At 64.6% G+C, this 57671-nt stretch carries 45 protein-coding genes; 22 read left to right on the top strand and 23 right to left on the bottom strand.

Going from position 1 to position 57671, the window contains the following annotated elements:
- Positions 1-92 precede the first annotated feature (92 nt).
- Positions 93-1286 (top strand): acyl-CoA dehydrogenase family protein, encoded by a 1194-nt coding sequence (locus NSE01_RS00225; protein WP_147157611.1) that lies wholly within the window; start codon positions 93-95, stop codon positions 1284-1286.
- Between the two features lie 12 nt (positions 1287-1298).
- Here the strand turns inward: NSE01_RS00225 and NSE01_RS00220 are convergent, their stop codons facing one another.
- Positions 1299-2228 (bottom strand): LysR family transcriptional regulator, encoded by a 930-nt coding sequence (locus tag NSE01_RS00220; protein ID WP_147157610.1) that lies wholly within the window; start codon positions 2226-2228, stop codon positions 1299-1301.
- Positions 2229-2356: 128 nt separating this feature from the next.
- Here NSE01_RS00220 and NSE01_RS00215 point away from each other — a divergent pair, with 128 nt between their 5' ends.
- The 3 genes from NSE01_RS00215 to NSE01_RS00205 all read left to right on the top strand — a co-directional run bounded on the left by NSE01_RS00215 (position 2357) and on the right by NSE01_RS00205 (position 5113).
- The gene (locus NSE01_RS00215; RefSeq protein ID WP_147157609.1) at positions 2357-3055 is read left to right on the top strand and encodes a pirin family protein; all 699 of its coding nucleotides are present in this window, start codon (positions 2357-2359) and stop codon (positions 3053-3055) included.
- Between the two features lie 191 nt (positions 3056-3246).
- Positions 3247-3645 carry a PilZ domain-containing protein gene (locus NSE01_RS00210; protein ID WP_170233703.1) on the top strand — a complete coding sequence of 133 codons (399 nt, stop codon included), beginning with the start codon at positions 3247-3249 and terminating at the stop codon, positions 3643-3645.
- A gap of 103 nt (positions 3646-3748) precedes the next feature.
- Positions 3749-5113 carry an FAD-dependent oxidoreductase gene (locus NSE01_RS00205; RefSeq protein WP_147157607.1) on the top strand — a complete coding sequence of 455 codons (1365 nt, stop codon included), beginning with the start codon at positions 3749-3751 and terminating at the stop codon, positions 5111-5113.
- Between the two features lie 26 nt (positions 5114-5139).
- Here NSE01_RS00205 and NSE01_RS00200 read toward each other — a convergent pair whose 3' ends face one another.
- Genes NSE01_RS00200 through NSE01_RS00165 form a run of 8 tightly spaced genes read right to left on the bottom strand, consistent with a single transcriptional unit; the run spans position 5140 to position 15065 of the window.
- On the bottom strand, positions 5140-5634 hold the full coding sequence (locus NSE01_RS00200) for a hypothetical protein (protein WP_170233702.1): 495 nt from the start codon (positions 5632-5634) through the stop codon (positions 5140-5142).
- A complete protein-coding gene (locus NSE01_RS00195) occupies positions 5627-8392 on the bottom strand; it encodes a 2Fe-2S iron-sulfur cluster-binding protein (RefSeq protein WP_147157605.1) in 2766 nt (921 codons plus the stop codon). Before NSE01_RS00195 ends, NSE01_RS00200 begins: the two co-directional genes overlap by 8 nt.
- Positions 8389-8652, bottom strand: coding sequence for a sarcosine oxidase subunit delta (locus tag NSE01_RS00190; RefSeq protein ID WP_147157604.1), 264 nt, complete (start codon positions 8650-8652; stop codon positions 8389-8391). Before NSE01_RS00190 ends, NSE01_RS00195 begins: the two co-directional genes overlap by 4 nt.
- A gap of 13 nt (positions 8653-8665) precedes the next feature.
- Positions 8666-9925 (bottom strand): sarcosine oxidase subunit beta family protein, encoded by a 1260-nt coding sequence (locus NSE01_RS00185; RefSeq protein WP_147157603.1) that lies wholly within the window; start codon positions 9923-9925, stop codon positions 8666-8668.
- Entirely contained in the window at positions 9922-11133 is a 1212-nt protein-coding gene (locus NSE01_RS00180) for an NAD(P)/FAD-dependent oxidoreductase (RefSeq protein WP_246134950.1), read from the bottom strand. Before NSE01_RS00180 ends, NSE01_RS00185 begins: the two co-directional genes overlap by 4 nt.
- Position 11134: 1 nt before the next feature.
- Positions 11135-12595, bottom strand: coding sequence for an FAD/NAD(P)-dependent oxidoreductase (locus NSE01_RS00175; RefSeq protein WP_147157602.1), 1461 nt, complete (start codon positions 12593-12595; stop codon positions 11135-11137).
- 3 nt (positions 12596-12598) lie between these two features.
- The gene (locus tag NSE01_RS00170; protein ID WP_147157601.1) at positions 12599-13864 is read right to left on the bottom strand and encodes a cystathionine gamma-synthase family protein; all 1266 of its coding nucleotides are present in this window, start codon (positions 13862-13864) and stop codon (positions 12599-12601) included.
- Complete coding sequence (locus tag NSE01_RS00165; protein WP_147157600.1) at positions 13854-15065, bottom strand: aromatic ring-hydroxylating oxygenase subunit alpha; 1212 nt, start codon at positions 15063-15065, stop codon at positions 13854-13856. Before NSE01_RS00165 ends, NSE01_RS00170 begins: the two co-directional genes overlap by 11 nt.
- A 553-nt stretch (positions 15066-15618) precedes the next feature.
- Between NSE01_RS00165 and NSE01_RS00160 the strand changes: the two genes are divergently transcribed.
- The 6 genes from NSE01_RS00160 (at position 15619) to NSE01_RS00135 (ending at position 26063) form a co-directional block, all read left to right on the top strand.
- Positions 15619-18303, top strand: coding sequence for a TonB-dependent receptor (locus NSE01_RS00160; protein WP_147157599.1), 2685 nt, complete (start codon positions 15619-15621; stop codon positions 18301-18303).
- Positions 18304-18405: 102 nt separating this feature from the next.
- Complete coding sequence (locus NSE01_RS00155; protein WP_246134949.1) at positions 18406-20493, top strand: tetratricopeptide repeat-containing sulfotransferase family protein; 2088 nt, start codon at positions 18406-18408, stop codon at positions 20491-20493.
- A 27-nt stretch (positions 20494-20520) separates the two neighbouring features.
- On the top strand, positions 20521-21831 hold the full coding sequence (locus NSE01_RS00150) for a spinster family MFS transporter (protein ID WP_147157598.1): 1311 nt from the start codon (positions 20521-20523) through the stop codon (positions 21829-21831).
- Positions 21824-23266 (top strand): aldehyde dehydrogenase family protein, encoded by a 1443-nt coding sequence (locus NSE01_RS00145; protein ID WP_147157597.1) that lies wholly within the window; start codon positions 21824-21826, stop codon positions 23264-23266. The genes NSE01_RS00150 and NSE01_RS00145 overlap by 8 nt, the downstream gene beginning before the upstream one ends.
- Positions 23263-24450 carry a mandelate racemase/muconate lactonizing enzyme family protein gene (locus NSE01_RS00140; protein WP_147157596.1) on the top strand — a complete coding sequence of 396 codons (1188 nt, stop codon included), beginning with the start codon at positions 23263-23265 and terminating at the stop codon, positions 24448-24450. The genes NSE01_RS00145 and NSE01_RS00140 overlap by 4 nt, the downstream gene beginning before the upstream one ends.
- Positions 24450-26063 (top strand): GMC family oxidoreductase, encoded by a 1614-nt coding sequence (locus NSE01_RS00135; RefSeq protein WP_147157595.1) that lies wholly within the window; start codon positions 24450-24452, stop codon positions 26061-26063. Before NSE01_RS00140 ends, NSE01_RS00135 begins: the two co-directional genes overlap by 1 nt.
- A 116-nt stretch (positions 26064-26179) precedes the next feature.
- On the opposite strand, the gene NSE01_RS00130 is transcribed toward NSE01_RS00135, so the two are convergent.
- The 5 genes from NSE01_RS00130 to NSE01_RS00110 all read right to left on the bottom strand — a co-directional run bounded on the left by NSE01_RS00130 (position 26180) and on the right by NSE01_RS00110 (position 31166).
- On the bottom strand, positions 26180-27133 hold the full coding sequence (locus NSE01_RS00130; protein ID WP_147157594.1) for an NAD(P)-dependent oxidoreductase: 954 nt from the start codon (positions 27131-27133) through the stop codon (positions 26180-26182).
- A 5-nt stretch (positions 27134-27138) separates the two neighbouring features.
- Positions 27139-28191: an alcohol dehydrogenase family protein gene (locus NSE01_RS00125; RefSeq protein ID WP_147157593.1), complete on the bottom strand. Its 1053-nt coding sequence runs from the start codon at positions 28189-28191 to the stop codon at positions 27139-27141.
- 25 nt (positions 28192-28216) lie between these two features.
- The gene (locus NSE01_RS00120) at positions 28217-28936 is read right to left on the bottom strand and encodes a class II aldolase/adducin family protein (protein WP_147157592.1); all 720 of its coding nucleotides are present in this window, start codon (positions 28934-28936) and stop codon (positions 28217-28219) included.
- A complete protein-coding gene (locus NSE01_RS00115) occupies positions 28933-30069 on the bottom strand; it encodes a TauD/TfdA family dioxygenase (RefSeq protein WP_147157591.1) in 1137 nt (378 codons plus the stop codon). Before NSE01_RS00115 ends, NSE01_RS00120 begins: the two co-directional genes overlap by 4 nt.
- Positions 30070-30209: 140 nt before the next feature.
- On the bottom strand, positions 30210-31166 hold the full coding sequence (locus NSE01_RS00110; RefSeq protein WP_246134948.1) for a LysR family transcriptional regulator: 957 nt from the start codon (positions 31164-31166) through the stop codon (positions 30210-30212).
- 97 nt (positions 31167-31263) lie between these two features.
- Here NSE01_RS00110 and NSE01_RS00105 point away from each other — a divergent pair, with 97 nt between their 5' ends.
- The gene (locus NSE01_RS00105; RefSeq protein WP_147157589.1) at positions 31264-32274 is read left to right on the top strand and encodes a LysR family transcriptional regulator; all 1011 of its coding nucleotides are present in this window, start codon (positions 31264-31266) and stop codon (positions 32272-32274) included.
- A gap of 20 nt (positions 32275-32294) precedes the next feature.
- Here NSE01_RS00105 and NSE01_RS00100 read toward each other — a convergent pair whose 3' ends face one another.
- Entirely contained in the window at positions 32295-33599 is a 1305-nt protein-coding gene (locus NSE01_RS00100) for an alpha/beta hydrolase family protein (protein ID WP_147157588.1), read from the bottom strand.
- Positions 33600-33852: 253 nt separating this feature from the next.
- On the opposite strand from NSE01_RS00100, the gene NSE01_RS00095 reads away from it, so the two are divergent.
- The gene (locus tag NSE01_RS00095; RefSeq protein ID WP_246134947.1) at positions 33853-35352 is read left to right on the top strand and encodes a glycerol-3-phosphate dehydrogenase; all 1500 of its coding nucleotides are present in this window, start codon (positions 33853-33855) and stop codon (positions 35350-35352) included.
- A gap of 260 nt (positions 35353-35612) precedes the next feature.
- On the opposite strand, the gene NSE01_RS00090 is transcribed toward NSE01_RS00095, so the two are convergent.
- Positions 35613-39605 carry a non-ribosomal peptide synthetase gene (locus NSE01_RS00090; RefSeq protein WP_147157587.1) on the bottom strand — a complete coding sequence of 1331 codons (3993 nt, stop codon included), beginning with the start codon at positions 39603-39605 and terminating at the stop codon, positions 35613-35615.
- A gap of 150 nt (positions 39606-39755) precedes the next feature.
- Between NSE01_RS00090 and NSE01_RS00085 the strand changes: the two genes are divergently transcribed.
- Positions 39756-40751, top strand: a complete 996-nt coding sequence (locus tag NSE01_RS00085; RefSeq protein ID WP_174811971.1) for a cyanophycinase — start codon at positions 39756-39758, stop codon at positions 40749-40751.
- Positions 40752-40756: 5 nt separating this feature from the next.
- Here the strand turns inward: NSE01_RS00085 and NSE01_RS00080 are convergent, their stop codons facing one another.
- From NSE01_RS00080 to NSE01_RS00070, 3 genes are read right to left on the bottom strand one after another with little or no spacing between them, the layout of a single operon-like run.
- Positions 40757-41380 carry a TetR/AcrR family transcriptional regulator gene (locus tag NSE01_RS00080; RefSeq protein WP_147157585.1) on the bottom strand — a complete coding sequence of 208 codons (624 nt, stop codon included), beginning with the start codon at positions 41378-41380 and terminating at the stop codon, positions 40757-40759.
- Complete coding sequence (locus tag NSE01_RS00075) at positions 41380-42783, bottom strand: APC family permease (RefSeq protein WP_147157584.1); 1404 nt, start codon at positions 42781-42783, stop codon at positions 41380-41382. Before NSE01_RS00075 ends, NSE01_RS00080 begins: the two co-directional genes overlap by 1 nt.
- Positions 42783-44420 carry a phytoene desaturase family protein gene (locus NSE01_RS00070; protein WP_170233700.1) on the bottom strand — a complete coding sequence of 546 codons (1638 nt, stop codon included), beginning with the start codon at positions 44418-44420 and terminating at the stop codon, positions 42783-42785. The genes NSE01_RS00075 and NSE01_RS00070 overlap by 1 nt, the downstream gene beginning before the upstream one ends.
- 102 nt (positions 44421-44522) lie before the next feature.
- Here NSE01_RS00070 and NSE01_RS00065 point away from each other — a divergent pair, with 102 nt between their 5' ends.
- Complete coding sequence (locus NSE01_RS00065; RefSeq protein WP_218033225.1) at positions 44523-45656, top strand: aromatic ring-hydroxylating oxygenase subunit alpha; 1134 nt, start codon at positions 44523-44525, stop codon at positions 45654-45656.
- A 36-nt stretch (positions 45657-45692) separates the two neighbouring features.
- Here the strand turns inward: NSE01_RS00065 and NSE01_RS00060 are convergent, their stop codons facing one another.
- Positions 45693-46244, bottom strand: a complete 552-nt coding sequence (locus tag NSE01_RS00060; RefSeq protein WP_147157582.1) for a hypothetical protein — start codon at positions 46242-46244, stop codon at positions 45693-45695.
- Positions 46245-46480: 236 nt separating this feature from the next.
- Here NSE01_RS00060 and NSE01_RS00055 point away from each other — a divergent pair, with 236 nt between their 5' ends.
- Genes NSE01_RS00055 through NSE01_RS00035 form a run of 5 tightly spaced genes read left to right on the top strand, consistent with a single transcriptional unit; the run spans position 46481 to position 49781 of the window.
- Positions 46481-47434: a metallophosphoesterase family protein gene (locus NSE01_RS00055; protein ID WP_147157581.1), complete on the top strand. Its 954-nt coding sequence runs from the start codon at positions 46481-46483 to the stop codon at positions 47432-47434.
- 51 nt (positions 47435-47485) lie between these two features.
- Entirely contained in the window at positions 47486-47899 is a 414-nt protein-coding gene (locus NSE01_RS00050; protein WP_147157580.1) for a c-type cytochrome, read from the top strand.
- A 15-nt stretch (positions 47900-47914) separates the two neighbouring features.
- The gene (locus NSE01_RS00045; RefSeq protein ID WP_147157579.1) at positions 47915-48496 is read left to right on the top strand and encodes a sigma-70 family RNA polymerase sigma factor; all 582 of its coding nucleotides are present in this window, start codon (positions 47915-47917) and stop codon (positions 48494-48496) included.
- Positions 48493-49251 (top strand): anti-sigma factor family protein, encoded by a 759-nt coding sequence (locus tag NSE01_RS00040; RefSeq protein ID WP_147157578.1) that lies wholly within the window; start codon positions 48493-48495, stop codon positions 49249-49251. The genes NSE01_RS00045 and NSE01_RS00040 overlap by 4 nt, the downstream gene beginning before the upstream one ends.
- Entirely contained in the window at positions 49248-49781 is a 534-nt protein-coding gene (locus NSE01_RS00035; RefSeq protein ID WP_147157577.1) for a GNAT family N-acetyltransferase, read from the top strand. Before NSE01_RS00040 ends, NSE01_RS00035 begins: the two co-directional genes overlap by 4 nt.
- A gap of 22 nt (positions 49782-49803) precedes the next feature.
- Here the strand turns inward: NSE01_RS00035 and NSE01_RS00030 are convergent, their stop codons facing one another.
- Positions 49804-50709 carry a LysR family transcriptional regulator gene (locus NSE01_RS00030; RefSeq protein ID WP_147157576.1) on the bottom strand — a complete coding sequence of 302 codons (906 nt, stop codon included), beginning with the start codon at positions 50707-50709 and terminating at the stop codon, positions 49804-49806.
- Between the two features lie 123 nt (positions 50710-50832).
- Here NSE01_RS00030 and NSE01_RS00025 point away from each other — a divergent pair, with 123 nt between their 5' ends.
- The 3 genes from NSE01_RS00025 to NSE01_RS00015 all read left to right on the top strand — a co-directional run bounded on the left by NSE01_RS00025 (position 50833) and on the right by NSE01_RS00015 (position 53084).
- Positions 50833-51690, top strand: coding sequence for an alpha/beta fold hydrolase (locus tag NSE01_RS00025; RefSeq protein ID WP_147157575.1), 858 nt, complete (start codon positions 50833-50835; stop codon positions 51688-51690).
- A 35-nt stretch (positions 51691-51725) separates the two neighbouring features.
- Positions 51726-52190 carry a DUF4437 domain-containing protein gene (locus NSE01_RS00020; protein WP_147157574.1) on the top strand — a complete coding sequence of 155 codons (465 nt, stop codon included), beginning with the start codon at positions 51726-51728 and terminating at the stop codon, positions 52188-52190.
- 123 nt (positions 52191-52313) lie between these two features.
- Entirely contained in the window at positions 52314-53084 is a 771-nt protein-coding gene (locus NSE01_RS00015) for an SDR family oxidoreductase (protein WP_147157573.1), read from the top strand.
- Positions 53085-53118: 34 nt separating this feature from the next.
- Here the strand turns inward: NSE01_RS00015 and NSE01_RS00010 are convergent, their stop codons facing one another.
- The gene (locus NSE01_RS00010) at positions 53119-56331 is read right to left on the bottom strand and encodes a hypothetical protein (protein ID WP_147157572.1); all 3213 of its coding nucleotides are present in this window, start codon (positions 56329-56331) and stop codon (positions 53119-53121) included.
- A gap of 161 nt (positions 56332-56492) precedes the next feature.
- Entirely contained in the window at positions 56493-57458 is a 966-nt protein-coding gene (locus NSE01_RS00005; protein ID WP_170233699.1) for a helix-turn-helix domain-containing protein, read from the bottom strand.
- Positions 57459-57671: the final 213 nt, after the last annotated feature.

Genomic DNA, 57671 nt, shown 5'->3' with positions numbered 1-57671 from the left:
TTCACCCTGATGAGGGTGCGCAAAGGGTCATTCCCCCGAGCCGAATTCTTGGCTAGCGTTGGAAAGAAAAGCAAAACGATGAGGACGACCTGATGAGCACTGCGCCCAGCGCCACCGTCAATCCCGGCATGGACCCAGAGGTTTTCGCCCAATTCCTCGAGCAACTGCAGCGCTATGTGCGGGAACGGCTGATTCCCGCCGAGGCGCAAGTGATTGCCGGCGATGCGATCCCCGAAGACCTGCTCGCCGAAATGCGCGAGATGGGGCTGTTCGGCCTCACCATGCCCGAGGAATACGGCGGCGCAGGCATGAACATCAGCCAGTATATCGAAACCATCCACGCCATCAGCTATGCAATGCCGGCGTTCCGCTCGATCATCTCGATCAACATCGGCATGGTCTGCTCGGCGATCAAGAATGCCGGTACGGCCGAGCAGAAGGCCGAATGGCTGCCCCGCCTGGCCGCAGGTGAGATCGCCGCGTTCGGACTAACGGAGCCGGGTTCCGGTTCGGACTCGGCGGGCCTTGCGACAATGGCCGTTCGTTCGGGCAACGGCTATGTGCTCAATGGCACCAAGCGCTACATCACCAATGCGCCCTACGCGAAGGTGGGCCTCATCATGGCGCGCACTTCCAAGGAAAACCTGCCTCGCAACGCCCATGTCTCGGCCTTCCTCGTGCCGCTTGATACGCCGGGCGTGACGCGCGGCAAGTCCGACAAGAAGATGGGCCAGCAGGGCAGTCATATCGGGGACATCATTCTCGAGGATGTCTATGTCCCGGGTGAGGCACTCCTCGGCAGCGAGGAAGGCAGGGGCTTTGCCACCGCGATGCAGAGCCTCGACAACGGGCGGCTCTCGGTGGGCGCAGCGGCAACGGCACAAGCGCGGCGCTTCCTCGATACCGCGATCCGCTATGCGAACGAGCGCAAGGCGTTCGGCGAACCGATCGCGCAATTCCAGCTGATCCAGGCGATGCTGGCGGACAGCCAGGCCGAGATCTACGCCGCGCAGTGCATGATGCGCGATGCCATTGCCAAGGCGGACTCAGGCCAGAAAATCCTGATGGAAGCCGCCGCCTTTAAGATGTTCGCTTCGGAAATGTGCGGGCGCGTGGCGGATCGCTGCGTGCAGATCCACGGCGGCGCGGGCTACCTCGCCGAGTACGAAGCCGAGCGCTTCTTCCGCGATGCGCGAATCTACCGCATCTACGAAGGCACCACGCAGATCATGCAACTGGTGATCGCCAAGCAGATGCTGAAGGATTTCGCAGCGGGCGTCGGCTGAGACTGACAGCCTTCACACATCAGGTGTGTTGCAGGCCTCGGCATCGGGCACGCCCAGCGCGACGAACTGATCGAGCAGCCACTGCGCGGCGGGGCCCGGCGGTGTATCGCGGCGCCAGATCGCGGTGAAGCGATAGGCGCCGCCGGGGTGATCGGGCATGGCAAGCCGGGTGAGCGTCCCTGCCGCAAGATCGCCTTCAATCATCGGCAGCGGCATGTTGCCCCACCCGATGCCCTCGCGCAGCAAGGCGTGCTTGGCGCCGAGATCGGCGAGCCGCCAGGTTTTGGGACTGACAACGCCGAAATCGCGCCCTGCCGTGGTGCCGGAACGGTCGGACAGGACAAGCTGGATATAATCGCGCCCCGCGCCCGGCAGTATCTCGGTCATCCGGCCAAGCGGGTGATCGGGTGCAGCGACCGGGACGAGCAGCGTGGCCCCGGCCACCTTGCCTTCGATCTCGGGCATTTCAGCGGCAAGCGGGCCGGACACGCCGATCGTTGCCGTGCGCGCCTGCACCATCGCGCTGACCGCGCCGAGCGCCTCGACATGGAGCCGCAGTTGCACGGTCGGGAACGCGGAGGCAAACCCGCGTAGCACGGCGGCGAGCCGTTCGGGCGGGACCATGACATCGACCGCGAGATCGACCTCTGCCTCCAGCCCGTCGAGCAGTCCCTTGACCTTGGCGCGCAGGCCATCGACGCCCTGCGCGATCGCGCGCGCCTCGGCCAGCAGCGCGCGCCCGGCCACCGTCAACTGCGGCTTGCGCGTGCCCTCGCGGTCGAACAGAATGACGCCGAGCTGCGCTTCCAGATTGGCGACGCCGTAGCCGATGACCGAAACGGCGCGGCCCAATGCGCGGGCAGCCCCCGCAAAGCTGCCGGTATCAACGATGGTGAGGAAGATCCGCAACTGATCGAGCGTAGGGGTGCCGGGGTTCGCCACTATTCAACTCCATCGAACAAATCGGAACACTTTATCCCTCTGAACAGGAAAGTGAGCAAGCTCTATATCGGCTCCAACGAAAGCGCCCTGCCCCATCCGGCGGCGGGTGCAGCACAGGAGTACAGGCCATGATCGAACTGCGTCCCTTTGCCAGCCTCGGCGGTGCCAACCACGGCTGGCTCGATGCCAAGCACCACTTCTCGTTTGCCGAGTATCACGATCCGGCGCGGATGCACTGGGGCAACCTGCGCGTGTGGAACGACGATACCATCGCGCCGAAAACAGGTTTCCCGCCGCATCCGCACCGCGACATGGAAATCATCACCTACGTCCGCGAAGGCGCCATCACCCATCAGGACAATCTGGGCAACAAGGGCCGGACCGAAGCGGGCGATGTGCAGGTGATGAGCGCCGGCACCGGCATCCGCCATTCGGAATACAACATGGAAGACGTGACCACCCGCATCTTCCAGATCTGGATCATGCCGACACGCAGCGGCGAGGCTCCGGGCTGGGGCGCGCGTCCTTTCCCCAAGGGCGAGCGCGCCGGGCAGTTCGTGGCCTTGGCTTCGGGCTATGAAGGCGATGGCGATGCCCTGCCCATCCGCACCGATGCCCGCGTGCTTGGCGCCACCTTGCGTGCTGGCGAGACGGCCACGTACCCGCTCGGCAAGGACCGCAAGGCCTACCTCGTGCCCGCTTCCGGGGCGGTGAAGATCGAAGATGTGACAGTGAATGCACGCGATGGCGCAGCGATTCGCGACCTCGACGTGCTGACCGTGACGGCGCTGGAAGACAGCGAAATCGTCATGGTCGACGCGGCGTAAGGCGTTCGCGGGGAGTCTCGGAAGGCATCCGGGCTCCCCGCGACGCAAGCATGTGGAATTATTGCTCGATTTGCGTCCGCGAAAGAGCATCCATAACGGATCATTAACCGCTATTGATCCACAATGGTTCGAAGGCGCAGGACCAGCGCCCGAAGGCTCGTTTCAAGGTAGTGGTGCGCTAGATGTCTTACATGGCTCCCATTCCACCGACGGATCAAATCGTTCGGGCCCAGCGCCAGCCGCGCATCATTCGCGCACGTCTGGTCCACCGGGATGGCGAGGTGCAGGATATCGTCATCCGCAATGTCTCGGAAACCGGCCTCGGCGCAAGCGCGCGCGGCCCCGCCCCCGTTCGCGGAGAGCGCGTCGCTATTGTGTTGCCCGGCGATCAGGAAGTGACCGGCATCGTTCGCTGGTTCGGCGGACACACCTTCGGCATGCAACTCGATATGCCGCTCGATCTTGAGGCGCTTGGCCGTGCGCTGCAGCGTCAGGCACACGTCGCGCAGGTCTCGGGCGAGTGGAAGGTCGAAACTCGCCACCGCGTCATCACCCCGATGACCGACCCCTCGCGCATCCGCCGCGTCTGATCAACATCAGGCGGGGTAAAGTCCTACATCAGACTTGCTTAATGGGCAGCCCGGCGTTCTGGGCTGGTTGACCCGCTCTGCACATGCGCCATGCTGCTGGGCCATGACCAAGCATATCGAAGAGCCCGCCCGCCGGATCGACGTGATCCACGAGACCGATGTCCTTGTCGTGGGCTCGGGGCCAGGGGGCCTCGCCGCAGCTCTCGCCTCTGCACGCGCCGGCGTGAAGACGACGCTGGTCGAGCGCTACGGCTGCTTCGGCGGCAATATCACGCAAGTCGGCGTCGAGGGCTTTGCCTGGTATCGCCATCCCACCACCATCGACAGCGAAGGCATCGGCCGCGAGTTCGAAGACCGCGCCATCGCCATGGACGCCGCCCTGCCCGAGCCGCAGTCGATCAGCCATGCACTCGATGCAGAGGCCTTCAAGCACGTGGCCGACGTGCTGGTGAAGGAAGCGGGCGTGATCCCGATGCTGCACCGGTTGGTCGTCGCGCCGATCATGGAAGGTGACGTGATCAAGGGCGTGATCGTCGAGAGCAAGGCGGGGCGCGAAGCGATCCTTGCCGCCAGCGTGATCGACGCAACCGGCGATGCCGACCTTGCCTTCCGCGGCGGCGCGCCAACGATCAAGCACCCGGTTGACGAGATGATGTCCGTCTCGGTCATGTTCTCGATGAGCGGCGTCAACAAGGCGCGCTTCATCGAAGCCGTGAAGGCCGATCCGCAGACTTATGGCGATTGGTCAGGCGGCGGCGAATGGGACATCACCACGAGCGGCAAGGAGGACGAAATGTTCTCGCCGTTCCTGAGAAAGCCCTTCCGGCAGGCGCTCAAAGCGGGGCTGCTGCCCCCCAACCTCGCGACGATTGCAGGCACGTGGGGCACGGTTTCGGATCAGGGAGACCTCACCTACCTCAACCTCGTTCATCACTATCTCGATGGCACCGATCCCGACAGTCTGACGCGCGGCGAAATGGATGGCCGCGCCGACGCCATGCACGCGATTGCCGCCCTGCGCGCCTATATGCCGGGCTGCGAAGGAGCCAAGCTGCGCAACTTCGGCATGACGCTGGGCATCCGCGATACGCGCAAGATCGACGCGCTCTACAACATGACCGGGGATGACGTGCGCGGCGAAGCGCGGTTCGAAGACTCCATCGGCATTTTCCCAGAGTTCATCGATGGTTATGGTCTGCTAATCCTGCCGACGACAGGCCGATACTTCCATGTCCCGTACCGCTCGATGGTGCCGCAGGGGATCACCAACCTGATCGTTGCGGGCCGTGTGATCGGCGGCGACAAGGTGAGCCATGCGGCGGTGCGCAACATGATGTGCTGCGCGGTTTCAGGCCAGGGCGCAGGTGTTGCAGCGGCGATTGCGGTGAAGACCGGACGAGACTTCGCCAGCGTTGATATTGCGGCGGTGCAGGCGGAGCTCAGGCGGCAGGGCGCGCGGATTCACTAATTAACAAAAGCCGTCATCGCGAGCGGTCAGGCCCCCAGCAGCGGCAGCGCTTCTTCCCAGAAATGGTGCAGGCCTTCCGCATAACTCGCGGGCACATAGGCCACGCAGGCGTCTTCGCTTTCCGCGTGGAGCCGCACACCGACGTGGTCGATCACCGTCGCCGCAGTGGCGCCAGCCGGGAATGCAGCCGCGCTGGTGTCGAACACGCCGCCCTCCAGCAGCAGTTCGCGCCAGCCCGGCCCCGCAATGCGAAAGCGGACGATGCCGCCACCGATGCCCGTCAGCCCGCCATCATCGCCAAGGGTGTCAGCAAGCACCGACACGTCGCCTTCGACCAGCCACACAGTCGGCTCATAGCGCAGCAGCGTGGTCGCCGTATTGCCGGTGCTGCGGTTCAGCGGCGGAGGCGCAAAGCCCAGCCCCTTCTGGATGCGCGCGCCGACGGCGACAGGATTGCTCCAGATCTCCAGCGCGTGGAGCGGAGCGGCCGGAAGAGCGATGATCGAGGTCGTATCAGTCACGGTAGCGTTCCCCGGCGGGATCATAGAAGTGCGGCGAGGTTACCCGAACGCGGGCCTTCTCGCCGCGCGTGGGCGATGTCACGATCATCTCCTCGCCGTGGCGCTTGTGCCCACCCTGGAGCAGCGCGAGCGCAATGGCCCCGCCTTCCAGAATGCGGCGCGCTGCGGCGGTGACATGCCCTTGCGGCGACTGGCCCGCCCGCTGGATCAGCATCCCGCCTTCGGGGATCGGGCCATCAAGGCTGACTAGGCCGACGAGGTTGTTCCGGTTCGGAGCCGAGAGCGCAGGCCGCGTCAGACCCGCCGCACCGATAAAGCCGCCCGCCTTGTTGAGCATTCCGCCAAGACCAAGATCGTGCGGCGTGGAGCGGCCATCGACTTCGCCGCCGACGACCACGTGGCCCTTCTCGATGCGCAGGAGCTCCATAGCTTCAAGGCCATAGGGCGCGCCGCCTTCTACGCGGGTCGCCGCTTCGATGGCGTGCCAGACGACGGCGGCGTGGGTCGCCTCCACATGGATTTCGAACGCACGCTCACCGCTATAGCTTGCAGCGAGGACATGGACGGGTACGCCTGCCAGCACGCCCGGCGCATAGCCCATGTGGCGCGGCGGCTCGGCGCCGATAAGGCTGGCGAGGATCGCACGCGCCTTGGGGCCAGCCAGCGCGATGCCGGCGTAGTGCTCCTGCACGTTGACCACCGAGCACTTGAGATCGAGCCGCAGGCTGTTGCGCACGTAAGAGATATGGTGCGCCATGCGGTCAGCACCGCCTGTCGAGCTCGTCAGCAGATAGCGGTTTTCGGCGAGGCGCCAGACGGTGCCGTCGTCGTTCACGAACCCGTCCTCGCGGCACATGAACGTGTAGCGCCCGCGCCCGACTGCCAGCTTGCCAACCGTGGTGGCGCAGACCAGTTCGAGCAGCGCGGCGGCATCGGGGCCGCTCACTTCAAACTTGCCGAGCGTCGACACATCGCTGAGGCCAGCCAGAGTACGCACGGTACGCGCCTCGCGCAGTGACGCCTCCGCAAGGCTCTCGCCGTTCACCGGATAGGCGCGCGGGCGGAACCAGTAGCCCAAAGGCTGCCAGATCGGATCATGCGCCGCGTGCAGCGCATGAAGGGGGATCCGGCGCACGTGTGCCCCCGCATTGCGTGCGCCGGCGCCCGCCAGCAGGCCCATGGTGACCGGCGTGTACGGCGGGCGAAACGTGGTGAGGCCGGCCTCGGGTACCGTCACCCCTTGGCGTTCGGCCAGACGCGACAAGGCGACCATGTTGCTGGTCTTGCCCTGATCGGTCGCCATGCCGAGCGTGGTGTAGCGCTTGAGGTGCTCGACCGAGCGATAGCCTTCCTGCCAAGCGAGATCGATGTCCGCGAGGCTGACGTCATTCTGGAAATCGACGAAACTCTTCTTGGCCTTGCCGACAGGTGCAATGGCAGGCGCAGGAAGCGGATTGAGCGCAGCGCCGACCGTTTCGCAGGCCTGCGGTGTCTCACCGGGGATGAAAGCCTGCGCCTCTTCGTTCCACGTCAGCTTGCCGCCAGCCTGCATGTGGAGGTGCGAGACAGGGACGAAGCCGCCCGAGACGGCGATGAGGTCGGCATCGAAACTCTGCTCGCTGCCGCAGATGACCGCCGTCACCTTGCGCAGCGCATGCTTGCGACCGGTCACGCTGGAGGGCCGTGCATCGTGATACACGGTGACGCCAGCTGGCGCGGCAGGGCCGGACGCGCGCGCATCGAGTAGGGCAACGACTTCCGCGCCTGCGTCCACCAGCGCTTCGGCCGTCAGGTAGGCATCGTCATTATTGGTGGCGATGACGACGCGTTTGCCGGGAAGCACACCCCAGCGCCGCACGTAGCTGCGCACGGCCTGGCTCAGCATCACGCCGGGATGGTCGTTGTTCGCGAAAGGCACCGGGCGCTCGATCAGGCCGGTGGCGAGGATCACCCGCCCTGCCCGCACGTGCCACAGGCGCTGGGCGAAGCCATGCTCGGGCACCGCGCCGGGTTCGGCAAGACGCTGTGTCAGTGTGAGGAAGTTGTGATCCCAGTAGCCGGAGGCCGTCGTGCGCAGCAGCACTTCGCCGCCAAGCGCCCTGATCCGCTCCACCATCGCGGCGACGTCGATCGACGGATCGGGATCGCGCAGCAGGGAACCGCCGAGGACGGCATCCTGCTCGACGAGCATGACGCGGCTGCCCGCTTCGGCTGCATCGAGCGCGGCCTTGAGACCGGCGGGGCCCGAACCGACAACGAGCACATCGCAGAAACCGGCCTTCTGGGAGAAGTTGTCCGGGTCCGCTTCGGTCGGCGCATTGCCGAGCCCAGCGGCGCGGCGGATGAAGCCCTCGTAGAGCATCCAGTGCTTCGCCGGGCCGAAGAAGGTCTTGTAGTAGAACCCCGCGCCAAGCGCAGGTGCGGCAAGGCCGAAAATCGACGCCACATCGAACGCCAGGCTCGGCCAGCGGTTCTGGCTGTTCGCGACCATGCCGGGATAGACAAACACATCGGTCGCGCGGGTATTGGGCTCGGCTCGGCCACCTGTGCCGATGGTGACGAGCGCATTGGGCTCCTCGATCCCCGCCGTCATGATCCCGCGCGGGCGGTGGTACTTGAAGCTGCGAGCAACAAGGCCGACGCCGTTCGCCAGCAGCGCAGCCGCAAGCGTGTCACCCGGGCGGGCGTGGTAAGTCGTGCCGTCGAAGGTGAAGGCAATCGTTTCCGCGCCAGTGGCGGGACGGTTCGGGCCGCTCATGGCAGCGCCTCCGGGCCAATAGCCTTCACGGCGGTGATCTCGTGCGTCACGCGATGGCGGGTGAGCACCATCCAAGCACGGCAACCATAGGTGTGGCGCCAGATTTCATCATCGAGCCCCATCGGATTGGCGCGGGTGTAGAGCGCCTGCATCGCGGTCTGCGCATCGCCAGCGGGATCGACAACGGAGTCGGTCGTGCGCTCATAGGTGAACTCGGTCTGGGCGCGCGGGCCGCAGTGGGGACAGGTGATCTGGTACATGTCTGTGCCTGTCTCAGCGGTGGTTCGGGAACGGACCGACGGACGTTTCGTCGATCGTGGCACCGGTCATGAAGCGTTCGAGGCTGAAGGGTGCGTTGAGTTCGTGCGGCTTGCCGGTGGCGAGCGTGTGGGCATAAGTCCAGCCCGAGGCAGGCGTCGCCTTGAAGCCGCCATAGCACCAGCCGGCGTTGAGATAGAGCCCGTCAATCGGGCTCGGCCCGATGATCGGCGATCCGTCGAAGCTCATGTCCGTCACGCCCGACCAGGTGCGCAGCATCCTGAGGCGCGAGAGCGCGGGCATGCAGGTCACCGCCTGCGCGATGGCATGCTCCTTGATCGTCGGCTGGCCGCGGCGAGCATAGCTCGGCCAGTTGTCCGGATCACCGCCCATCACGATGCCGCCCTTGTCGGACTGGCTGACGTAGAAATGCAGCGACTGCGACATGATGACCGACTGCACCATCGGCTTGACGCCTTCGGTGACGAGCGCCTGCAGCGTCTGCGATTCAATCGGCAAGCGCAGGCCCGCGAGGCCCGCGACATGGCCGCTGTGGCCCGCGACGCAGATGCCGGTCCGGCCCGCAAGGATGCGGCCGCGAGTGGTCTCGACGCCGGTGATCCGGTTGCCGTCCTTCACGAAGCCGGTCACTTCGCATTTCTGGATGATATCGACGCCCAGCGCATCCGCAGCGCGGGCATAGCCCCACGCAACCGCATCATGCCGCGCGGTGCCGGCGCGCCACTGGATCAGCGCGCCGTCGATGGGGAAGCGGGCATCGCGGCTGAGGTCGAGCAGCGGTTCGATCTTGGCGATCTGCTTCGGCGTGAGCAGCTCAGCGTCGATCCCGTCGCAGCGCATGGCATCGCCGCGTTCGGCGAGCTTGATCATGTCGCCATCGTTATGACCGAGGAACATCGCGCCGCGCGGGCTGAACATGACGTTGTAGTTCAGATCGTCGCTCAGGCCGTGCCACAGCTTGAGGCCGAATTCGAAGAAGTTGTGCAGCTGCGGCAGGCGATAGTTGGAGCGCACCAGCGTGGTGTTGCGCCCGACATTGCCGCCGCCGATCCAGCTCTTTTCCAGCACCGCGACATTGCGGATGCCATGGACCTTGGCGAGGTAATAGGCCGTGGCAAGGCCGTGCCCGCCGCCGCCGATGATGATGACATCATAGCTGGCGCGCGGCTCAGGATCGCGCCACGCCGGTTCCCAATGCTTTTGCCCGTTCAGCGCGCCGCGCAGCAGGCTAAAGGCGGAATAGGGCGTCTTCATGCCGCTTTCGGTGCCTGCCAGCCGCGCTGCTCGCGCCAGTCCGCGCCGATGCCGTCAAAACGCGAGAGGCTGATCTTGGCGATGTCGGTGAAGCTGCACGCCCCGTCGACAACGAGATCGCGCACCGCGTGGCCCGAGGCAGGCGAAAGGCCGAAGCCGACGCCGGACATCGTGATGACAGTCACGTTTTCCGGGTCCTTCATCCGGTCGATGATCGGGCGGCCATCGGGCGTGTTCTCGACGATGCCCGCCCACGAGCGGATCACGTTGAGGTGTGCGGCCTTGGGGAACAGCTCTGCCACGCGCCGCGCAAGATTGCGCGTGAGCGGCGAGGACGGACGCGCGGGCGGGCCAGCCTCGAACGTTTCCAGCCATTCGTGCGGACCGCCACCATAGGCGAGATTGCCGCGCAGGGTCTGACGGCCATAGAGGCCGTTCCCGTCGACGCCGCCGATGGGCATCATCGGCGCAGGCTCGGTCACAATCATTTCGGCGCGCGCGGCAGCGAGCGGGACTTCGACGCCCAGCTTCGCCATGAGCGCCTGGATCTGCGGACCTGCCGCGACGACGACAGCATCACATTCGTGGCGGCCTGAAGTTGCATGGACCGCGGTGACCTTGCCGCCAACGGTCTCAAACCCCGTCACCGGGCTGTGCTGGTAGATGCGCCCGCCAAGATCCTGCAGCGCCCAGGCATAGGCCTGAACGGAACGCTGCGGATTGGCATGGCCGCCGAAGCGGTAGTGCATGCCGCCGAGGCAGTTGTCCCCCGCCAGCGGCACCATGCTGCGCACCTGATCGCCATCAAGCAGATCGACACGGTAGCCCATGTCATTGTTCATCTTGGCGAGATAATGGTATTGATTCAGCTGCTTGGGGCTGACTGCGATGACCAGCCGCTCCTGCTGATGCTCGGTCGGATAGCCGAGCAGCGCGTCCATGTGCGGCCACATGCGCTGCTCTTCCTCGAACAGCGGGCTCTGATAGTGCGAAGCGCCGCCGCCGTTGCGGCCCGAGGCTTCCCAGCCGACGATGCCCTTGTCGAGCACCGTGACCTCAGCACCCGAGCGGGCGAGCCACCAGCCGGCACTGAGGCCGGAAACGCCGCCGCCGACAATGACGACCTTCATTCCTTTCGCAGAACCGGCGATCTTCGCCATGGTTTCCTGCGGGGTTTCCTTCGGAGTGGGCATACCGACGTAGGTCATCTTAGAGGCTCCACCCTTCGGCAATGGCGGTTTGGTGCTCGCGCTCGCGCGGCGTATCGATATCGCGGTAGGGCACCCACTGGGTCGGGATGCCGAACCACACGTCCCATCCGGCGCGCATTTCTTCGCTTTCTTCCCAATCCGCGAGAATACGAAGCGGGAGCGGACGGACCGGCGCGCGGTGGGTGGCGAGCGGGACCGAGCCAAACGGGCCATCCGCAGCCATCGCCAACATCATCGCCACCTGATCGCGGCAGCGGCGGCCCTGGCACACGCCCATGCCGGCGCGGGTGAGGCGCTTGATCTGGTCCGGGTTAGGCGGGCCATCCTTGATCAGCGTATCGAGCGAACGCGCCTGCATCGGCGCAGGGCGCTCGAGGTAGCGCGGGGGCTGGACGCCGAGCAGGTCGGCGCGGGTCACTTCCTCGCACTGGCAGACGATGGTGTCGCCCTTCGACAGCTTGCCGAGTTCGCGCGCCCATTCCATGCGGTAGTCCACGTGGTCGAAGCCGGTATCGGCAAGGCCCGCGCAATCGCCGACGCAGGTCACGCCGTCGTTATCGCCCGGAATATAGCCTCCGCGCGCGCCATCGAGCACGCGCTTGCCGCCCATCGCATCGATCAGTTCGATCGAGGGGACAAGGCCGATGGCGAGGACGACCGTATCGACCGCGATCTCGGCGCCCGAGCGCAGGCGGACACGTTCGACGCCGTCGATGCCGCCGATGGCTTCGGCAGGGGCGTCTTCCAGATAGAACGGGATCTGCGCAGCGCGGACGGCTTCGGCGAGCGCGGCATCGCCCTGCGGCGCGCTGCGGACTTCGACGAGGCCCGCCACATCGACGCCCTTGTCGCGGGCAAGGAGCGCGGTTTCGAGAGCGAGGTTGTGGCTGCCGACAATGAGGATGCGCTTGCCGGCGAAGGCTTCGTAGTGCGCCAGCAGGCGTTCAAGCGCGGCCGCGCCCATAACGCCCGGCTGGTTCCAGCCAGGAAAGCCGATGGCCAGATCGCGTGCGCCGGTCGCGAGGACGAGTTCGTTATAACCGACGATCCACCCGCGATCCTTGTCCGCCAGCGCAACGACGTTTTCGGGCAGGCCCGTGATGCCCGCACCATTGCGGTAGACGCCCCAGGCGCTGGTGCCGAGCAGGACTTCGACGCCCGCGTCCATCGCGGCTTCCAGCATCGGCTCGCTCATGAACACGGTCTCGAGCATGCGCTCGGCGTTCTGCGTCGCCGTGGTCATGCGGCCGCCGAACAGGAGCGGCACATCGTTGCCCATGGCAGCGCCGGGGATCGGGTTCTCGTCGACCAAGAGGACGGACTTGCCCTCCCCTGCCCCGGCGAGCGCAGCAGTCAGGCCAGCAGGCCCTGCCCCCACGACAACCATGTCATAGCGCGCCTCGGGCGCAGGGAGCTTCGTGCCGATCGCATGGGGATCGGTGCCATTGTTGATATGCATTGGTCAGACAGCCTCTAGCGCCTGGGAGAGATCGGCGATGATATCGTCAGCGTGTTCAAGCCCAACGGACAGGCGCATCGTGCCATCGGTAATGCCGCCGGCAAGACGCCCCTCGCGCGGGACGGCATAGTGCGTGGTCGTCGCCGAGTGGCAGATCAGCGTTTCCGATCCGCCAAGGCTGACCGCCAGCTTCAGCAGCTTCAGCGCATCGAGCATGCGGAACGATTCCGCCTCACCGCCATGGAGGTGGAACGAGAACGTGGAGCCAGCACCCTTGCACTGGCGATCATAGACCGCGCGTGCGGGCGTGCCTTCAGCAAGGAAGCCTAGATAGGTCACACCAGCCACCTTGGGATGATCGCGGAGGAATTCCGCCACCTTGCGCGCATTCTCCATCGCCCGTTCGATCCGCACGGCTGCGGATTCAAAGCTGCGCACAACAAGCCACGCGGTGAACGGATCGAGGTGGTTGCCCCAGGTGGTGCGCAAGGTGCGCAACTGGTGGATCAGTTCCAGCCTGCCGCTCACCCCGCCCGCCAGCAGATCGCTGTGCCCGGCGCAGTACTTGGTGAGCGAGGTCATGCACAGATCGACGCCCTGCTCGATCGGCCGCTGCGCGAAGGGCCCGAGCAGGGTGTTGTCGACAACGACCAGCGGACGGCGCCCCGTCTCGCGGCCGATCTCGTCCGCCACCGCAACCATCAGGTCCAGATCGACGATGGCAGCCGTCGGGTTGGCCGGGGTTTCCGCCACGATCAACGCCAGCGGACCCTTGGCGAGCGCAGCACGGGCGGCGGCGCGCACCGCGTCCGGGTCGCAGCCGTCGGTGTAGGTTTCGACATGGGTGCCGAAGCCCGGCATGACTGAACCATAAAGCATATCCACGCCGCCGTAGATCGGGCGGCCGTGGAGCACACTGTCACCGGGCTTCACGAACGTCAGCGCGATCGAGGAATGCGCCGCCATGCCCGAGGAAAACGCCGCAGCAGCCTCGGCACCATCAATCGCGGCAAGGCGCGTTTCGAGGATATCGAGCCCCGGATGGCCAAGGCGCGAATAGATGTGCCCCTCACCCTTCTTTCCCGCCAGCGGCCCGGTGCCATCGAAGAACGCCTCATGGACGTCCTTCGCGTGCTGGGCGCTGGGGTAGATGAAGGTCGAAGTCAGGTAGACCGGCGGTTTGACCGCGCCGAGCGCCTCAGCCGGATCATAGCCGAAAGCGACAGCGAGCGTTTCGGGACGGAGTCCCTTGGGAGAATCAGCTACCATGCTTCTCGACATACTTGCGGGCAGTGTCGCAGTACCAGTCGGTAAAGCGCAGCGCGAGCAGTTCGGCCTCCTTGGAGTAGGGACCGGGAACGTAGCCGGGGCTGTTCACGCCGAGCTGATTGTTTTCCGCCAGTTCCTTGTCCTGCAGGTTGGTGCGGGTCCACAGGTCGGAAAGGCTCTCGATCGTGTAATCGACGCCCTCGACGGCATCCTTGTGGACGAGCCACTTGCCGGTGACGGCAGTTTCCTTCGGCCCCACCGGCATCGCGCTGAACATGAAGGTGTGGTCGGCGGTCGAATGCATGAAGCAGTGCGGATCGATAGCGAGACGCATCGAACCGATGTCACCGCCATTTTTGTCGCACATCAGCTTCTTGACGAGGTGCTTGCCGTCCATCGACAGCGACAGGACTTCCGGATTGAGGAGGAAGCGCGCGAGCTGCCACCAATCACCCTCGATCGCGTCCGTTGCAAGGCCGAGCGCGGCCATCTGTTCATGGAAGGTCTGCACGCGCAGATCGCCATCGACGTCGAAGTGCTTCTTCATGCCGACCGGGAACGTCTTTGCCAGTTCGGGATGTCCGGTCGCGCAGTGATAGCACTCGCGCCCGTTTTCCATCACGAGCTTCCAGTTGGCATATTCGGTGATCGTGCTTTCAAACGCGAGCTTGGCGTTCTTGAGATCGTGCGGCGCGAGGTATTCCTCGAGCTTGATCGCGAATTCGTTGAAAGGCGGCGGATTGTCATCGAAGCAGATGAACAGGCAGCCGGCCACGCGTTCGAGCTGGATCGGGCGCAGGCTGTGCGCCGCCTTGTCGAAATTGTCTTCCATGCGCATCGCCGAAAGCAGCGAGCCGTCAAGCTCGTACGTCCAGCGGTGGTAGGGGCAAACGATCTTGGGCGCCGAGCCGCTGCCAGTAGCGCACAGGATCGAGCCGCGGTGGCGGCAGGTGTTGTGGAAGGCGCGGATTTCCCCATCGCGGCCCTTCACGATCAGCACCGGCCACTTGCCCACCATCTGCGAGATGTAGCTGCCCGCCTTGGGCAGCTCGCACTCGAAGCCGGCCATCAGCCAGCTCGTGCCGTAAACAGCGGTCATGTCGAAGTCGAAAACTTCGGTGTCGTTGTAGAGCGCCTGGGGGAGGCAGTGCCCTTCCGGCCGCTGGGCCAGAAGCGAGCCGATCCGGCTGAGGTCGATCATGTATGGGTGGTCCCGGTTGCGCGAGGAACGAATGCTCCACCGGGTGGACCAACCTGATGAATGCAGCCAATCGGATTTCCTTATGCCGCCATGGAAAATTGACAAAAAGGCATGAGTGGGAGCGTCCGGATGCACTGGCATGCACCTCGCGAAGGGTTACAAAATCAGCTAAATTCAGATAAATATATTTAATATCAGTAACTTGTGAACCTTTACAAACCTATGCACGACAGGGAGGACCAAAAAGCCACAATCCAGCGCGACGTGGCATGGCAGCAATCTGGGGGTGGATTTAGCCCTTGCTTTGACCTAGGCTTGCCCAAACGCGACAATGAGCGTGCTGAAAACGGGGAGTAAAATCAGGGAATTGCCAGTTCGGGAAAGGTCCGACCGGATGGAGCCGGTCCGGTGCGAAGTAGCGGATTAGGGCGCTCTTCATGCACCTTCCTGACAGGCCGTCCTGACTGTTCCTCTCTTTTTTGCACGCCATTGATGCGCTTTGATGGGCCCCGGTCTGACACCGGGTGAAAATTAAGAAGGATGGGGGTTACACATGAAATCACGGTTTATGTTGTCGTGCGCTGCGGCAGCCGTCGCGCTCGGCTCGGGCGAGATGGCGTTCGCGCAATCCGCACCGCAGGCTGACTCCGCCGCGGCTACCTCCGACGTCATTGTCGTCACGGCGCAGCGCCGCGACCAGTCGATCCAGGACGTGCCGCTGACCCTGCAGGCCTTCAGCACCGACACGCTGAGCAAGCTGAACGTCACCAACATCGACGGCCTGCTCCGCTACACCCCGAACGTCACCTTCTCGAACAACGGTCCTGGCCAGGGCGCGATCTTCCTGCGCGGTCTGTCGGCCGGTTTCGCAGGCCAGCAGTCCTCGGCAACGATCGGCGGCTTCCCCAACGTCGCGCTCTACCTCGATGACCAGTCGATGCAGTTCCCGGCGCGTAACGCCGACGTGTACCTCGCAGACATGGAGCGCGTCGAAGTGCTCGAGGGTCCGCAGGGCACCCTCTTCGGCGGCGGCGCGCAGGCGGGTGTGGTTCGCTACATCACCAATAAGCCCAAGCTGAGCAAGTTCGAAGGCCGCTTTGAAGGCAGCTTCGGCGGCACCGCCGGCGGCACCACCAACGGTTCGTTCAACGCGATGATCAACGTGCCGATCATCGAGGACAAGCTGGCGATCCGCGCGGTGGCCTACACCGATCACCGCGGCGGCTACATCGACAACAAGCTGTCGACGTTTACCCGCCTGCCGAGCGACCTCGGTTCGTACTACCTCGCCTATCAGGGCAACGGCAACAAGCTGACGCCGAGCCAGCAGAGCCGCGAGGGCAACTACAGCAACGCTGCGCTGGTCGAAGACAACTTCAACCCCGTCGACTACACCGGTGGCCGCGTCTCGCTCGCCTGGCAGGTTGCGCCGGATTGGGACCTGCTCGTCACGCAGGCCTACCAGAAGCTGGAATCGAAGGGCACCTTCGCCGTCCAGACCTACACCTACGACTATCAGCCGCTGACGGGCCTGTCCTCGACGCTGTTCTCGCCCCAGTACAACAAGGACGACTACTGGAACACGGCGTGGACGATCAACGGCAAGATCGGCGACTTCAAGGTGATCTACACCGGCGCTTACCTGAAGCGCCACATCTCGCAGCAGGGTGACTACACCAACTACGCCCGCGCGACCTACGGCATCTTCTACCAGTGCACCGGCGGTGCGAACTACTACTGGAACGTCGGCGCGGCGCCCTACTGCTACGAACCGAACAGCCGCTGGAACGACAAGGTCCGCAACACCCACGAGAGCCACGAAGTGCGCATCTCGTCGCCGGATACCGGCCGGATCCGTGCGATCGTCGGTGGTTACTACGAGAACTTCAAGATTCAGGACAACATGGACTGGTCGTACACGACCATTCCGAACTGCGACAGCGGGCTGACCGCCGCGCAGATCAAGGCTGCAGGCACCGTCTGCCTCGGCAACGTGGGCCCCAACCCGAACGCCACGCTCAATGTTCCCGGCCCGCGTCCTGATGGCGTGTCGTTCGGTCAGGACATCACGCGCGGCTACAAGCAGTACGCAGCGTTCGGTTCGGTCGATTTCGACATCACCGACACCCTGACCGTCACGGCCGGCACCCGCTACTACTACTACGACAACTTCCAGAAGGGGTCGGTCTACTCGTCGTTCAACGGCGGCTGCTACCAGGTGCCGTCCTGCTTGACGGGTTCGAACCTCGACGCGCTGGGCCTGAAGTCGACGTACAAGGGCTTCCGCAGCAAGGGCACCATCACGTGGAAGCCCAAGCCCGGCACCATGATGTACTTCACCTACAGCGAAGGCTTCCGTCCGGGTGCGTTCAACCGCGGTCCTTCGGCCCGCGTGCGTGATCCGATCGCGCCGCATGCTCCGCAGCTGCTGGTTCCGGCCGCCTACGCGCCCGACAACCTGATCAACTACGAAGCGGGTCTCAAGACCGATCTGTTTGACCGCAAGGTGACGTTCAACCTCTCCGCCTACTACATGGAGTGGAAGAACATCCAGATCGGCTTCTTCAACCCGGCCGCCGGCTTCGGCAACACCGCCTTCGCGACGAACGGCCCGACCTACCACATCAAGGGTCTCGAAGCGCAGATCTTCGCCCGTCCGATGGACGGCCTGACGATCAACGGTTCGGCCACCTACAACGAGAGCAAGCAGGCCAACGCGCCTTGCTTCATCGCAAACAACCCCGGCGTGTCGAGCTTCGGCAAGTGCATCACCGAGGTGTTCGTTGGCGGTCAGGTCAAGCCGGTGCAGAGCCCGTTCGGCAACGTCGGCAGCATCACGCCGTTCAGCCCCAAGTTCCAGGGCAACATCCGTGCGCGCTACGAATGGGCGGGCAAGGCCGGCATGGACTGGTTCATCGGTGCTGGCGTGAACTATATCAGCACGCAGTATAACCAGCCGTCGACCTATCCTGACGGTAACGTCCCGGGCAACGGCAACGGTGTGAGCCCCAACGGCATCATCGTTCCCGCCACCACCGTGCTGCGCTACAAGATGCCGGGTTATGCTCTGGCTGACATGCAGGTCGGTTTCACGCGTGACAACTGGACTGTCACCATCTTCGGCGACAACATCTTCAACAGCCACGCTTCGACGTTCACCAACTCGTCGCAGTACATCAAGACTTCGACGATCGTGCGTCCGTTGACCTACGGCATCAAGATCGCTGCCAAGATGTAATCTGACTTTGAGGAAGGAAAGGGGTGGCGCCACAAACGCCACCCCTTGCTTTCTGGTAGTACTCTGAATGCAATTGGGTGAGTTTGATGGACACGCGCGGCGATGGCCGACTTTGAAAGTGCGTTGATGGCCACGCAAGCAGACCTGACTCGTTCCCAGAATACCCACCCTGCCCCGCTTGCCGCGGACCCGCCGGAGGCAGAACTGAGGGCGCTTCACGCGCTGCAGGCAAAAGGCGACTATGCAGCAGCAGTCAGCGGCGCTAAGCGCCTGCTCGCCACTGCCCCCACCAATCGCGATCTCCTGCTGATAGAAGCGCATTCGCTGCGCATGATGCAGCAGCCCGATGCCGCGCTTGCCGCACTCGACCGGCTGGCCGCGCATCATCCCAATTTCAGTCAGCTGTTCCTTGAACGCGGGCTCTGCCATGTCGTGCAGCGCGATGCGCCTGCTGCGATCTTCGCGCTGCGGACGGCTGTCACCACCAATCCGGCGCTCGCCATGGGCTGGCGCATGCTCGACGGGCTCTACCGGATGACCGGGGACATGCGCAGCGCCGAATTGGCAGCGCGGCACTTCGCTCACCTCGCCAGCCTCCCTCCCCCGATCGTCCAGGCCAAGGTGCTGTTTGGCGATGGCGAGGTGGACGTAGCGGAAACGCTGATCCGCCGCTTCCTGCTGGAGGCTGGCAATCACCCAGAGGCCATGCGGCTGCTCGCCCAGATCGGCCATCGGCGCAACGTGCTCGATGATGCGGAAGCGCTTTACGAAGGCGTCCTCGGGCTCGTGCCGGACCACGATGAAGCACGGCACGAGTATGTGCAGGTACTCATCGCGCGGCACAAGTTCCCGCAAGCGCGCGAAGCGCTGGAACCACTGCTGAAGCGCGATCCACGTGGACACGCGCATCGCATCCAGGCCGCGACGATCCGCGTCGGGCTGGGTGATTTCGAAAGCGTGATCCCCGAATACCGCGCGATGATTGCCGAGATTTCGGGCGACACGCTGGAAGCCCGCGTCCGCCGCGCCGATCTCAACCTGTGGTTAGGCCATGCGCTCAAGACCGAAGCGCGCACCGCCGAAGCGATCGACGCCTACATGGCCGCCACCGCAGACCGCCCCGACTTCGGCGATGCGTGGTGGAGCCTCGCCAATCTCAAGACCTACCGGTTCTCCGCCGAGTCCATCGCGATCCTCAAGGACCAGCTCGAAAGCCCGGCGATCGCCGATGTCGACCGCGTCCACATCGCCTTCGCGCTCGGCAAGGCGCTGGAAGATGCGGGTGATTACGAAGGTTCGTGGGCAGCCTATTCGCGCGGCAACGCCATGCACCGCGCGGGCAACGGCTATCTGCCCGAAGTGTTCGAGACCAACACGCGCGAACAGAAGCGCGTCTGCACCCCCACCTTCTTCGCCGCGCGCGAAGGCTGGGGACTGGATGATCCCTCGCCAATCTTCGTGCTCGGCCTGCCACGGTCGGGCTCCACGCTGCTCGAGCAGATCCTCGCCTCGCACTCGATGGTCGAAGGCACGCAGGAACTGCCCGACATCCAGCGGATCGTGCACGAATTGCAGGGCCGCGAGCTCAATTTCGACAAGCCGCTCTACCCCGGCTCGCTGGAGGACCTCGACAAGGAGGCCGTCCGCCGCTTTGGCGAGCAGTATATCGCCGATACCATGCCCAACCGCATCCTCGGCCGGCCCTTCTTCATCGACAAGATGCCGAATAACTTCCGGCATATCGGCCTGATCCATCTGATCCTGCCGAACGCGAAGATCATCGATGCACGGCGCGATGCGATGTCGTGCTGCTTCAGCAACCTGAAGCAGCTCTTCGCGCAGGGCCAGGAATTCACCTACGGCATTGAAGACATCGCGCGCTACTACAAGACCTACGTCGAGCTGATGGACCACTGGGATGCGGTCCTCCCCGGCCGGGTGCTGCGTGTGCAGCACGAAGACGTGGTCGACGATCTCGAAGGCAGCGTGCGGCGCATTCTCGATTACTGCGGCCTTCCATTCGAAGAGGCCTGCATCGAATTCCACAAGACCAAGCGCTCTGTGCGGACGCCAAGTTCGGAGCAGGTACGCCAGCCGATCTTCCGCGATGGGCTCGATCAGTGGAAGAATTACGAAACCTGGCTCGAGCCCCTGCGCGAGGCGTTGGGACCAGAGCTTGCACCGCGATAAACAACTTCAAAGGGACAGGAACAGCCAATGGCAGCCATAGGTGCAACAGCAGGCCCGGCGGGTGAGGAGAATGCTTCGGTAGCGCTGCGCTGGTACGTGCTGTTCATCATGATGCTGGCCTATACGATCAACATCGCGGACCGTTACGTGATGTCGACCGTGCTCGAGCAGATCCGGCTCGACCTGCACCTCAGCGATGGCGGTGTTGCCTTCCTCACCGGCGTCTCACTTGCGCTGTTCTATGTCAGCATGGGCATTCCGCTATCGTGGATTGCAGACCGCTACAACCGGCGCAACCTGCTGGCGATTTCGATCACGCTGTGGTCGGTGATGACGACGATGTGCGGCCTTTCAAAGGGTTACATGCAGCTGCTGCTGGCGCGGATGGGCGTCGGCATCGGCGAAGCGGGCGGCACGCCTTCGTGCAACTCGATCATCTGCGATTATTTCCCTGCCGCGCGGCGCCCGATGGCGCTCACGATCTTCTGCCTCGGCGCGCCGATCGGTGCGTGGATCGGGGCGGACATGGCGGGCGCGGTGGCGCATGCCTATGGCTGGCGCGCTGCCTTCCTCGTGCTGGGCATTCCAGGCGTGCTGCTTGCCCTCCTCATCATGGCGACGATCCGCGAGCCCAAGCGCGGCTGCCTCGATGTAATCAAGAGCGACGACGATCCGACCCTGATGGATACGCTGCGCTTCTGCGTGACCCAGAAGTCGGCGGTGCACGTGATGATGGGTAGCGGTGTCGGCGCGCTGTGGGGTTGGGGCCTGATGTGGTTCATCCCCACCTTCCTCCAGCGCACCTACCAGATCGACGTTGGCCAGGCCGGCGCGATTGTCGGGCCGATCCACCTCGTGATGGGCATCGGTGCCTCGCTGCTGACGGCGTGGATCCTCGCCCGCCCGTCCTACACCGATCCGCGCAAGATCGTGTACCTGCTCGGCGGCGTGACTGCTGTTGCCACCGTGCCGGGGATCATCGCGATCTATACGCACAATCTGACACTGGCGACGGTCTCGCTGTGGCTGTTCATCCCGGGCATCTATTTCTACATCGGCCCCGCATTCGCGCTCGGCCAGAACCTCGCGCCGCCGAAGATGCGCGCCATGTTCAGCGCGATCGCGCTGCTGATTGCCAACGTGTTCAACCTCATTGTCGCGCCGCAGGGCGTTGGCATGCTGAGCGACTACTTCGCGGGTCCGGCCGGGCCTGACGCCGCATCGCTGCGCTCGGCACTTCTCATCCTCGCGCCGACCGGTTTCTGGGCGGCACTTCACTATTTCCTCGCCGCTCGCACGATCGTCGAGGACCAGCAGCGAGCAATCGGTCATGTCTGAGCTTTCTCCTCTCCCCTCGTACATCAACGGCGCGTGGACGCTGCCGGCCACCTCGACGGCGGTGTTCGAGGCGATCAATCCGGCGACCGAGGAAGTCTGCGCGCAAGTTGCGCTGTGCGGGCCGGACGATGTCGACAAAGCCATGGCCGCAGCCCGCGCGGCGTTTCCCGCCTATTCGGCGACCAGCCTCGAGGAGCGCCTTGCCCTCGTCGAAAAGCTGATCGCCGTGTTCGAAGCACGCTATGACGAGATGGTCACGGCGATCAGCACCGAAATGGGCGCGCCCTACGACCTCTCCTACAACGCGCAGGCCGAATGCGGTCCCGGCCACCTCAAGGAAACGGTCAAGGCCGCGCGCGAGATGGTGTGGGAGCGTCAGCTTGGCAGCCGCGGGCGGCAGGTGCACGAAGCGGTCGGCGTCTGCGCGCTGATCACGCCTTGGAACTGGCCGATCAACCAGCTCGCGGCCAAGATCGGCCCGGCGCTGGTCGCAGGCTGCACGATGGTGCTCAAGCCCAGCGAAATCGCCCCGCTCTCGGCTCAGCTCTTTGCCGAATTCATCCATGAGGCAGGCTTCCCGGCGGGCGTGTTCAACATGGTCCACGGCACCGGCCCCGGCATCGGCGATGCGCTGACCGGCCATCCGGAAGCCGACATGGTCTCGTTCACAGGCTCGACACGCGCCGGCATTCAGGTGGCGAAGTCAGCCGCTGAAACGGTCAAGCGCGTCAGCCAGGAACTTGGCGGCAAGTCTCCCAACCTCGTCTTTGCCGATGCCGGGCTCGAAGCCGCCGTCGCGCGGGGTGTGCGCCACTGCTTCAACAACACGGGCCAATCGTGCAATGCGCCCACCCGCATGCTGGTCGAGGCCTCGGTCTATGACGAGGCCGTCGAAATCGCGAAGACGGTGGCCGAAAGCGTCACGCTAGGCGATCCGATGGAGAAGGGGCCGCATCTCGGGCCGGTCGTCAGCAAGGTTCACTTCGACCGGATCCAGCGCCTCATCGAAGCCGGCATCGCGGAAGGCGCGCGGCTGGTAACGGGCGGACCGGGCCGCGCCGACGGGTTCAACCGCGGCTACTATGTCAAGCCGACGATCTTCGCTGACGTAACCAACGAGATGACCATCGCGCGCGAGGAAATCTTCGGCCCTGTGCTGGCGATGATCCCGTTCAAGGACGAGGACGAGGCGGTCGCCATCGCCAACGACACGCCCTACGGCCTTGCCGGCTATGTCCAGAGCGGCGACCTTGAGCGCGGCCGCCGCGTTGCGCGCAAGATCCGGGCGGGCAGCGTCTACCTCAACGGCGCCGGGCAGGAATACTGCTCGCCGTTCGGTGGCTACAAGCAGTCTGGCAATGGGCGTGAATGGGGCGAATTCGGCCTCCACGACTATCTCGAGATCAAGGTCATCAACGGCTTCGAACCGGCATGAAGCTCGCCGATATCGAGACATTCGTCGTCGGCAACCCGCCGCCGCATTTCGGCGGGCGCTACTTCGTGTTCGTCAAGCTGACGACGGCCTGCGGGATCAGCGGGATCGGGGAGGCCTATTGCGTCCCCTTCTCGCCTCATCTCGTGGCGAAGATGATCGAGGATGTATTCGCGCGCTATGCCGTAGGCCGCGATCCGCACGATATCGAGAACCTGTGGCGCCGCGTCTATTCCAGCGGCTTCACCCAGCATTCCGACCTATCGCTGATGGGCGTGCTCAGCGCGCTGGAGATGGCCTGCTGGGACATCATCGGCAAGGCGGCAGGCAAGCCGGTTTACAAGCTGCTTGGCGGCCAAGTGCACGAGCGCCTGCGCGCCTACACCTACATCTATCCCCGCCCCGGCGATAAGACCGACGTCTACCACGATCCCGATCTCGCGGCGGAGCGTTCGGCGGAATACCTCGCGATGGGCTTCACCGCGCTGAAGTTCGATCCGGCAGGGCCTTACACAGCCTTCGACGGGCGGCAGCTTTCGCTGGAAGCGCTCGATCTTTCGGAGAGGTTCGCCCTCACCCTGCGCGAAGCCGTGGGAAGCAAGGCGGATCTGCTGTTCGGCACCCACGGTCAGATGACGGCGGCGGGCGCGATCCGGCTGGCCAAGCGGCTGGAAGCAGCCGATCCGCTGTGGCTGGAAGAGCCCGTGCCCCCCGATGCGCCTGAGGAAATGGCCAAGGTCGCGCGGGCAACCTCGATTCCCATCGCGACCGGCGAGCGGCTGGCGACGAAGTACGATTTCGCGCGGCTGCTTGAGGCGGGCAGTGCGGCGATCCTGCAGATGAACCTCGGGCGCGTAGGCGGTCTGCTCGAAGCCAAGAAGATCGCGGGCATGGCCGAAGTGCGCCACGCGCAGATTGCGCCGCATCTCTATTGCGGGCCGGTGGTTGGCGCAGCCAATATCCAACTGGCGACGGCGACGCCGAATTTCCTGATCCTCGAAAGCATCGAGGACTGGGGCGGTTTCCACACCGAAATCCTCAAGAGCCCGATCCGCTTCGAGGAAGGCCATGTGATCCCGCCGACGGAACCGGGACTTGGCGTCGAGCTTAACGAAGATGTGGCGCGGAACCATCCCTACGCCGGGGATATGCTGCATCTGGAAATGACACAGCACCCGGTATTCTGATGACTGAAATATTTGACTATATCGTGGTGGGCGCCGGCACCGCCGGGTGCGTGCTGGCCAACCGGCTGACCGAGGACGGCAAGTCCACGGTGCTGTTGCTCGAAGCCGGCGGCAGCGACCTGTCGATCTGGATTCAGATGCCGATCGGCTATGGCCGCACCTTCTTCGATCGCCGCATCAACTGGATGTACGATACGGAAGCCGTCGAAGGGCTCGGCGGGCGCAGCAGCTATTGGCCGCGCGGCAAGGTGATCGGTGGCTCAGGCTCGATCAACGCCATGGTCTACGTACGCGGACAGCCGCGCGATTTCGACGACTGGCACGCGGCAGGCAATCCCGGCTGGGCGTGGAACGATGTGCTGCCATACTTCACCAAGTCCGAGGACTTCGACCGCTTCAGCGCGCATCACGGGCGCGGCGGGCCGCAGCACGTGACCGAGATCACGCCCCACGTCCACCCGGTCTGCCACAGCTTCATCGAGACGGCGGAAGGCCTCGGCTTTCCGGTCACGAGCGACTTCAACGGCAGCAACCCGGAAGGGGTCGGCTTTTACCAGATCAACACGCGCGGCGGCTGGCGCGCGTCAACTGCCAATGCGTTCCTGCACCCGGCACTGAAGCGCAAGAACCTGAAACTGCAGACGAAATCGCAAGCCACGCGCGTGCTGTTCGAGGGCAATCGGGCGGTCGGCATCGAGTACCGGCGCGGCGGAAAGCTGCATCAGGTGAAGGCCCGCCGCGAGGTCATCCTCTCCGGCGGCGCGATCAATTCGCCGCAATTGCTCATGCTCTCGGGCATTGGCGACGGCGCGGCATTGGGGCAGCATGGCATCGCCGTTCAGCAGCACCTGCCCGCGGTGGGCAAGAACCTGCAGGACCATCTCGCGGTGTCGTACTTCTACAAGGTGCGCACCGCGACCTTGAACGACGAACTGCACCCGCTGCTCGGCAAGGCGCAGGCGGCGCTGCGTTTCGCGTTCGACCGGCGCGGACCACTGTCGCTCAGCGTCAACCAGAGCGGCGGCTTCGTGCGCAGCGGACCCGATGCGCCGAATGTCGACCTGCAGCTCTATTTCAGCCCGGTGAGCTATACCAAGACACCGCTCGCCGCGCGCAAGCTGCTGAATCCCGATCCGTTCTCGGCGTTCCTGCTCTCGTTCAATCCGTGCCGACCGACCAGCCGGGGCTATCTCGAACTGCGCTCGGGCGATCCGCTGGAGTATCCGCTGATCCAGCCGAACTACCTGTCGACCGAGCAGGACATCGCCGAAGTGCTGGCCGGCAACCGCCTGCTACGCCAGATCGCCGCGAGCCGCCCGCTGGCCGACATGATCACCGAGGAACTCATCCCCGGCCCGCAAGTCGTGAGCGAGGAAGATCAGCTGGCGGATTTCCGCGCGCGGGCAGATACGGTTTACCACCCCACCGGCACGTGCGCGATGGGTCCAGACGCGGCGACCTCCGTGGTCGATGCGCAACTTCGCGTCCACGGCACCGAGGGCCTGCGCGTGATCGATGCCTCGATCTTCCCCAATATCACCAGCGGCAACACAAATGCGCCGACCGTGATGGTGGCGGAAAAGGGCGCGGCGATGATTCTGGCGGCGAGATAATTGTGATCAACCAAGCCCGCTCATGCTGAGCTTGTCGAAGCATCTCGCACCACGGCCGGGAGTGATGCTTCGACAAGCTCAGCATGAGCGGATTTTGGAATGATTTTGCGAATGGCTTACCGGCGCACCACCACTTCGTAGCCCTGCTCTTCGGGCTCATCATCGACCATCTGGTCCGGGAAGCCGGTGCCCAGCACCTTGATGCCCAGCGGCTCTTCATAGCGGCGGATGATGTTGGGCGAGAACTCGCGCGGGCCGAAAGCGGCTTCGCCTTCCTTGAACAGGCGCACGATGAGCGGCGACATTTCGACCGGAACGCCGGTCTCCTGCGCGATCTTGTCGAACAGGCCAACGTCCTTGGAAACGAGGTCCATCGTGAAGTTGATGTCGCGGCTACCGTTGAGGATCACCTGCGATTCCGTCTCGTGGACAAAGCTGTTGCCTGAGGAAATGCGGATCGCCTCATAGGTCGTGTTCATGTCGAGCCCGACCGCCTTGCACACCGTCAGCGCCTCGGCGAGCGCAACGAGGTGCGCGGTGCACAGGAAGTTCGTCATGACCTTGAGCTGCGAGGCTGTGCCCCAGTCGCCAGTGTGAAGCACGCGGCGACCGAGGGTCTTGAGCACCGGCAGCACGCGCTCGAAGCCCTCGCGCGGGCCGGCGGCGAAGATCGAGATGTTGCCGGTATCCGCGCGGTGGCAGCCGCCCGAAACGGGGCATTCCATGAACAGGCCGCCCTTGGCCTCCACCAGCGGGCCGAGGCGCAGGACTTCGGCATAGTCGGTGGTGCTCATTTCCATCCAGACCTGCCCGGGGCGCATGACGGCGAGGAAACCGTCCTCACCCTCGGCCACGGCGGCGCTGGCCGCGGGCGACGGCAGGCAGGTGATGATGACATCGACCGCCTCGCCGAGCGCGGCGGGGCTAGCCGCTTCCTTCGCGCCGCGCGCGACATATTCGGCAACGAGTTCGGGATTGAGATCGCGCACCGTAACGTCATGGCCGTTGCGGATGAGGCTGCCCGCCAGCTTGCCGCCGACATTGCCGAGGCCGATGAAACCGATCTTCATGTGCGTTATTCTCCGGGGATCAGCACGATCTTGCCGATGTGCTTCTTTTCTAGAAAGGCGCGCTGCGCCGCGACGATTTGGGAAAGCGGATAGGTTGCGGCGACGACCGGGCGGATTTCACCGCGCTCGATATAGCTGACGAGATTGGGGAACACTTCGGGCTCCAGGATCGTGCAGCCGAGGAGCGTCAGGTCCTTGAGGTAGAGGGTGCGCAAGTCGAGCTCGGCGATGGGACCGGAAATCGCGCCCGCGACACCATAACGCCCGCCACGCTTGAGGGCTTCAAGCAGCGCCGGGAAACCTGCGCCACCTGCCACATCGATCACCACATCAAAGGTTTCCGGATCGAACCGGGCGTCGCGCGGAAGGACATCAGAGGCGCCCAGTGCGCGAACGCCCTCAGCCTTGTCGACGCTCGCAAGCGCGGTGATCTCGGCCCCGCGCCGCTTTGCAAGCTGCACTGCTGCCGAACCAACGCCGCCCGACGCGCCCGTAATCAAAACGCGCTCTCCCGCAACAAGCGCGGTGCGCGTCAACATGTTCTCCGCCGCCGAGTAGGCGCAAGGGAACGAGGCGAGCTCGGTATCAGTCAGCGCGGTTTCGATGCGGTGCGCGTGAGCCGAGGGCATCCTCGCGTATTGCGCGAACGCGCCATCGACTTCGGAACCGAAATAGACCGCCTCGAAGCGGCTCGCGCCCCTGAATACCGGTTCAACCAGCACGCGCTGACCGATGCGGGCAGGGTCCACCCCCTCCCCCACGGCAATGATGCGCCCGGCGGCATCCGCGCCCTGAATGCGCGGGAACTGCGGCAAAGCGCCGGTCCAGCCCGAGTCCTCGGTCTTGGCTTCAGCAAAGCCGTCGCCGCCACCCGCTTCAGTCGCCACAGTGACGGACTTGGAGTACCACGCGGTGCGCGTGTTGATATCGGTGTTGTTGACCCCGCAGGCGCCGACGCGGATCAGCACTTCGCCAACGCCCGGCTGCGGCACCGGCACATCGCTGCGGTGTGACAGGCATTCGAACCCGCCATTGCCGGTCAGCAAGATGGCTTCCATGGTGGCAGGTACGGGTTCCATCAGATCAGACTAGCGGCGGAAGCTGCGACTTCAGCCAGTCAAAATGCGCATAGGACATGCCGCGATAGTCATCCCACCCGCGCGCGGTCTTTTCGGCGACTTCATCAGACAGCACATTGAGCGGCTGGCCGCTGGCATAGGCGAGCAAGAGCGTCTGCGCGGCTTTCTCGAAGAAGTAGAGGTCCTCGAAGGCCTCGGCGACGGTCGGGCCGGTGCAGGTCACGCCGTGGCTGCCCATCAGCAGCGTCTTCTTGCCGCCCAGCGCGGCGGCAAGGCGCAGGCCTTCCTCGGCCTCGTCGGCAATCCCGCCAAAGCCTTGGTCGATGGCTAGCCGGTTGAAGAAGCGCGCGGTGTTGTTGTCGAGCGGCAGCATGCGCGGATCAGCCAAAGTAGCGAGCGCGGTAGCGTGCGGCGGGTGGCAGTGGATGATGACGCGCGCGGCGGGGCACTGGCGGTGGACGGTGCCGTGGATCGTCCAGGCCGAAGCATCTGGTGCGTCGGGGCGGTTCATCACCTCGGCATCGTCGGCATCGAGCAGCATCAGATCATCGGGCTTGATGCTGGCAAAATGCTGCCACTTGCGGTTCAGCAGGAACTGCTTGCCGCCCGCCGAAACCGCCGCGCTGAAGTGGTTGCCGACGGATTCCGACCAGCCCATCTGCGCGGTGATGCGAAACGCCGCGGCGAGATCCTCACGCAGCGCGGCGACTTCGGCTTCCGTCACTTGAAGCGGCCTTCGCTCGTCAGTGCGCGGTAGGTGCTGCGCATTTCGCCGCGATCGGCATAAGTGCCGCGCAGATAGCGCGCGCCGCTGGTCGCCGAATAGGCCTCACGCCCGTGAACGATGCGGTGGTTGTCGAAGACGATGCATTCGCCTGCATTGATGCGGAAGCGCATGAGGTACTTGTCCGATTGCAGCATGCGGCCGAAGCGGCAGAACGCCGGGTAGTAGCGATCCAGCACATCCTGCGGCAGATCGAACACGTCGGCCATGTGCTGGCTGATGGTGACGCCGGAAACCTCGCCGTGCGCATCAAGTTCGATCACCCGCTGGCGCGAGCGGACATCATAGGTGTCGTGCTCGCAGTAGAACGGCACTTCGGTCTCGGCGAGGAGTTTGAAGTCTTCGGGGTACAGTTCACGGAAATCGTTGGCGACCGCGACGCCGTCGAGGAACAGGTTCTGCCCGCCCTCGACGCTGTTAGCGCGGCAGTGGAGGAACTGGACGCCGGGGGCCATGTCCTCGGCAGGGGTATCGGTGTGGAGTTCGAGCGCCTTGGCCGTGTAGGCAAGATTGGTCGGCTCGATATGCGTCATCACATCGAAGTATTCGCCGAAGAACGTCGGCCGCACGTGGCCCATCAGCTTGACGAGTTCGGTTAGACCCTCGTCGCTGTCGGGCATGTCGGTCACCAGCGCGACGCCTTCGACGATCAGCGCCTTGAGCCACTCGGCGACCTTGGCCTTGTCCGCCATGAGGTCTGCCTGCGGGAAACGGGCGACGTTGGGGTAATGGTCGGCATACCAGGCGCGGCGCGGCAGATCGGACGGATCTTGGCGGCGCTTGCCTTCGGCGTAGCTGGCCAGCCAATCGAGCGGATAGCGGCTGGTGTGGTTCTCGCCTTCCCACGCAATCTCGAGCGCGCCGTCCACCACTTCGGCGCGGCGCGGGCGCGGCGCGGTGTCGAGATGGAAGATGTCGAACACCCGCTCGCGGGTCTGGCTGTCGAACGAAGTCGGGCAGTTGTCGCGCAGCCAGTAGTTGTTGAAATAGGCAGAGCACCCGCCGGGAAGCAGGACTTCGAGGCCGGTGTCAGTCAGCGTGACCGGTGCGGTGGACGAGGTGGTGAGGTTCATGATCTTCCCCGCTGGGATGTGTGGCAGCCTGCCCGCCGCTCTCTTGCCCGACGACTTTAGCCCGGAATGGACCGGCTCAGCAGTGCATCATCAAGAATCATATATCGTATCAATGCGCGTAATGCACTCGCATCGATGGATCAGTTGGCACCGAGGAGGTCTTCCGCCCATGGCAACTGCGCGAGGATGGGCGGCAGGCTTTCCTTGCGGATCGTCTCGCCCGCCAGCTTCGCCGTTTCCAGCGCGAGATCGCCGAGCTCGCCCGCACGGCTGACGACCTGGATGCGGCGGGCGAACCGCGCGCGCGGCAGAGGTTCCACGCGCAGGTCCGGGATCAGCGCCGGCATCGCCGCAAGGCAGAGCAGCGACGTAATCGACCAGCCGATGCCGAGCGCGACCGCGTTGAGTTGCTGCGGCACGATATCGACTTCGATCACATTGGGCAGGCGCAACCGCATCCGGGTGAGCTGGCTTTCGATGCGCTGGCCCATACCGGTATCGAGCGAATAGCGCACGAATGGCAGTCCCTCCGCCGCCGCAATCGGATCGGCCACGCCGCGAAAGCTCGGCGGAAAGACCAGGACGAACGGATCATCCAACACGTCGTGGTGGACGACGCCTTCCTGCTTTTCCAGCACGCTGCTGCCGGTGATCAACAGATCGACACGCCGCGCGAGGAAATCCTGCTGCTGGTTGAGCGAAATGCCCGAACGCACCCGCCAGCGCGCCACGCGCTGGCCAAGCCGGCTGAGCAGCGGGCCAGTAAGCAGGATCGCGAGCGATTCCGCCATCGCCACCGTAACCTTGTCGATCGGCTGGTTGGCGCCCTCGCGGACTTCGTCGACCATGGTCCGTGCGGTGGCAAGCAGATGGGTCGCACGTTCATAGAGCGCGCGGCCGGCGGGCGTGAGACCCAATGGACGCAAGGTGCGGTCGAACAACGTCGCGCCGATCCCCTGTTCGAGCCGGGCGATGGTTTGCGAGACGGCAGACTGCGTGATGCGCAGCTGCTGCGCGCTCGCCGTCATCCCGCCAAGCTCGACAGTGAGGACGAAGACTTCCAGCGCATGGAAATCAAACTCGGCGGGGAGCAGCATCAGCGCCTCACGATAAAAATACCTGAAGCCTCATATTATAAACCGTTATCATGGAGCAAGCGTGTTAACGAGGGGTAACGCGGATTGACGTAGATCAATGCGGGGAGCAAAATGCCAGCCGTTCAAGGGAGAAACCGAGATCGCGCCCGATCGCCTCATCAACCGCCGCTGGCTGCCGCTGAACGCGCTGCGTGCGTTCGAGGCGGTGGGACGGCACATGAGCTTCACCGCCGGGGCACAGGCCCTTACGGTGTCGCAAAGCGCGATGAGCCGCCATGTCTCCAGCCTTGAGGATCTGATCGGTCGCCCGCTGTTCGAGCGTGGACCGACCGGCCTGAAACTGACTCCCGCAGGCTCGATCCTGCTGCCGGTCGTGAGCAAATGCCTCGACCGGATGGAGCAGACGATCAACACCATCCGCAACAAGGATCTGGAGAGCCGACCGATCCGGCTGCATATCCCGCCCTCCCTGCTTTACCAGAACGCGCTGCCGCTGCTGGCCAAGTTCCACAAGGAACATCCGGAAATCCGCATCGATGTGGTGACGTCGAACGTCACCGGCGCACCTCGCGACAATGTCGATATGGCGATCGTGTTCGACCGCCCCAATGTCGACGATGCGGTGGCCGACCTGCTGTGGATGGTCCGCGTCGCCCCGCTATGCTCGCCGGATACGGCGGCGGCGCACAAGGGCAAGGCGTTCGACCAGTTCCTGCGTGACAACGAACTGCTGCACGTGAAACTCGAAGGCGAGCCGCGCGGACTGCTGTGGTCAAGCTATGCCGCGCAGCAGCGCCTTGCGATCGAGACGAACGACGGCCTTGCCTTCGATACCGCGTTTTCGGCCGTCCGCTATGCCATTGGCGCCTCGGGCGTGGTGCTGGCGGACATCGACATGTTCGCGCAGGAAATCGCCAGCGGGCAACTGGTGATGCCTTACGACCGCGTTTCGGCGGATGGCTTCGGTTACTATCTCAAGACCCACGCAGAAGACCTTGGCGATCCTGCCATTTTCCTGCTGCGCGAATGGATCATCCGCCACTTCTCACCCGATATGGGCCGCGATGCGGAAGCGCCGACCGAGATGGTGCCGGAGATGCGCGGCTGAGGCGCAGCATAGCGTTACGCCTAAGGCGCAGGCGGCAGATGTTTCAGCAGCAATCCGTCTTGGTGATCCTTGACGAAGCCCTTCCAGGTCGGGTTCGCGCCGCCCTCGCTCACCGCATCATAGCGCTTGTCCGCGCTCGTCCACTTGGCGCCATCGGATTCCTCTGACGGCACGTCGAGGTATTCGGCCTTGGCCATCTCCCCCTTGAGCTGCATGTCGAGGAAGGCGGTGATGAAGTGGAGCGCGATGGAGTTGACGCGCGGCTTGCGCCACATGCGGTCCTCGAACCAGTCGAAATCCCACACGGTGCCGCGCATTTCGGCGGGGGCAGGATTGGTTCCGATGGCATGGCCCGCGCCCTTGAGCGCCAGCAGCCAGCGGTTCGAACCCTTGGCGTCACGGAAGATCGCAGCGGGACCGGGATCGTAGCCAACGGTGCGGTCTGCCGTGCCAGCCACGACCAGCAGCGGTGCCTTGATCGCGGAAAGGCCATTGCCGCCCCAAGCCGCCCAAGGCGCACCGCCAGCCGGAGCGATGGCGACAACGGCCTTGATCGCGGGATCATGTAGCGCGGCAGCATCAGGCCCGTTGCCTGTGTAGCGTTCGATCAGGGCGGACGGCAGGCGCCCGACAGCCGGGCTCGCCGCATCAAGCTGTGCGCCCGCCACCGTCAGCGCACCGTAGCCGCCGAACGAATAGCCCGCGAGCGCGATACGCGTCGAATCGCCGAGCGACCCAAGCAGCCCGCCGCGAATCCGGCGCAGCACGTAAGTGATATCAAGCGGACGACGGATCAGGGTCGCGGGGGTCTTCGATGTATCAGTGATCGGCGGATCGCGGTGACGGATCGCCACGACGACATAACCCTTGGTCGCCAGATTCTCGCCCAGCCACGAAAGCATGACCGGATCGTTGTTGTAGCCATGCGAGAGCAGGACGATCGGATAGCCCTGTCCGGCGGGCTTGGCATCGCTCACCGCCAGTGCCGGCACGGTGAAATAGGCAGGCGCCTTGGGCGGCTCGGAAACAAGGCTGGCACGATATGTCGCGCGGCGGTCCTTGGGGCCAACATGCGCAGGATACCAGATCACCAGCGGCATGGTGCGATCGGCGCGGACCAGCGCACCTTTGGCGAGCGTGCCAAGCGGATCGACCCCGCCCTTGTCGACCACCGTCTTCTCGATCACGCCAACGCCGTTGGGGCCGAGCGCGGCAAGCACGGGGGCGCCGATTTCCGGAATGCTGGGCGGCGACGCGGCTTCGGCAGGCGCGGCGGCAACGGACGACGCGCTCAGCATCGCCGCAAAAACCGACAGCGGCCTCAAGCGCGAATCATCCTGATGGCAGGGTTGCAGACGCCAAACAGCGCGCAATCCGCATGGTTCGATGGGGTTCCCCGGTTATCCACCCGGCTTGTCCTTACCTCTCGCATAACTCTTGTTACCGCATTATCCTGCCCTCACGCTATCTTGTAATCGCATCCCGCCTTGCGCTAGCTGCATTTGTCCGACCACGCACGCGTGGCTAAGGAGCGGGCGCCACCACACAAGTGCCACATTGGCAGGCAGGAGCATTCAAGTGCCGGATCCGGAAACCTATGACCTGCTGATCGTCGGCGGGGGGATCAACGGCACAGGCATTGCCCGCGATGCTGCCGGGCGCGGCCTTTCCGTGCTGCTCGTCGAGCAGGAAGACCTTGCCAGCCACACGTCCTCGGCAAGCACCAAGCTGATTCACGGCGGCCTGCGCTATCTCGAATACTACGAGTTCCGCCTCGTCCGCGAGGCGCTGATCGAGCGCGAACGGCTGCTGGGCATGGCCCCGCACATCATCTGGCCGCTCGCCTTCGTGCTGCCGCAGATGAATTCGCCCCGTCCCGCATGGCTCGTGCGGCTCGGCCTGTTCCTTTATGACAACCTCGGCGGGCGCAAGAAGCTGCCGGCCACGCGCACGGTGAACCTTGCCCGCTCGCCGCTCGGCAATGGCCTGAAGCCGGGCGCGAAGACCGCGTTCGTCTATTCGGACTGCTGGGTCGAGGACAGCCGCCTCGTCGTGCTCAACGCGCGCGATGCGGCCGAACGCGGGGCGCTGATCGAAACGCGGACCAAGCTGGTTTCGGCAACCCGCGAAGGCGCGCTGTGGAAAGCGGAAATCGCCGGGACCAACGGTACTCGGACCGTGATGGCCAAGGGTCTCGTCAACGCGGCGGGCCCGTGGGTGGAAGACATGCTGCAGCGCGCGGCCAGCGCCAGCCAGGATCGCGGCGTGCGCCTGATCAAGGGCAGTCACATCGTGGTGCCCAAGCTCTACGATGGCGATCATGCCTTCATGCTGCAGAACCCTGATCGCCGCATCGTCTTCGCGATCCCCTACGAGCATGACTATACCCTGATCGGAACGACCGACGAGCCGTGGCAGGGCCAGCCCGGCAAAGCGCAGATCTCGCCTGAGGAAACCGACTATCTGTGCGAGACGGTCCGCCGCTATTTCGCGCGTGAGATCCACCCGCAAGACGTGGTGTGGAGCTATGCCGGCATCCGCCCGCTCTACGACGATCATGCCGCGAGCGCTTCGGCCGTAACGCGCGACTACGTGCTCGATCTTGATGGCGGAGATGGGAAGGCGCCGCTGCTCAGCGTGTTCGGCGGCAAGATCACCACCTATCGCAAGCTTGCGGAGCATGCGCTCGAAAAGCTGGTGCCGTTCTATCCGTGCGCCAAGGGTGATTGGACCGCCGGCGCGGATCTGCCGGGCGGTGATATTCCCGGCGACGATTTCGAGGCCTTTGTCGCGCAGCTCGCGGCGGTTCACCCGGGCCTGCCGCGCCCACTTCTGACCCGGCTTGCCCGCGCCTACGGTACGCGCGTACGCGCAATCCTCGGCTCGGCACAAACCATGGAAGCGCTGGGCACCGATTTCGGCGGCGGCCTGACTCAGGCGGAAGTCGATTATCTGGCGGCGCAGGAATGGGCGCGCTCGGCGGAAGACGTGCTCTATCGGCGCAGCAAGCTTGGTCTGCATGTGCCGCCGGGCACAGCGGAAGCCGTCGAGGCCTATCTTGCGGGGCAAAATTTCTAAACAGACTGGCAGATCTGCTTAACCAGCGTCTTCGGCGGATTTCAGCGTCTTACGGCAGGCGCTGCCCGAAATTGCGCCGACAGCCCTGCTCGCCCATTGCGAAGTTGTCCGCACGCCGATTTAGCAGGAATTCAGCTGGCACTGGCATTGCGGGCGCGGATACACTGAAGGGCAACGTCGGCGGTGCCCCCCTTGCGCGCCGGGCTCGGCGCCTACCTGATCGACGGCGGCCATGCGCTCACGGCGCTGGACTTCGTCCTCTAGTTTCGGACCACCTTGAGCGGGACGCCCTGATAGGAAAGGCCCGGAATCAGGCTCTCCTGCTTCATGATGACGCTCCCGGGGCCGACATGCGCGCCCTCACCCACCAAGCAGCCATAGAGCGGCACGGTGCCTGAACTGATAGTCGCGCCGGCCATGATCCGCACCTTGTCCACCTTGAGCACGCGGTCCTCGAAGGTATGGGCCTGGAAGAACGCCGTGACGGTCGCACCATCGCCGATCTCGATCATGTCAGGATCGACGACCTGCGAGAACTGCGGCCCCAGCACCGCGCGCTTGCCGATCTTGAGGCCCATGAGGCGCAGATAGAGCGTCAGCAGGAAGGTGCCTTCGAGTTGCTGAAGGATGGCGTTGGCGTAGCGCGCCCAAGCGACGAAGACGAAGTCCCAGCGGCTCGCCCAACAGGACCACAGCGCGTGCTGGCCTGGCTTCACGCGGCCCATCAGCGTCCACTTGAGCACGGTCACTGCCAGCAGCAGGGCAAGGAGCGGGGCGAGCGTCGCCAACGGGATGACGATCAGCGCGAACTCCAGATCGGTCGATTCAGGCGCACCCTCGACGAGCAGCTTGTACCATAGCACTGTGGCCAGCAACGGACCGACCGGGAGCACGAAGCGCAGGAGTTCCCAGAACACGCGGTTGAAATAGCGGATTGGCGAAGGATCGTGGGTGAGGCTGCGGTCCATTTCCACCACCTGACGGCGGGGGAGATCGAAGCTCGGCCGGCCGAAGCGCGATTGGCCCGCTGAAATCTCCTGCGCGTTCGCCACCGTGCTGATGCCGATCAGGATATCGTCCGGCAGCACTTCGCCCGCCGGGATCACCGCGTGATTGCCAAGGAACGTGTTGCGCCCGAGCACGATCGGCGCAAGCAGCACTGTGCCGCGCGAGATTTCGGGACCGCCGAGGTAGATGCCATCGGCAAAGAACGTTTCTGCACCGATGGTGACGAGTTCGGGCGTGACGTCGAAGATCGTGCTGATCTCGCACTTCTCGCCGATGTTCGCACCCGCAAGGCGCAGCCACTGCTTCCAGAACAGCGTGCCCGAAAGCCACTGCCCGGCATTGAAGGTCGTCGCCGATTTCAGCCAGACGCGGATATAGGCAAGGCTCCAGCGATCGATCACGCCGGGCTGCACGCGCCCCATGAAACGCACCATCAGCGCGCTCCACACGAGGCTGATGGGGACGCTGATCATCGTCACGCCGAATACGACGGCGAGCACATGCGGATCGAGCCTTGGCTCGTATATCCACACCCAGATTTCTTCAGAACCGACATCCAGCAAATAGCACAGCAGCAACGCGAGCAGGCCGGTCGGCAGCGCACCGAGCATCGTCGCGACGCCTTCGGCAGCGAGGGTAGCAAAGCCGTGTGTGACCGGATGGAGCCTCCGGCCGCGGGCGGTGAGTGCCGGTGCCGCGGGTGCCGGGCCGACGCTGCGCGCCGGGACACCGTCCCACAGTTCGCCGGCGGGCACCGTGGTGCCAGGGTTTACCACCGAGAGCGGCGCGATGACGCTACCTGCCCCGATGCGGCAATCATGCTCGATGGTCGCGCGGGTCTGCAGCGTGGCATCAGCCTCGATCACGATCCGCCCGACCACGATATCACCGCGATCATATTCGACGAGGCCGATATGCGCGTCCTGCCCCAGCGTCACGTTATCGCCGATCTCCAGCAGATCCCAACCGCCGCGATGCAGGTGCACGCCGCGGTGGATATGCACGCCGCGTCCGATCTTCGCGCCAAGCAGGCGCAGCACCGCGTTCTGGAACACGGTGCCTGAAAGCATCGGCCAGGGGATCAGCCGCGCCGATTGCACGGTAACCCAATGGCGCAGGTGATAGGGGCTCCACACCGGTGCCCGCACGGGTCGATAACGGCCTAGCGCGATCCATTTGACAAAGAGCGTGAAGCCGACCGAAACCGGCAGATAGAGCGCAACACCCGCCACGGTGATGAGCGGCGTCAGCAGCACGAAGCCGACAAGATCAAGCTTGTCGAACAGCAGCGGGAACAGCTCCCACGCCACCGCCCAGCTGACCCAGCCGCCAAACGCCAGCTCACCCGCCAGCCACGCAAGCTGCACGACATTGGCGAGCAGCGGCTGCGCCTTGCCTTCGCGGACAAGTTCTGGCGCCTTGTGCTGCCCGGCAATGGCGGACGCCGCATTGGCCTCCTCGCCCAGTGCGGCCAGCGCTCGGACGGTGCGCGCAGCGTAGATATCGCTGACAGTGACCCAATCCGCCGCGCCTTCCTCGCGCAGCAGGGTGACGAGCAACGCTGCGCTGAGGGAATCGCCGCCGAGGTCCTCGAAGAAATCGTCTTCCACCGAAACGCCGCCGGGCTGCGTCAGGATATCGGCAAAGGCAGCCGCAAGCGCGGCTTCAAGCGGGGTTGCGGGTGGCACGAGATCGCGAGCGGACGCTGCTGCATCGGCGGTGAACGTCATCGCCGGCAAGGCCGCGCGGTTGAGCTTGCCGCCAACCGTGGTGGGAAGCTCGTCCAGCAGACCGATCCGGCGCGGCACCATGTAGCTCGGCACGGTGCTCGCAAGCTGGGTTCGCAAGTCGTCCGGATCGAGCGCGGTGACGCCCTCCCCCGCCACGACATAGGCGACGAGTTCCGGCACGCCGCCGGCTTCCTGCAAGCGCGCTGCCGCCGCGCGCACGCCCGGCAATGCGGCGAGGCGGGCCTCGATCTCGCCCAGTTCGACACGGTAGCCGCGGATCTTGACCTGTGCGTCAATGCGGCCGTGGTAGAACAAGTTGCCGTCCGGCTCGCGGTGAACGAGGTCTCCGGTGCGGTAGATGCGCCCGCAGGTGGGATGATCGACGAACTTCTCGGCGGTCAGGTCCTCACGCTGGCGATAGCCGCGTGCGACGCCCGCGCCGCCCATGCACAGCTCCCCCTGTTCGCCCTCCGCAACCGACTGCAACGCATCATCGAGCACATAGGCAGACATGCTCGGCACCGGGCGGCCGATGGTGATCGGCCCGCCGGGGACGATTACCCCGCGCAGGCAAGTCACGGCGCATTCAGTCGGTCCGTAGCCGTTGACCATCCGGCGCCCCTTGGCCCAGCGGTCCGCAATATCGCGCGGCAGTGCTTCGCCGCCAACGTAGAGCAGCTTGAGATCGGGTAGCGCGCTTTCGGGATCGCGGCAGCCGCTGCTGCGCAGCAATGTCGGCGGGGGGCAGAACACGGTGGCGCGTTCATTGCGAAGCCACTCGACGATATCGGGGCCAAGCCGCGCGGCCTCGTCGTCCATCACCACCAGCGTCGCGCCAGAAGCAAGCGCCAGCCAGATTTCCTCGATTGAACTGTCGTAGGCCGCCGAAGACCCCTGGATCACGCGGTCTGCCGGGCCGAGCCCGAACTCGCCGAGATCGGAGGCGACAAGGTTCGCAACGTTGCGATGCTCGACCATCACGCCCTTGGGCTTGCCGGTCGTGCCGCTCGTGTAGATCACATAGGCAAGCTGATCAGCGCGGATCTCAGCCGGTAGCGCCGCGCCTGCGGGCGGTTCCTGCACGGCAAGCTCGGCCATTTGCAACAAAGGCACCGCGCCCGCTACCGGCCCCAGCCGTGCAGCGCCCGCCGCATCGGTCAGCACCGCGACCGCGTCGGCATCCTCGAGCACTTCGGCGATCCGGTCGTCCGGAAATGAGGGATCAACCGCGGTGTAGGCGCCGCCTGCCTTGAGCACGGCAATCTGCGCCGCATAGAGCATCGGCGAAGTGCGCGGCAGCAGCAGCGCGACAATGCGCTCCGCCTCCAGCCGGGGCGCGAGATGCAGCGCCAGCCGGTCGGTCAGGGCAGCCAGTTCGGCATAAGTCATCACCTGCCGCTCGGGCCGGTTGCGCGCAGGCGGCACCTCGATCGCGACCCCTTGCGGAAAACGGGCAGCCGGTTCGGCGAGAAATGCGTGCAGCAAGGCGGGACGGGCTTCTGGCGCGGTGAACATTGCGCTCCTGTATCGCTGCCGCGAGTGCGGTCAAGCGGGTGCTGGCCCGGATTCAGTGGAGGAAATCCCCGTTTTTATGGGCATTTTGCAAGCCTTGGCGCCCTGTGCAAAGATGAGTTTCTGATAAAGGGGAAGGAGCAAATGTTGCGCATGATTGGCAAAACATTGCTGATGGGCCTCGCTGCCCTCGCCGGATTGCTGTCTCCCGCGATGGCATCGGCCCGCGCGCTCGACACGTATCTGGAAGGCGACCCCACCGGTGCGGCGCCGGCGCCGGTTTCAGGCGGACTTTTGCTGATGGGCGGCGGCGATCACAATCTCGATGCCATGCGCTGGTTCATCGCCAAGGCGGGCCACGGTCATATCGTGATCCTGCGCGCCTCGCAGCATGGCGACGCCAGCACCGAATTCGTCAACGAAATCGGCGGCGTGCTCTCTGCGGAAACCTTCGTCACCCATTCCCGCTCCGCCAGCCGCGATCCCCATTTGCTCGAAGCCTTGCGCAAGGCAGACGGCATCTACATCGCAGGCGGCGATCAGGCGCGCTATGTACGGCGCTGGCGCGGCACACCGATTGCGGCCGCGCTCGATGCTCATGTGCGCGCAGGAAAGCCACTCGCGGGCACCAGCGCCGGGCTCGCGATGCTGGGCGAGTATCTCTACGGCGCAATGGACGGCCAAAGCTTGACGAGTGCGCAGGGCCTTGCCGACCCTTACGGCAAGGGCACCACGATGGAGACGGACTTCCTCCACCTCGCGCTGCTGAAGGGCGTCATCACCGACAGCCATTTCACCCAGCGCGGCCGGCTGGGGCGCCTCTTTGCGTTCATCGCCAAAGCGCAGGCCAACCGGCCGGCCGCTGCGCCGCCGTTGATCGGATTGGGGATCGATGAAGGCGTGGCACTCGCCGTCGAGGCGGACGGGACGGCGCGCGTCTATTCCTCCGCGCCCGATCGCGGTGTTTCGGTCGTCGAGGGCGCAGGGATTGGACGGACTGCTGCGCCCGGCCCGCTCGTGGCAGAGCGGGTGCAAGTGACTACCGCCGGTCTGCACTCGGTCGTGCACCTGCCCTCAGGCACTGTCCAAGACCCGGTCGTCGTGCAGAACTACAGCGCGGGCGGCGGGACTATAAGGCCCCTGCCCTGATCGCCTCAGGCCCCGAAAAGGCTCCGCGCGGCAGCATCGCACAAGGCGACGCAGCGCTCGCGCGGGGTGCGCTGGTCCGAGAGGTAGAATTCGATCCACAGCCCATCGAGCACCGCCGAAAGCAGCGCGATGGCATCGTCCATCGGCAGCGCTGCATCGCGCTGCGGAAGTTGTGCGACAAGCCGCTCAAACAAGGCGCGCTGGCGAAAATTGAAGCTCTCCGAAACCGCCGCAAAATCAGCCCGGCTGCGCGCCTGCTGCCAGAACACCATCCACGCGCCGATGATATCCGGCCCGGCCCAATCATCGGAGAACACCGCGACAAAATAGCGATGCAGCGCTTCGCCGGGCTCGCCGACATCGGGCATAGCTGCTGCTTCGAGCTGGGTGAGCATGTCCTCGCAAAGCTGCTCGTATGTTTCGAGGAGCAGGTTGTCCGGATTGCGGAAATAGTGCCGCAACAGGCCGTGGCTGACCCCGGCCTGTCGGCAGATTTCGCGGCCCGTCGCCCCCTTTGCGCCAAGCCTGGCAAGGCAATTCACCGTCGCGGCTACAAGGTCCGCCCGGCGCACTACCGGCGAAGCGCGGCGACGGCGCGGCGGCGCCTTCATGTCCTTGCTCGCCATCATCACGCTGCCTTGCGCGCCGCGCGCTGACCAAGGAAGTAAACGAGCGTCCCACTGCCGAGAAGGATGGCAGTAAGGCCGAAGATCTTGATGACCGCGAGCAGCTTGTTCGGCTCGTCCGGTGCGGGGAAGGCTGCGAGCACAAGCGCGGTTAGCGTGGTCACGAGGCCGATGCAGGCGAACACGGTCGACGTCACGCGTCCACCGGGCAGGCGCGTTAGGCCCACGTCGCTCGGCCGCCCTTGCAGGCGGATCACGGCGAGGAAGACAAGCGCAAACGGCAGGAAGGCGGCGATGATACCCATGCTGACGAGCACGTCATACGCACCTTTTACGCCAGTGCCAGCCTGTCCGAGTATGCATAGGACTGCACCGAGCCCGCCTTGCACGAGAATCGCGACATATGGCGTGCCCCATTTGGGGTGCACCTTGGCGAAAACAGGCGGCAGCAACCGGTCGATCCCCACCGCAAACGGGATGCGCGCCGCGCAGGACAGGAATCCGCTCGCCGCACCGAGATTGCCCAGCGTGATGAGGAGCGCGAGGGGGACGACAATCCACCCTGCCCCCACCTTCTCCGCCGCCACTGCGCCCGCCTGAATCAGGCCCTGCAGCGTGTTGACCTCGCTCGAGGGCATCGCCAGCAGCACCGCGAACGTGCCGATGATATAGCACGAGACGATGACCACGCCCGCAATCGGCAGCGCGCGGGGGATCGTGCGGCGCGGGTCCTTGATCTCGCCGCTCATGAACGAGGCCGTTTCAGCGCCGGAGAGCGCGAAGGCAATCGCCGCCCACATGATCATGTGCTGGATATCGAACACGGGCACGAACGAGGCAGGTGTGAAATGAGTCGCCGACCCGAACTGCCACCACGCCGCCGCGCCCAGCAGGATCACGATCAGCGCAGGTCCCCACATGCCGACCGCGCCAAGATTGTGCAGCCAGCGCCCGAAGCGCATGCCGACGATGTTGACTGCGGTGATAAAGGCGAGCGCGGTCAGCGCAAAGCCCATGAAGAACACCGGATTGCCGCGCAGGTGCAGCCAGCTCGTACCGCCGATGTAGATCGCGTTACCCGCATCGAAATAGAGAACGCTCGGGAAATAGGGCAGGTTCGAGGTGAAGTAGCTCCACCCAGCCATGAAGCCGATGTAGGGACCAAAGGCTTCGCGCGTCCAGATGTAGAGCCCCCCTTCCTGCGGGTAGCGGGACGATAGCTCGACGATGGCGAGCACGAACGGCAGGTAAAAGCACAGCAGCGCGCCGACCCAGACCACGATCGAACTCGGCCCGAACGCGGCTGCGGTGGCGATCCAGCGCAGGCTGACGCCGGTTACCACATAAAACATCGCAAGATCGGCGACGCCCATCACCTTGTGAGGTTGGGGCGCGCCGCCGGCCATCAGCGGACGCCCTGCTTCTTTCCGGCCTGCTTCTTCGTATCTCGCAGCACCTGCATCGCCGCGTTATGCCCGGGCGCGCCGGTTACCCCGCCGCCGGGATGCGCGCCTGCACCGCACAGGTAGAGCCCCTCCACCGGTGTCCGGTACTGCGACCAGCGCGGCACCGGGCGCATCGAGAAGAGCGCGCCGGGGTGGAGGTCGCCGTGAAAGATGTTGCCTTCGGTAAGGCCATAGATCCGCTCCAGATCGAGCGGCGTCAGCATCACGCGGCCAAGGATCAGTTCCCGCAGGTTCGGCATGTGGCGGCTGATCTGGTCGATGATCGATTCCGCCAGCGCCTCGCGCTTCTCGTCCCAGGTGCCCTCACGCAGGTCATAGGGCACATACTGGATGAAGCACGTCAGCATGTGGTGCCCCGGCGGGCAAAGGCTGTCGTCGACAAGGCTGGGGATCACGCAATCGATCCACAGTTCCTCGGGAATTTCACCGAAACGGGCGGTATCGGCGCAGCGCTGCGCGCCTTCCAGCGTTGGCGCGATAGTGAGCAGCGCGCGTTCAAGCGGGGTCGCATCAGGGCCCCGCCCGATCACGGTTGGCTCACCCGACAGCGCGATATTCAGCTTGGCTGCCGGGCCGCCCATCTTGATCGCGGCGATATCGCGGCGGAAATCATCCGGCAGATCGGCCTTGGCGAGAAGCGCAAGGAACGTGCGCTTGGGATCGGCGTTCGAGAGCACGACCTTTGCCCGCACCTGCCGCCCGTCGAGCAGCGTCACGCCCGTCGCGCGGCCCTGATAGACGTCGATACTGCCGACCGGCGCGCTCGTCTCGATCACCGCGCCAAAGCCGCGCGCCGCGGCGGCAATTGCGCCGGAAACCGTGCCCATCCCGCCCATCACGTGACCATTGAAGCCCTGCACCGCGTGGTCGCCGCCCGCGAGCAGGTGGAACAGCAAGCCAACTGCCGAGCCCGGCTCATAGGGTCCGCCGTGCTTGCCGTAGACGTTGTTGGCCAGAATCATCCGCTTGGCCGCATCGGATTCGAAATGCCGATCAAGAAACTCGCCGAGGCTGCCGGTAAGGAACTGGATCATTTCGCCGATCTCATTGCCCCGGATGCGGCGGAAGCGGCGGATCAGGCGAAGTCCCTCGCGGATCCGGTCGAGCCCGCGCGCGGCAAGGTCTGGCGGGGATTCGAGAAAGAACGGCTGGAGATAGGCTGCAAGCGCCTTGAGCTTGCGGTCGACCTCGAGGAACGCCTCGGCATCGCGCACCGAAAAGCGCGCAATTTCCTGCGCGGTGCGTTCAGGATCGGCCCACCAGCGGATGATCTCGGCCTCACCGGAATCATTGGCCCCAAGCGGCACCGTCAGGATCGGATCGCAGGCGACCATGCGCAGGCCGTGGCGGCCGAGATCGAGATCACGGATCACCGTCGGCATCAGCATCGAGGCAATATAGGAGGTGAAGGACACGCGGTGGCCGGGGATGACCTCCTCGGTCACGCAGGCGCCGCCGACGATGGGCCGCGCTTCGAGCACAAGCACGGAGCGCCCGGCCTTGGCCAGATAGGCCGCTGCCGTCAGCCCGTTATGCCCGGCACCGACGATGACCGCATCCCAGAGTTTGCCTGTCACATCCATCGTCGCGCCCGATCTTTTCTCTCGCTTTCAGGCTGGCTGACTGCCTGAAACGCGCTTATAAGGCAAGCGTCTAATAAGTGATACGGAGCGGCGGTGATGAGCGACAAGTCAGGCGGCGGAATGGAAAAGTCGCTCGCCAGCTCGGCCTACCTCACTGCCGAAGCCTTTGCACGCGACAAAGCTGCGATCTTCCACCGCCAATGGTTCTGCGCCGGCCGCGAAGAGGATATGCCGGCCCCCGGCGATCACAAGATCCTCGATATCGCGGGCGAAAGCGTGATCGTGGTGCGCGGCAAGGAAGGCGCGCTCCACGCCCACTACAACGTCTGCCGCCACCGCGGCGCACGCATGTGCGATGCCGCAAGCGATGCGCGCTGGGGCGTGACACTCGATGCGGGTGTCATCGGCCGCACGATGATCCGCTGCCCCTACCACGGCTGGTCCTACGCGCTCGACGGCCGCCTGCTGGCAGCGCCGCAGCTGCAGGACACGCCGGGCTTCGACAAGAGCGCGTTCAGCCTGCATCCTGTCGCGGTAGAAACCTGGGGCGGTTTCGTGTTCCTCAACCTCTCGGGCGAGACCGCGCCCGATTTCGCCGCAGGCCTTGCCGAGCCATCACGCCGTCTGGGGAACTACCCGCTGGCCGATCTGGTGACCGCACGGACGATCAATTACGAGGTTCAGGCCAACTGGAAGCTGATCCTCGAAAACTACAACGAGTGCTACCACTGCCCCGGCGTCCACCCGGAGCTGACCGCCATTGTGCCTGCATTCAAGGTGCGCGGCGGCATCGATCTCGATTGGGAAGCGGGCATCCCGCACCGCGAAGGCGCCTTCACCTACACTTGGGACGGTACGACCAGCCGTGCCCCCTTCCCCGGCCTCTCCGAAGAAGAGAAAGTGCGGCACAAGGGCGAGCTGATCTATCCTAACCTCATGCTCAGCGTCAGCTGCGATCATGCCGCCGCCTTCGTGCTCTGGCCGCTGGCCGCAGACCGCACGCTGATCGAATGCCGCTTCCTGTTCCACCCGGACGAAGTGGCGAAGGCGGATTTCGAGCCTGCGGATGCGGTCGATTTCTGGGATCTCGTCAATCGTCAGGACTGGGCGGTGTGCGAACGCGTCCAATCCGGCATCGCCGCGCGTGTCCACACCCACGGCTATTATGCGCCAATCGAGGATCTCAGCCTCGACATCCGCCGCTATGTCGCGGACTGCGGGGAGCCCTGATTCCGGGGCCCAAACCGCACCGGATGCGCCCGGCAGCTACTTGACGACGACCTTGACCGCGACGTTGGCCTCCCGGTGGTCCGTGTCGGCGATCGTCACATAGAACCAATGGGTACCGGCAGGTGCGTTGGCGTGGTTCACGATGAACTCGTTACCCTGCCAGTGCCCAAGCGCGAGCATACGCTTGGTCACGTCGATGCGGAAAAAGCCGTAGCGGATCCGGATCGAATTGTGGTCGATCGCAAGACCTTCATGGGCGCGTGCGACGACGCGCACATTGAACGGCGGATTGGTTGCGGTATCGACGTGGGGCTCGACCACTTCGATCGTGGGCGCGAGAGGATTGGCGGCAGAGTAATTCAGCCTGTCTTCCGCCAGAACCGGGCCTTCGGGATGAGCCCGGAACGCCCTCGCTGATGCGGCTGCCTCGCGGGGGCTCACCACGCTGGTGCCCATGCGGTCGTTGGGACGCGCCGATGCCGCAGCAGTCATCGCCAGCAGCCCGCCGCCCAGCAGACCGAAACCCATTTTGCCCAAAGCATGGCGCCCTAGCGCGCGGTCTGCCCGCGCCGTGCCCGAGTTCACCATAGCCTAGCTCTCCCGCCAACACCGCCCTGCCTCGCACGAACATGATGCGCGGTGCCAAGCCCCCAGCACCGAACCAATGCCAGATTCGACTGCGGAGCGAAAGGTGATCGGGATCCGCAGGGGTGGCGTTGCGGCCGGTCGCTCCTGGCCGCGTCACGAACAATTTTCACCTGCGGCGGGAATAAAGATCCATCACCGCCAGTCTCTCCTTCGAATGCTCTTGAAGGATATTGCGCATGGAGATCGATGAAACGCTGGTTGGACGACGCCAGGCCTTCAAATGTCTGGGATGGGCCGGGACCGGCGCGCTCTATGCGCTGTCCGGCGGGATCGCGACATCGCTCACGCTCGACCAAGCCGTCGCGGCTGTGCCTCGGGGGCAAAAGCAGGCCGCGTCAACCGCGCCCTTCGCGTTCCTGCAGATCAGCGACACCCATATCGGCTTTGCGAAGGCCGCCAATCCGGATCCGGTGGCGACACTGCGCGAAACGGTGGCGAAGATCCGGGCGCTGCCCGTCCAGCCCGATTTTCTGGTGCACACCGGCGATATCAGCCACCTCGCCCGGCCCGACCAGTTCGATCTGGCGCAGCAGGTGCTGGGAGAGATCGGGCTGCCGATCCATTTTGTGCCGGGCGAGCACGATCTCGTCGATGGCAACGATCCAAGACCTTACATCGCCCGCTTCGCGCCTGAGGCAAAGGGCAACGGCTGGTATAGTTTCGATGTCAAAGGCGTGCATTTCATTGCGCTCGTGAACGTGGTCCAGCTTGGCAGCATGGGCATGGGGACGCTGGGTGCGGACCAGCTTGCATGGCTCAAGGCAGATCTTGCCGGTCTCTCATCCTCCACGCCCATCGTCGTGCTCTCGCACTTTCCGCTGTGGGCGCTCTACCCCGAATGGGGTTGGGGGACAGAGGACGCGGCAACCGCGCTCGCCCTGCTGCGGCGCTTCGGCTCGGTCACCGCACTGAACGGCCACGTGCATCAGGTCCAGCGTAAGGTCGAAGGGCACATGAGCTTTCATGCCGCCCGCTCGACCGCCTATCCGCAGCCTGCGCCCGGTGTCGGACCGGGACCAGGGCCGCTGGTCGTCCCGCCCGAACAACTGCGCTCGCAGATCGGTGTTTCCACGCTGCGATTTGCCTCGAGCGACACACCCATCGCCATTCTCGATGCTGCGCTGGCCTGAGCGGGAACCGCGATCATGTTCCGACAACGATATACGCAAATGCGGCGTGCCATGCTTCTTTTCACCGCGATTTCGGTGTCGGCAGGCAGCGCCGCGGCGGGCACCGGTCCTGCTCGAAGTACCCGCCATCCTGCCGTACGAGGCGGGGCACCGGCCGCCCTGCCCCCGGTCGGCAATGCGGCCACCGGAGCAAGGCTCTATCAGTCCTGCATGGGCTGCCATTCGCTGGGCGAGAACGATGTCGGCCCGCGCCATCGCGGTGTCGTCGGGCGGATGGCGGGGGCCGTGCCGGACTACGCCTATTCCGCGGCGCTGCGGCAGTCCGGCCTGCTATGGACGCCCGCCAATCTCGACAAATGGCTGACCAACCCGCAAAAGCTGGTGCCCGGCGCGAAGATGTACTTCTCTGTCGCCAAGCCGCAGGATCGGGCCGATATCATTGCCTATCTCGCGCAACAGAAGTGAACACCAGGCAGAGCAATGACCCGCTGGCGACGATCTCCCTGGCTCGGGCTGACATTCAGCCGCGATCGGCCGCAGAGCGCGGGGCAAGGACAATCAGCGCGGTTTGCGTCGCTGATCCTGCCCCATCTCGACAGCGCGTGGCGCTATGCCCGGTATCTCTGCCGTGATGATGGTCCGGCCGAAGATATCGTGCAGGATGCGTTCGAGCGCGCGCTCAAGGCGATCGATCAGTGCCGCGGCGATCCGCGCGCGTGGCTCTTCGCCATCTTGCGCAATTGCCATCATGACTGGGCCCGTGCCCATGCGCGGGCGGCGACTAACGGCTCGGACGATGAGCTGGCCGAGTTTGCGGCACCTGACGATCAACACAGTCTCGCAGAGATGGCCGATCTGCGGCAAATGATCGAGGCCTTGCCGGAGCCGTTTCGCGAAGCTCTGGTGCTCCGTGAGCTTGAGGAGCTGACCTATCGCGACATTGCAGCGGTGACCAGTGCGCCAATCGGCACGGTCATGTCACGGCTGGCGCGGGCACGGCAGATGCTCGGCGTCCTCCTGCGCGATGAGGGCACGCCGGACAAGAAGCGAGGAGAGGCATGACACAGCCTTGTCAGGACCGCGAACTTGCTTTGCAAGCGATGCTCGATGATGAGCTCGACCCGCTGGCTATCGCCGCGCTCGAAGACCACCTGCGAAGTTGTGCCGGATGCCGCGAGGCCTATGCCAAGATGAAGGAACTGCAGCTCCTCCTGCGTGGCTCGGGGCTGCGCGGCACGGCCCCAGCGCGCTTGCGCCATCGGATCGAAGCGCTGGCTGGTGAGGCGGCATTGCCTGCGCGCCAGCCCCCGCGCCCCGGCATCATGCCGTGGCTGGGAGGCGGCGCGATCGGCGCGCTTGCCGCCAGCCTTGCGCTGCTGCTTGCAGTGCCCCAGCCGCCCGAGGCCAACCTTGCCGACGAACTGGTCAGCAGCCAGATCCGCTCGCTCCAGAGCGGCCATCTGGTCGATGTCGAGACGTCGGATCGGCACACGGTCAAGCCCTGGTTCAATGGCCGGATCGATTTCTCGCCGCCGGTCGTCGATCTCGCCCCGCAAGGGTTTCCGCTGGTCGGGGGCAGGCTTGATGTCCTCGAAGGCCGGACCGTCGCCACGCTGGTGTATCGGCGCAGGCTCCATACGATCAATCTGTTCATCCGGCCCCAACCGACCGGTAGACGGGATGCTGCGCTAGCGCGGCAAGGCTACGCCATCGAGAAGTGGAGCGCAGGCGGCCTGGAGTACTGGGCCGTATCGGACATTCCTGCGGGCGAACTCAGTAACTTTCATCGCTTCTTTGCCGAAGAGTCTCGGAAATGACCTTCTCGATCCGGCCAACCCTGCCCGCCGATGCACCGCTGCTTCCTGCTATCGAGCAATCGGCGGGCGAGCTTTTTCGCACCGTGCCCGAACTCGCGTGGCTTGCCGATGGCGACAACATCCCGCCAACGCGCCACCTCGAACTGATCGCCGACGGCGCGTGCTGGGTTGCGCAGGCGCATGGCGGATCGTTGGTCGGCTTTCTTGCGGCACAGCGCGCGGGAGACGCGCTCCATATCTGGGAACTTTCGGTCCGGCAGGACCAGCAGCGCAAAGGGATTGGCCGGGCGCTGCTAGCAACGGCTGCGGCTTCTGCGTGCGAGCAAGGCCTGCAGGCGCTTACGCTGACCACCTTCCGCGGCGTGGAGTGGAATGAGCTGATGTACCGGCGCCGCGGCTTCACGGTGCTCTTGCCCGAAGAGTGTGATGAACGGCTGCAGGGGGTTCTGCGAAACGAGATGGCTGCGGGATTCCCCGGCGAACGGCGCTGCGCGATGCGGCTGCACCTCGCCCGGCCTGCTGCCGAGTAATCAGCATCCGTCGCGCTGCTTGCTAGCGCGGCAGGGCACCAAGCGATGCCCGGAGCCTCGGCGCGGCGAAATCGAGGAATGCGCGCAGCTTGAGCGGCACAAGCGGCGGCCCGGTGTGGACGAGGTGGACCGGGATCGGATCGCCGACGAAGGGCTTCAGGATCTCCACCAGCTGCCCACCGCGCAGCGCAGCAGCGGCCTGATAGGATGTCATCCGCGCAATGCCGAGCCCGTTGCTCGCCGCCTCGACCAGCGCATCGGCCGTGTTCACGCCGAGCCGCGGATTGATGGCAAGCGCGCTGCCATCGGCATCCCCCGTGAAGCGCCAGCTTCGCGAGGTATGGAGCCCCTCGAAGGCAAGGCAAGAGTGCTCGGCGAGCGCAGCCGGCGTTGCGGGTGTGCCGCGCTCGGCAAGGTAGCCGGGGCTGGCCACGGTGATCCAGCGGACCTCGCCGACCCGCATCCCGACCAGCCCGCTATCCGGCAAGCGCCCCAGCCGCGCAGCGACATCGACATGGTTTTCGGCAAGATCGATGATCTTGTCCGACAGCACCAGCCGCACATCGACCTTGGGAAACGCACGCAGGAAATCGAGCACGATCGGCAGGATATGCAGCTTGCCGAAGGCGATCGGCGCGGTGACCAGCAGCTCGCCAATCGGCTCGCGATATTCTCCGGAAGCGGCGCGCTCGGCCTCGTCCAGTTCGGCCAGCAGGCGCCGGGCGGTGTGGACGAAAGCTTCGCCAGCGTCGGTCAGCAGGAGCTTGCGCGGCGTTCGCACGAGGAGCTGCGTGGTGAGATGGGCCTCCAGCTCGGAAATCTTCCGGCTGACCGTCGACAGCGGCATCCGCAGCATGCGCGAAGCTGCTGAAAGACTGCCGCCATCGACAGCCGATACCAACGTGCGGAGTGCCTCGAAGCGATCCATGCAATGTTCCATCCAGCGGGAGGTCAGTTCCCGAAACTGCCAGATACTCGGCGAAAATGGAAGGCATTAGAGCGACCCCAGCGGCGGAACCGGCTCCGGTCCGCCTGGACAAGGATCGCACGCATGACCCAGACCACCTACAATTACGCGACCGTGAAGGGCCGCCGGATGTTCTACCGCGAAGCCGGTGATGCCGCGCTGCCCACGCTTGTGCTGCTCCACGGTTTCCCCACGTCGAGCTTCATGTTCCGGGATCTGATCCCGCTGCTGGCCGATCGCTTTCACGTGATTGCGCCGGATTACATCGGCTTCGGCCAGTCGGATGCACCTTCGGCGGCGGACTTCGACTATACCTTCGACAATCTCACCGCCCACGTCGCCGCGCTGATCGATGAGCTCGGCCTTACCTCCTACATCCTCTACATGCAGGACTTTGGCGGGCCGGTCGGCTTCCGCCTGTTTGCCGAGCGCCCGCAGGCCGTGCGCGGCTTCGTCATCCAGAACACCAATGCCTACCTCGAAGGCGTCGGCGAACCGGCGGCCAAGGTGTTCCTGCCGCTGTGGGAAGAGCGCAACGCCGAAACCGAGGCAGGCGCACGCATGTTCCTCAATGCGGGGACAACGCAGTTCCAGTACCTCGTCGGGGCTCGCGATGTCTCTGCGATCAGCCCGGACAACTGGACGCACGATCAGGCATTGCTCGATCGGCCCGGGACCGATGCCTATATGCTCGATCTGCTGGTCGACTATCAGACCAACGTCGCTGCTTACGAAAGCTGGCATGCCGCTTTCCGCGCGCATGCGCCGCAAACGCTGATCGTTTGGGGCCGGAACGATCCGTTCTTCACCCCCGCCGGCGCCGAAGCCTTCCGCCAGGATCTGCCGCAGGCTGAACTCGTCTGGCTCGATAGCGGCCATTTCGTGCTCGACGAAAATGCACCGCAAGTCGCCGCAGAAATCATCCGCGCCTTTGCCGGCTGAACCATCCCTTTGCATCGCAAATTCGGAGAAAGACCATGCTCAAGACCAAGTTGCTTGCCGCCGCCGCCGTTGTCCTTGCTTTTGCCGCGGCAGGGATCGCGGCCGCGCAGGATACCGTGCACCCCGCCCATGAAGGCCCCTCGGTGAGCACTCCCGCCGACAAGATCTCGTTCTTCAATTCGGGTGTGAAGACCGAAAAGGGCGAACTTCAGGCCGGGCCTGCCTATGGCGATCTGCAGCACGGCCGCCACGGCACCTTCATCCACATGCCGGCGGGCTTCGTCAGCCCCGTTCACACCCACACCGAGGATTACTTTGCGGTGGTCATCAAGGGGACCGGCGCGAACCAGTTGCCCGGCGGCAAGATCATCCCGCTGCCGGTCGGATCCTACTGGTTCCAGAAGGGCGAGGAAGCGCATGTCACCCAGTGCCTTTCCAAGGAACCCTGCGTGTTCTTCATCGTCCAGCCGGGCAAGTTCGATTACGTGCCGGCTCAATAAGCAAGCGGTGGGCCCTGCCGGCAGGAATGGCCGGCAGGGTGCTCCTTTTTCCCCGAACAGGGTCAGTCATCGCATGAGGCTTCATTCTTTCCGCCGCGCCGCGACGCTTATGGGCATTCGGCCATGAGTGCGCGCGTCGCCATCGTCACGGGCGCAAGCCGCGGCATTGGCCGCGCTGCTGCCTTGCGGCTTGCTCTCGATTTCGGAACGGTCGCGCTTGTCGGGCGCGACGCTGCATTGCTGGAGGACGCCGCAGCTGCGGTTCGCGCCGTGGGTGCCCGAGCCATCAGCATCGTCCGCGATCTGCGCCGCCCCGATGCGCCCGCAGAGGTCGTCCACCGGGTTCTCGCTGAAACCGCACGGCTCGATGCCTTGGTCTGTGTCGCTGGCGCGGTCCCGCAGATGGATCTGTTCTCGCTTGGCGATGCCGAATGGGATGATGGCCTTTCGCTCAAGTTCCACGCGGCACGGCGCATAACCATCGCCGCGTGGGATGCCCTCAAGGCGGCCAGCGGGTCGGTCGTCATCACGTCAGGCGCGTCCGCTCTTGCGCCGAAGCAGGAATTTGCTGCGGTCGGCGTCATCAATGCCGCAATCATCGCGCTCGCCAAGGCCTTCGCCGAGCGCGGACTGCGGGACGGCATCCAGGTCAACAGCCTCCTCCCCGGCGCAGTGCTGACTGACAGGCGCCGCGCAATGTTCCGGCAGCTTGCCGCGGCAGAAGGGACCGATCCCGCTTCTGCTGCTGCCGGTTACATGGCCCGGACGGGAATCGCTCGGCTGGGAGAACCCGAAGATATCGCCAATACGATCGCCTTCCTTGTCTCACCACCCGCCCGCTGGATTACCGGCATTGCTCTTCGGGTCGATGGCGGCGAGACCAAGTCGATCTGAGGAGGAGGAGGCATGGCAGGATCTGGGCGAGAAGCTACCAGGCAAAGGTCACGCCGACCCGTCCTCCGCTGGAGCCCTTGACCGTCGATCCCGCCAAGGCCGCATTGAAGTAGACGTGGTCGCTCGCCTTGACCACGGCGGACCCCGAAAAACCCTGCTGCCCCCTGTAGGTCGCGAGGTTGAACGAGACGGCGAACTTCGCATCGGCGGGCATGATTGTACCGCCCATCGCCATCGCAGCAGCGATACCGCCATTGGCATCACGGCGGTTTGCCTCAACCTGATTACCCAGCCGGCCGAGCCCGGATTCGAGTGAGGTCAGGCGTGCCCCTTGCGCGGCGTTGACCGCCTCGATCGCGGTGGCCCGGGCGTCTTGCGAAGCATCCTTGGCCTGGATTGCGGCAATCTGGGTCGAATGGACGGTGCTGGCAGCTTCCACGCTGGCAATCTTGGCATCCTGCACCACATTCTGCGCCAGTGCAGTGTTGGCATCGGCGGCGGCGGCATCCGCGCTCGCCTTAGCGGTGGCTGCATTTGTCAGCGCGGTGTTGGCAGTCGTTTGTGCAGTCGCCGCATTCGTCAGCGCGGTGTTGGCGGTGGACTGCGCAGCGGCGGTTGCCGCCGCGTTGCCACTGGCCGCCACGGCCTTGAGCTGCGCGAAATTGACCGCGTCGGTATCTTGCGTCCCCGCAGCGACATTGGTGATCTGGCGCTGCAATGCCGCGCTGCCGACCGAGACCGAGTTGGCGCGATCCGCGCTTGAGCCATAGCCGATCGCGACAGCATCGGCGGCACTGGCGGTTGCGGTCGCGCCCAGCGCAAGGCTGCGATCGCCGCTGGCAGCGCTCGATTGGCCGATGGCGATGTTGCCCGCCTTGCTGGCGTTGGCCTGATCGCCGATCGCGAGCGCGGAATCGCCATCCGCAATGCTCAGGTTGCCCAGCGCCACAGCGGCGGTTCCGGTAGCGGTGTTGTCGGCACCGATGGCGACCGCGCCAGTGCCGGTCGCGATATTCGGATCGCCGATGGCCACCGCGCCGTTGCCATTCGCCTGATTGAGATAGCCGAGCGCCACGGCTTTGCCCTTCGCGACAGAACCTTGGCCAAAATTGAGGTTCGATCCCCCGTTCAAGCCCTTTTCAATGGTATCGATCCTGACATCGGTGCTCGATTGCAGCGCATTCAATTGCCGCATGTTGACGGCGTCAAAATCCTTGCTGCCATCGTTCACATGAGACAGCGTCCGGTTGATGAACCCGTTGCCGAACGAAACGGTATTGTTCTCGTCGGCCAGAGAATTTGCGCCGATAGCCACGCTGCCAAACGCGGTTGCTTGTGCGTCCTTGCCAAGGGCCAAACTGACCACTCCGCTGGCGATGGCGCCGCCGCCAATGGCCGTGGCGGAGTCTGCGCTGGCCTTGCTGGCCGCGCCGAGCGCGACATTTCGATAGGAGCTCGCGAAGCTGTCCCGGCCAATGGCGACGGCTTCCTGAGCCGCAGCCTGCGCCGCATAGCCGAGGGCGATAGCCGAAATATCCAGCGCGTTGGATTGATAGCCCAAGGCGATCGAGCCAGTCGAAACGGCCTTATTGCTTTCACCGATGGCCACGCTGCCCGACCCGTTCACTGTGTTGAGCCGGCCAATCGCGACGCCGTTGAAGCTGTCGTTGGTGTCGCCGATCACCACCCCGCTGTTTTGATTGCTCAATGTGTTGCCGACGCCGGCCGAAACAGCGTAACCGACCTTCACCTTGCCGCCATTGCTGGACGCGACCCGCGCATCGAGCTGGCCAAGGTTGACCGCATCAGTGGATGCAGTGCCTGCCGCCACGCTCACCAGTTGCCGTTCAGCGCCGCTCGCGCCAATCGCAACGGCATTGTTGCGGTTGGTCGTCGATCCATTGCCCAGCGCAACGCTGTTCGAGGCTGAAACGTCGGTTTCATTGCCAAGGGCCATGCTGTTTGCGCCGTTGGCTGCGGCATTTACGCCCAAGGCCAGAGCATTGCTGCCTGCCCCCTTGGCGCCTGCGCCAATCGCGGTTGAAAGCAGGCCCGAAGCTTTGGCCGATGCGCCAATGGCGAGTGACTTGTCCTGACTGGCCTCGCTGCCATCGCCAATTGCGACGCTTTCCTCCCCAGTGGCTGCAGAACCCGAGCCAACCCCGACCGCCTTTTTGCTGGTGGCCGCGCTGAAGGAGCCGACTGCCACTGCATCATCAGCCGATGCATCCGCATCTGTGCCGAGGGCAGTGCTGTAGGCACCTTTGGCCCGGCTGTTGCTGCCAAAGCTGGCCGCCCCTTCTGCGCTGGAAAGCGCAGCGTTGCCAACGGCTGTGCTGATGAGGCCAGAGGCCGTGCTGGCCGCGCCCAGCGCCGATGCGGCTATACCCGTTGCCCGGCTATCGACGCCGTAAGCGCTCGCGCCGTTGCTGCTGGCCGCACTGCCCTGACCGGTTGTGGTTGCGCTGTCCGCTGCAACCGCGCCTTGCCCCAGCGCCGTGCTGCGATAGCCATTGGCCGCCGCGCCTTGGCCGACTGCGGTCGAAAGTCCCGCTGTTGCCGACGGCCCGTTGTCGCTCTTCGCCACCGCGCCCTCGCCGATTGCGGTGCTGTTTTCGCCAAGCGCCTGCGCGCCTTTGCCGATGGCGGTGGATTTGACTTCGGTAGCCTTGCTGAATGCGCCAAACGCGCTGCTGTCCGCGCCCTCCGCCGCGCTTTCCGCGCCGGTGGTCGTGCTGTTCAGCCCGCTCGCCGCACTGAAGGCGCCGATGGAGGTCGCAAAGTCTTGCGACGCATTGCCATAGGCGCCCAGCGTCGTCGCCTCGTTGCCCGATGCAGCGCCATTGACGCCGACCGCTGTTGCGAGCCCACTGGAAGCCGTAGCGCCCGAACCAACTGCAATCGACTGCTCTCCGGTGGCGCTCGCGCCGCTGCCCAGTGCAGACGATTCCGTGCCGGTCGCCTCGCTGTTGGCGCCGATGGCCGTGGTATCCGCGTTGAAGGCGTGGGCGGCGTGTCCGATTGCGGTCGCCTGCGTGGGCACGGCTGCAGGGGGCGTGGCGCTGACGCTCGCGCCCGATCCGCAGACAAGGGTCTGGAGATCGGCATTGACCGCGCAGACTCCGCTCGCTGGCGGCGGGAATGTGTCCACAACCTGGCCGTGCGCCGCACTGGCGACGCCAAGTATCGCGGCCATGCTGGCGCTCGACAGAAGAAGGGTTCGCGAAAAACGATTGGTGCGGTTCATGACACAAGATCCCCCGGTTCTTGGCCGCCGCACTTCCTTGCATTCAGCCGCGGCCGGTGCTCATCGTTACCAGGGACAGTCTATCGCTTGCCGAGGTGAGGTCTCCGCACTTGGCGTCAATCATTCCTCATTTGGCGCCATCGGCATTTTGTGGGGTGAGATCAGCCTTCGCCGTGCCGCCATTCGCGCGGTGTCAGGCCGAATGCCTGCTGAAACTGGCGGTTGAAGGTCGCCAACGAGTCAAATCCGTTGCCGTACGCGATTGTCGAAATCAGCTGCCCCGCCGCGGCAGGATCACGCAGTGCGCGCTTGCATTTATCGAGCCGAGTGCGGCGCAGGCACATCGTGAAGCTGTCGCCGCGCACTTCAAACGCGCGCTGCAGTGTCCGCTCGGACAAGCGCATGTTCTCAGCCACCATCGCGGCCGACAAAGCCGGATTGCTCGAATGGCGATCGATCAGCTTCCGCGCCAGATTGAACCGCCCCCGCTCGACGGAGGTTGAGATCGGCTCGCCATTGCCGTCCACCGCGCCATAAGCCGCCGCGACAAGCCCGTAAAAGGCGCTGAGCGCCATGTCGGCTGCAAAGCTTTCCAGCCCGGGCAATTCAGCCGCCAGAGTTCCCAGATAGGCGGTGAGCAGACGCGCCGCTCCGCCCTCCCCCGAGACTTTTCGGGTGGAAACATAATCGGGCAGCTTCCCACCAATGTTGGCGAGATGGCGCTTGTGAAATCGGTAAAGCCGTGTCCGCGAAGGCAGATGATCGATCGGTTTCAGCCGCGAAGGCAGCACTGGATGATAGATATACATGTCACCTGGCGAAAGGTGAACATCGTCAACGGTATCGAACACCGCAACTTCGCGCGAATCCAGTTGCTGATAAACCCAGAGGTAGTTGTCATCGACATGGCTGACATAACTCTTGCTCTGGATCGTTTCATGCGCAGTCGATCGGCTCTCGACGATTTCGAAGTCGCCATAGTGCTGCATAACCATCGAACCGGAAAATCGCAGCCGGTCATCCGGGCCAAGACTGAGGTCGGCCTCTTGGAAATTATTGCCAACCAGATCCCGCCAGAAAGGATAGCGGTCCTTCGGCGGCAATACGTCGGTCGAAAACTCGATCACCTGCTGCTCGGTTACCCGCCCCAATCCCTGGAATTGAGGCTATCAAGCACATAGTCAGGTGTCAACGATTGACCAAATACGCGATAAATCAAAGATTTGAATAGGTTTTTCGAACCTGAAAAAAATATTTATGCAGCAATACATTGATCATATTCTTCAAGATCAGCCTTCAAACGCGATCTTATGTAAGATCAATCTGATGCTATCTGCCAT

The organism is Novosphingobium sediminis (assembly GCF_007991615.1).
In the GTDB taxonomy this organism is placed as follows: Bacteria; Pseudomonadota; Alphaproteobacteria; order Sphingomonadales; family Sphingomonadaceae; genus Novosphingobium; species Novosphingobium sediminis.
Note: the sequence above shows the minus strand (reverse complement) of the source record. Positions and strands in the feature narration are given on the sequence as shown.

Excerpts from the sequence above, each read along its gene's own strand:
- NSE01_RS00225 (WP_147157611.1), top strand. The coding sequence starts at position 93 with ATGAGCACTGCGCCCAGCGCCACCGTCAATCCCGGCATGGACCCAGAG.
- NSE01_RS00215 (WP_147157609.1), top strand. The coding sequence starts at position 2,357 with ATGATCGAACTGCGTCCCTTTGCCAGCCTCGGCGGTGCCAACCACGGC.
- NSE01_RS00210 (WP_170233703.1), top strand. The coding sequence starts at position 3,247 with ATGGCTCCCATTCCACCGACGGATCAAATCGTTCGGGCCCAGCGCCAG.
- NSE01_RS00205 (WP_147157607.1), top strand. The coding sequence starts at position 3,749 with ATGACCAAGCATATCGAAGAGCCCGCCCGCCGGATCGACGTGATCCAC.
- NSE01_RS00195 (WP_147157605.1), bottom strand. The coding sequence starts at position 8,392 with ATGAGCGGCCCGAACCGTCCCGCCACTGGCGCGGAAACGATTGCCTTC.
- NSE01_RS00190 (WP_147157604.1), bottom strand. The coding sequence starts at position 8,652 with ATGTACCAGATCACCTGTCCCCACTGCGGCCCGCGCGCCCAGACCGAG.
- NSE01_RS00185 (WP_147157603.1), bottom strand. The coding sequence starts at position 9,925 with ATGAAGACGCCCTATTCCGCCTTTAGCCTGCTGCGCGGCGCGCTGAAC.
- NSE01_RS00180 (WP_246134950.1), bottom strand. The coding sequence starts at position 11,133 with ATGACCTACGTCGGTATGCCCACTCCGAAGGAAACCCCGCAGGAAACC.
- NSE01_RS00175 (WP_147157602.1), bottom strand. The coding sequence starts at position 12,595 with ATGCATATCAACAATGGCACCGATCCCCATGCGATCGGCACGAAGCTC.
- NSE01_RS00170 (WP_147157601.1), bottom strand. The coding sequence starts at position 13,864 with ATGGTAGCTGATTCTCCCAAGGGACTCCGTCCCGAAACGCTCGCTGTC.
- NSE01_RS00165 (WP_147157600.1), bottom strand. The coding sequence starts at position 15,065 with ATGATCGACCTCAGCCGGATCGGCTCGCTTCTGGCCCAGCGGCCGGAA.
- NSE01_RS00160 (WP_147157599.1), top strand. The coding sequence starts at position 15,619 with ATGAAATCACGGTTTATGTTGTCGTGCGCTGCGGCAGCCGTCGCGCTC.
- NSE01_RS00155 (WP_246134949.1), top strand. The coding sequence starts at position 18,406 with ATGGCCGACTTTGAAAGTGCGTTGATGGCCACGCAAGCAGACCTGACT.
- NSE01_RS00150 (WP_147157598.1), top strand. The coding sequence starts at position 20,521 with ATGGCAGCCATAGGTGCAACAGCAGGCCCGGCGGGTGAGGAGAATGCT.
- NSE01_RS00145 (WP_147157597.1), top strand. The coding sequence starts at position 21,824 with ATGTCTGAGCTTTCTCCTCTCCCCTCGTACATCAACGGCGCGTGGACG.
- NSE01_RS00140 (WP_147157596.1), top strand. The coding sequence starts at position 23,263 with ATGAAGCTCGCCGATATCGAGACATTCGTCGTCGGCAACCCGCCGCCG.
- NSE01_RS00135 (WP_147157595.1), top strand. The coding sequence starts at position 24,450 with ATGACTGAAATATTTGACTATATCGTGGTGGGCGCCGGCACCGCCGGG.
- NSE01_RS00130 (WP_147157594.1), bottom strand. The coding sequence starts at position 27,133 with ATGAAGATCGGTTTCATCGGCCTCGGCAATGTCGGCGGCAAGCTGGCG.
- NSE01_RS00125 (WP_147157593.1), bottom strand. The coding sequence starts at position 28,191 with ATGGAAGCCATCTTGCTGACCGGCAATGGCGGGTTCGAATGCCTGTCA.
- NSE01_RS00115 (WP_147157591.1), bottom strand. The coding sequence starts at position 30,069 with ATGAACCTCACCACCTCGTCCACCGCACCGGTCACGCTGACTGACACC.
- NSE01_RS00110 (WP_246134948.1), bottom strand. The coding sequence starts at position 31,166 with ATGCTGCTCCCCGCCGAGTTTGATTTCCATGCGCTGGAAGTCTTCGTC.
- NSE01_RS00105 (WP_147157589.1), top strand. The coding sequence starts at position 31,264 with ATGCGGGGAGCAAAATGCCAGCCGTTCAAGGGAGAAACCGAGATCGCG.
- NSE01_RS00090 (WP_147157587.1), bottom strand. The coding sequence starts at position 39,605 with ATGTTCACCGCGCCAGAAGCCCGTCCCGCCTTGCTGCACGCATTTCTC.
- NSE01_RS00085 (WP_174811971.1), top strand. The coding sequence starts at position 39,756 with ATGATTGGCAAAACATTGCTGATGGGCCTCGCTGCCCTCGCCGGATTG.
- NSE01_RS00080 (WP_147157585.1), bottom strand. The coding sequence starts at position 41,380 with ATGATGGCGAGCAAGGACATGAAGGCGCCGCCGCGCCGTCGCCGCGCT.
- NSE01_RS00075 (WP_147157584.1), bottom strand. The coding sequence starts at position 42,783 with ATGGCCGGCGGCGCGCCCCAACCTCACAAGGTGATGGGCGTCGCCGAT.
- NSE01_RS00065 (WP_218033225.1), top strand. The coding sequence starts at position 44,523 with ATGAGCGACAAGTCAGGCGGCGGAATGGAAAAGTCGCTCGCCAGCTCG.
- NSE01_RS00060 (WP_147157582.1), bottom strand. The coding sequence starts at position 46,244 with ATGGTGAACTCGGGCACGGCGCGGGCAGACCGCGCGCTAGGGCGCCAT.
- NSE01_RS00055 (WP_147157581.1), top strand. The coding sequence starts at position 46,481 with ATGGAGATCGATGAAACGCTGGTTGGACGACGCCAGGCCTTCAAATGT.
- NSE01_RS00050 (WP_147157580.1), top strand. The coding sequence starts at position 47,486 with ATGCTTCTTTTCACCGCGATTTCGGTGTCGGCAGGCAGCGCCGCGGCG.
- NSE01_RS00045 (WP_147157579.1), top strand. The coding sequence starts at position 47,915 with ATGACCCGCTGGCGACGATCTCCCTGGCTCGGGCTGACATTCAGCCGC.
- NSE01_RS00040 (WP_147157578.1), top strand. The coding sequence starts at position 48,493 with ATGACACAGCCTTGTCAGGACCGCGAACTTGCTTTGCAAGCGATGCTC.
- NSE01_RS00035 (WP_147157577.1), top strand. The coding sequence starts at position 49,248 with ATGACCTTCTCGATCCGGCCAACCCTGCCCGCCGATGCACCGCTGCTT.
- NSE01_RS00030 (WP_147157576.1), bottom strand. The coding sequence starts at position 50,709 with ATGGATCGCTTCGAGGCACTCCGCACGTTGGTATCGGCTGTCGATGGC.
- NSE01_RS00025 (WP_147157575.1), top strand. The coding sequence starts at position 50,833 with ATGACCCAGACCACCTACAATTACGCGACCGTGAAGGGCCGCCGGATG.
- NSE01_RS00020 (WP_147157574.1), top strand. The coding sequence starts at position 51,726 with ATGCTCAAGACCAAGTTGCTTGCCGCCGCCGCCGTTGTCCTTGCTTTT.
- NSE01_RS00015 (WP_147157573.1), top strand. The coding sequence starts at position 52,314 with ATGAGTGCGCGCGTCGCCATCGTCACGGGCGCAAGCCGCGGCATTGGC.
- NSE01_RS00010 (WP_147157572.1), bottom strand. The coding sequence starts at position 56,331 with ATGAACCGCACCAATCGTTTTTCGCGAACCCTTCTTCTGTCGAGCGCC.